Annotated in this window: 48 protein-coding genes, 2 tRNA genes and 1 rRNA gene (1 of these 51 running past the window's edge); 29 read left to right on the top strand and 22 right to left on the bottom strand. The window is 43.2% G+C overall.

What is annotated here, in order from left to right; genetic code table 11:
• The 3 genes from rrf to ACP7AE_RS09565 form a co-directional block, all read left to right on the top strand.
• Positions 1 to 106 (top strand): 5S ribosomal RNA (rrf, locus tag ACP7AE_RS09555); the annotation flags it as partial.
• A gap of 142 nt (positions 107 to 248) precedes the next feature.
• A complete protein-coding gene (locus ACP7AE_RS09560) occupies positions 249 to 722 on the top strand; it encodes a GNAT family N-acetyltransferase (RefSeq protein WP_201540502.1) in 474 nt (157 codons plus the stop codon).
• On the top strand, positions 712 to 1,638 hold the full coding sequence (locus ACP7AE_RS09565; RefSeq protein ID WP_426242757.1) for a hypothetical protein: 927 nt from the start codon (positions 712 to 714) through the stop codon (positions 1,636 to 1,638). The genes ACP7AE_RS09560 and ACP7AE_RS09565 overlap by 11 nt, the downstream gene beginning before the upstream one ends.
• A 182-nt stretch (positions 1,639 to 1,820) precedes the next feature.
• Here ACP7AE_RS09565 and ACP7AE_RS09570 read toward each other — a convergent pair whose 3' ends face one another.
• Complete coding sequence (locus ACP7AE_RS09570) at positions 1,821 to 2,081, bottom strand: DUF1289 domain-containing protein (RefSeq protein ID WP_087816287.1); 261 nt, start codon at positions 2,079 to 2,081, stop codon at positions 1,821 to 1,823.
• A 188-nt stretch (positions 2,082 to 2,269) separates the two neighbouring features.
• On the opposite strand from ACP7AE_RS09570, the gene ACP7AE_RS09575 reads away from it, so the two are divergent.
• The 3 genes from ACP7AE_RS09575 (at position 2,270) to ACP7AE_RS09585 (ending at position 5,759) form a co-directional block, all read left to right on the top strand.
• Entirely contained in the window at positions 2,270 to 2,917 is a 648-nt protein-coding gene (locus tag ACP7AE_RS09575; protein WP_426242759.1) for a YqiA/YcfP family alpha/beta fold hydrolase, read from the top strand.
• Positions 2,918 to 3,027: 110 nt separating this feature from the next.
• Positions 3,028 to 4,914, top strand: a complete 1,887-nt coding sequence (parE, locus tag ACP7AE_RS09580; protein WP_201540505.1) for a DNA topoisomerase IV subunit B — start codon at positions 3,028 to 3,030, stop codon at positions 4,912 to 4,914.
• 149 nt (positions 4,915 to 5,063) lie between these two features.
• Complete coding sequence (locus tag ACP7AE_RS09585) at positions 5,064 to 5,759, top strand: lysophospholipid acyltransferase family protein (RefSeq protein WP_426242761.1); 696 nt, start codon at positions 5,064 to 5,066, stop codon at positions 5,757 to 5,759.
• Between the two features lie 119 nt (positions 5,760 to 5,878).
• On the opposite strand, the gene ACP7AE_RS09590 is transcribed toward ACP7AE_RS09585, so the two are convergent.
• Complete coding sequence (locus tag ACP7AE_RS09590; protein WP_426242763.1) at positions 5,879 to 6,547, bottom strand: SDR family NAD(P)-dependent oxidoreductase; 669 nt, start codon at positions 6,545 to 6,547, stop codon at positions 5,879 to 5,881.
• Positions 6,548 to 6,852: 305 nt separating this feature from the next.
• On the opposite strand from ACP7AE_RS09590, the gene ACP7AE_RS09595 reads away from it, so the two are divergent.
• Positions 6,853 to 8,283 (top strand): hypothetical protein, encoded by a 1,431-nt coding sequence (locus tag ACP7AE_RS09595; RefSeq protein ID WP_426242765.1) that lies wholly within the window; start codon positions 6,853 to 6,855, stop codon positions 8,281 to 8,283.
• A gap of 114 nt (positions 8,284 to 8,397) precedes the next feature.
• Here ACP7AE_RS09595 and ACP7AE_RS09600 read toward each other — a convergent pair whose 3' ends face one another.
• Positions 8,398 to 10,110 (bottom strand): mechanosensitive ion channel, encoded by a 1,713-nt coding sequence (locus ACP7AE_RS09600; protein ID WP_201540509.1) that lies wholly within the window; start codon positions 10,108 to 10,110, stop codon positions 8,398 to 8,400.
• A gap of 461 nt (positions 10,111 to 10,571) precedes the next feature.
• Here ACP7AE_RS09600 and ACP7AE_RS09605 point away from each other — a divergent pair, with 461 nt between their 5' ends.
• Positions 10,572 to 11,303 carry an FKBP-type peptidyl-prolyl cis-trans isomerase gene (locus ACP7AE_RS09605; protein WP_426242767.1) on the top strand — a complete coding sequence of 244 codons (732 nt, stop codon included), beginning with the start codon at positions 10,572 to 10,574 and terminating at the stop codon, positions 11,301 to 11,303.
• 99 nt (positions 11,304 to 11,402) lie between these two features.
• On the opposite strand, the gene argA is transcribed toward ACP7AE_RS09605, so the two are convergent.
• Complete coding sequence (argA, locus tag ACP7AE_RS09610; protein ID WP_426242769.1) at positions 11,403 to 12,725, bottom strand: amino-acid N-acetyltransferase; 1,323 nt, start codon at positions 12,723 to 12,725, stop codon at positions 11,403 to 11,405.
• A 531-nt stretch (positions 12,726 to 13,256) separates the two neighbouring features.
• On the opposite strand from argA, the gene ACP7AE_RS09615 reads away from it, so the two are divergent.
• Positions 13,257 to 13,844, top strand: coding sequence for a hypothetical protein (locus ACP7AE_RS09615; protein WP_055125406.1), 588 nt, complete (start codon positions 13,257 to 13,259; stop codon positions 13,842 to 13,844).
• 150 nt (positions 13,845 to 13,994) lie between these two features.
• Here ACP7AE_RS09615 and ACP7AE_RS09620 read toward each other — a convergent pair whose 3' ends face one another.
• Positions 13,995 to 15,011 carry a patatin-like phospholipase family protein gene (locus ACP7AE_RS09620; protein ID WP_426242771.1) on the bottom strand — a complete coding sequence of 339 codons (1,017 nt, stop codon included), beginning with the start codon at positions 15,009 to 15,011 and terminating at the stop codon, positions 13,995 to 13,997.
• Between the two features lie 272 nt (positions 15,012 to 15,283).
• On the opposite strand from ACP7AE_RS09620, the gene recG reads away from it, so the two are divergent.
• On the top strand, positions 15,284 to 17,650 hold the full coding sequence (gene recG, locus ACP7AE_RS09625; protein WP_426242773.1) for an ATP-dependent DNA helicase RecG: 2,367 nt from the start codon (positions 15,284 to 15,286) through the stop codon (positions 17,648 to 17,650).
• Between the two features lie 128 nt (positions 17,651 to 17,778).
• Here the strand turns inward: recG and ACP7AE_RS09630 are convergent, their stop codons facing one another.
• Complete coding sequence (locus tag ACP7AE_RS09630) at positions 17,779 to 17,907, bottom strand: hypothetical protein (RefSeq protein ID WP_426242774.1); 129 nt, start codon at positions 17,905 to 17,907, stop codon at positions 17,779 to 17,781.
• Between the two features lie 487 nt (positions 17,908 to 18,394).
• Between ACP7AE_RS09630 and ACP7AE_RS09635 the strand changes: the two genes are divergently transcribed.
• The 9 genes from ACP7AE_RS09635 to ACP7AE_RS09675 all read left to right on the top strand — a co-directional run bounded on the left by ACP7AE_RS09635 (position 18,395) and on the right by ACP7AE_RS09675 (position 29,250).
• Complete coding sequence (locus ACP7AE_RS09635) at positions 18,395 to 19,723, top strand: efflux RND transporter periplasmic adaptor subunit (protein ID WP_426242776.1); 1,329 nt, start codon at positions 18,395 to 18,397, stop codon at positions 19,721 to 19,723.
• Positions 19,720 to 22,821: an efflux RND transporter permease subunit gene (locus tag ACP7AE_RS09640; protein WP_426242778.1), complete on the top strand. Its 3,102-nt coding sequence runs from the start codon at positions 19,720 to 19,722 to the stop codon at positions 22,819 to 22,821. The genes ACP7AE_RS09635 and ACP7AE_RS09640 overlap by 4 nt, the downstream gene beginning before the upstream one ends.
• A gap of 201 nt (positions 22,822 to 23,022) precedes the next feature.
• Positions 23,023 to 23,637 carry a YceI family protein gene (locus ACP7AE_RS09645; protein ID WP_426242780.1) on the top strand — a complete coding sequence of 205 codons (615 nt, stop codon included), beginning with the start codon at positions 23,023 to 23,025 and terminating at the stop codon, positions 23,635 to 23,637.
• Positions 23,638 to 24,005: 368 nt separating this feature from the next.
• A complete protein-coding gene (locus ACP7AE_RS09650) occupies positions 24,006 to 25,043 on the top strand; it encodes a DUF1852 domain-containing protein (RefSeq protein ID WP_426242782.1) in 1,038 nt (345 codons plus the stop codon).
• 54 nt (positions 25,044 to 25,097) lie between these two features.
• On the top strand, positions 25,098 to 26,144 hold the full coding sequence (locus ACP7AE_RS09655; protein ID WP_426242784.1) for a methionine synthase: 1,047 nt from the start codon (positions 25,098 to 25,100) through the stop codon (positions 26,142 to 26,144).
• 136 nt (positions 26,145 to 26,280) lie between these two features.
• The gene (locus ACP7AE_RS09660; protein WP_045452339.1) at positions 26,281 to 26,781 is read left to right on the top strand and encodes a flavin reductase; all 501 of its coding nucleotides are present in this window, start codon (positions 26,281 to 26,283) and stop codon (positions 26,779 to 26,781) included.
• A 77-nt stretch (positions 26,782 to 26,858) separates the two neighbouring features.
• The gene (locus ACP7AE_RS09665) at positions 26,859 to 27,692 is read left to right on the top strand and encodes a sulfite exporter TauE/SafE family protein (protein ID WP_426242786.1); all 834 of its coding nucleotides are present in this window, start codon (positions 26,859 to 26,861) and stop codon (positions 27,690 to 27,692) included.
• Between the two features lie 155 nt (positions 27,693 to 27,847).
• Positions 27,848 to 28,147 carry a LysE family translocator gene (locus tag ACP7AE_RS09670; RefSeq protein ID WP_201540515.1) on the top strand — a complete coding sequence of 100 codons (300 nt, stop codon included), beginning with the start codon at positions 27,848 to 27,850 and terminating at the stop codon, positions 28,145 to 28,147.
• 158 nt (positions 28,148 to 28,305) lie between these two features.
• On the top strand, positions 28,306 to 29,250 hold the full coding sequence (locus tag ACP7AE_RS09675; RefSeq protein ID WP_109592026.1) for an EamA family transporter: 945 nt from the start codon (positions 28,306 to 28,308) through the stop codon (positions 29,248 to 29,250).
• Positions 29,251 to 29,415: 165 nt separating this feature from the next.
• On the opposite strand, the gene truC is transcribed toward ACP7AE_RS09675, so the two are convergent.
• The 8 genes from truC to hisF all read right to left on the bottom strand — a co-directional run bounded on the left by truC (position 29,416) and on the right by hisF (position 38,339).
• The gene (gene truC / locus ACP7AE_RS09680) at positions 29,416 to 30,186 is read right to left on the bottom strand and encodes a tRNA pseudouridine(65) synthase TruC (RefSeq protein ID WP_426242789.1); all 771 of its coding nucleotides are present in this window, start codon (positions 30,184 to 30,186) and stop codon (positions 29,416 to 29,418) included.
• A 185-nt stretch (positions 30,187 to 30,371) separates the two neighbouring features.
• Positions 30,372 to 32,216, bottom strand: coding sequence for a glutamine--fructose-6-phosphate transaminase (isomerizing) (gene glmS / locus ACP7AE_RS09685; protein WP_426242791.1), 1,845 nt, complete (start codon positions 32,214 to 32,216; stop codon positions 30,372 to 30,374).
• Positions 32,217 to 32,463: 247 nt separating this feature from the next.
• Positions 32,464 to 33,846, bottom strand: coding sequence for a bifunctional UDP-N-acetylglucosamine diphosphorylase/glucosamine-1-phosphate N-acetyltransferase GlmU (gene glmU, locus ACP7AE_RS09690; protein ID WP_426242793.1), 1,383 nt, complete (start codon positions 33,844 to 33,846; stop codon positions 32,464 to 32,466).
• A gap of 255 nt (positions 33,847 to 34,101) precedes the next feature.
• Positions 34,102 to 34,680: a phosphatidylglycerophosphatase A family protein gene (locus tag ACP7AE_RS09695; RefSeq protein WP_201540531.1), complete on the bottom strand. Its 579-nt coding sequence runs from the start codon at positions 34,678 to 34,680 to the stop codon at positions 34,102 to 34,104.
• Positions 34,681 to 34,683: 3 nt separating this feature from the next.
• Positions 34,684 to 35,724 carry a thiamine-phosphate kinase gene (gene thiL / locus ACP7AE_RS09700; protein ID WP_201540532.1) on the bottom strand — a complete coding sequence of 347 codons (1,041 nt, stop codon included), beginning with the start codon at positions 35,722 to 35,724 and terminating at the stop codon, positions 34,684 to 34,686.
• Positions 35,725 to 35,726: 2 nt separating this feature from the next.
• Positions 35,727 to 36,599 (bottom strand): transcription antitermination factor NusB, encoded by an 873-nt coding sequence (nusB, locus tag ACP7AE_RS09705; RefSeq protein ID WP_426242795.1) that lies wholly within the window; start codon positions 36,597 to 36,599, stop codon positions 35,727 to 35,729.
• Positions 36,600 to 36,829: 230 nt separating this feature from the next.
• On the bottom strand, positions 36,830 to 37,351 hold the full coding sequence (gene ribH / locus ACP7AE_RS09710) for a 6,7-dimethyl-8-ribityllumazine synthase (RefSeq protein WP_201540533.1): 522 nt from the start codon (positions 37,349 to 37,351) through the stop codon (positions 36,830 to 36,832).
• 205 nt (positions 37,352 to 37,556) lie between these two features.
• A complete protein-coding gene (gene hisF / locus ACP7AE_RS09715; protein WP_201540534.1) occupies positions 37,557 to 38,339 on the bottom strand; it encodes an imidazole glycerol phosphate synthase subunit HisF in 783 nt (260 codons plus the stop codon).
• Positions 38,340 to 38,527: 188 nt separating this feature from the next.
• Here hisF and ACP7AE_RS09720 point away from each other — a divergent pair, with 188 nt between their 5' ends.
• The 4 genes from ACP7AE_RS09720 to ACP7AE_RS09735 are packed head-to-tail and all read left to right on the top strand — an operon-like array spanning position 38,528 to position 42,640.
• On the top strand, positions 38,528 to 39,715 hold the full coding sequence (locus tag ACP7AE_RS09720; protein ID WP_426242798.1) for a homoserine kinase: 1,188 nt from the start codon (positions 38,528 to 38,530) through the stop codon (positions 39,713 to 39,715).
• A 49-nt stretch (positions 39,716 to 39,764) separates the two neighbouring features.
• Positions 39,765 to 40,076, top strand: coding sequence for a hypothetical protein (locus tag ACP7AE_RS09725; RefSeq protein WP_426242800.1), 312 nt, complete (start codon positions 39,765 to 39,767; stop codon positions 40,074 to 40,076).
• The gene (locus ACP7AE_RS09730; protein ID WP_426242802.1) at positions 40,077 to 40,973 is read left to right on the top strand and encodes a class II glutamine amidotransferase; all 897 of its coding nucleotides are present in this window, start codon (positions 40,077 to 40,079) and stop codon (positions 40,971 to 40,973) included. It begins immediately after the preceding gene.
• A gap of 8 nt (positions 40,974 to 40,981) precedes the next feature.
• Positions 40,982 to 42,640, top strand: a complete 1,659-nt coding sequence (locus tag ACP7AE_RS09735; protein ID WP_426242804.1) for an RNA-binding domain-containing protein — start codon at positions 40,982 to 40,984, stop codon at positions 42,638 to 42,640.
• Between the two features lie 165 nt (positions 42,641 to 42,805).
• Here ACP7AE_RS09735 and ACP7AE_RS09740 read toward each other — a convergent pair whose 3' ends face one another.
• A complete protein-coding gene (locus tag ACP7AE_RS09740; protein WP_426242806.1) occupies positions 42,806 to 43,396 on the bottom strand; it encodes a YchJ family protein in 591 nt (196 codons plus the stop codon).
• A gap of 45 nt (positions 43,397 to 43,441) precedes the next feature.
• Positions 43,442 to 44,158, bottom strand: a complete 717-nt coding sequence (locus ACP7AE_RS09745; RefSeq protein WP_193007540.1) for a metal-dependent hydrolase — start codon at positions 44,156 to 44,158, stop codon at positions 43,442 to 43,444.
• A 460-nt stretch (positions 44,159 to 44,618) separates the two neighbouring features.
• Between ACP7AE_RS09745 and acnA the strand changes: the two genes are divergently transcribed.
• Entirely contained in the window at positions 44,619 to 47,417 is a 2,799-nt protein-coding gene (gene acnA / locus ACP7AE_RS09750) for an aconitate hydratase AcnA (protein WP_426242808.1), read from the top strand.
• Positions 47,418 to 47,529: 112 nt separating this feature from the next.
• Here acnA and ACP7AE_RS09755 read toward each other — a convergent pair whose 3' ends face one another.
• On the bottom strand, positions 47,530 to 47,988 hold the full coding sequence (locus ACP7AE_RS09755; RefSeq protein ID WP_201540542.1) for a hypothetical protein: 459 nt from the start codon (positions 47,986 to 47,988) through the stop codon (positions 47,530 to 47,532).
• Positions 47,989 to 48,020: 32 nt separating this feature from the next.
• Positions 48,021 to 48,674 carry a LysE family translocator gene (locus ACP7AE_RS09760; protein ID WP_201540543.1) on the bottom strand — a complete coding sequence of 218 codons (654 nt, stop codon included), beginning with the start codon at positions 48,672 to 48,674 and terminating at the stop codon, positions 48,021 to 48,023.
• Between the two features lie 284 nt (positions 48,675 to 48,958).
• On the opposite strand from ACP7AE_RS09760, the gene ACP7AE_RS09765 reads away from it, so the two are divergent.
• On the top strand, positions 48,959 to 49,258 hold the full coding sequence (locus ACP7AE_RS09765) for a hypothetical protein (protein ID WP_201540544.1): 300 nt from the start codon (positions 48,959 to 48,961) through the stop codon (positions 49,256 to 49,258).
• Positions 49,259 to 49,428: 170 nt separating this feature from the next.
• Here ACP7AE_RS09765 and ACP7AE_RS09770 read toward each other — a convergent pair.
• The 4 genes from ACP7AE_RS09770 to gltX all read right to left on the bottom strand — a co-directional run bounded on the left by ACP7AE_RS09770 (position 49,429) and on the right by gltX (position 51,906).
• Positions 49,429 to 49,504, bottom strand: a tRNA-Glu gene (locus ACP7AE_RS09770).
• 149 nt (positions 49,505 to 49,653) lie between these two features.
• Positions 49,654 to 49,729, bottom strand: a tRNA-Ala gene (locus ACP7AE_RS09775).
• Positions 49,730 to 49,851: 122 nt separating this feature from the next.
• Entirely contained in the window at positions 49,852 to 50,217 is a 366-nt protein-coding gene (locus ACP7AE_RS09780; RefSeq protein WP_201540545.1) for a hypothetical protein, read from the bottom strand.
• Between the two features lie 159 nt (positions 50,218 to 50,376).
• The gene (gltX, locus tag ACP7AE_RS09785; protein WP_426242811.1) at positions 50,377 to 51,906 is read right to left on the bottom strand and encodes a glutamate--tRNA ligase; all 1,530 of its coding nucleotides are present in this window, start codon (positions 51,904 to 51,906) and stop codon (positions 50,377 to 50,379) included.
• Between the two features lie 514 nt (positions 51,907 to 52,420).
• On the opposite strand from gltX, the gene rsmH reads away from it, so the two are divergent.
• From rsmH to ACP7AE_RS09805, 4 genes are all read left to right on the top strand, one after another.
• Positions 52,421 to 53,425 carry a 16S rRNA (cytosine(1402)-N(4))-methyltransferase RsmH gene (gene rsmH / locus ACP7AE_RS09790; protein WP_413786773.1) on the top strand — a complete coding sequence of 335 codons (1,005 nt, stop codon included), beginning with the start codon at positions 52,421 to 52,423 and terminating at the stop codon, positions 53,423 to 53,425.
• A 245-nt stretch (positions 53,426 to 53,670) separates the two neighbouring features.
• Positions 53,671 to 54,168: a cell division protein FtsL gene (gene ftsL, locus ACP7AE_RS09795; protein WP_426242813.1), complete on the top strand. Its 498-nt coding sequence runs from the start codon at positions 53,671 to 53,673 to the stop codon at positions 54,166 to 54,168.
• A complete protein-coding gene (locus ACP7AE_RS09800) occupies positions 54,165 to 56,273 on the top strand; it encodes a peptidoglycan D,D-transpeptidase FtsI family protein (RefSeq protein ID WP_201615026.1) in 2,109 nt (702 codons plus the stop codon). Before ftsL ends, ACP7AE_RS09800 begins: the two co-directional genes overlap by 4 nt.
• A gap of 71 nt (positions 56,274 to 56,344) precedes the next feature.
• Positions 56,345 to 57,671: the 5' portion of a UDP-N-acetylmuramoyl-L-alanyl-D-glutamate--2,6-diaminopimelate ligase gene (locus ACP7AE_RS09805; protein WP_426242815.1), read on the top strand. It continues 383 nt past the right edge of the window; only the first 1,327 of its 1,710 coding nucleotides appear in the window; the start codon lies at positions 56,345 to 56,347; its stop codon lies beyond the right edge, outside the window.

Raw genomic sequence — 57,671 nt, forward strand, 5'->3', positions numbered from 1 at the left:
AATAGCATGATGGCACCACCTGATCCCTTCCCGAACTCAGAAGTGAAACATCATTGCGCCAATGGTAGTGTGGATTCGTCCATGTGAGAGTAGGTCATCGTCAGCTCTCTATTCTAAAGTAAAACCCCCTCCGCTTTCGCGGAGGGGGTTTTCTTTTAGCTGGTGTTTTTAAGAATATTTTAATTTATATTGTTGATACGTGATATTGATGCTAAATTAATCAGAATGGTAAATTATGAGGATTAATAATGCATCGTGATGCAAATATTGGTGATTTGGATTTCATTTACGATCTAATTATGAATGGAGCAAAACAGGGGTTCTTTAATCGAAAATTTCAACAACTTCCTGCTGCAGCACATGGGCTTCGATTAGAGATTTCACTGATTTTAGAAAGTAGAATTCGTCCCAATGGTTTAAAAGCGAGTAGGATTATATATGAGCATAAGGGTCAACCTATTGGTTTTGTGTTGATGTCTGCTGGTGAAAAAAATAAAGGGAATGAACTGTGGATGGTCGCAATTCATAAAGATTTTCAGAAGAAGGGATATGGAAAGAAAATGGTTCAAGGAGTTCTTGATAAATTTAAAGGACTGAATTTGATGCTATTTGCTAGATGTTCACCTGAATCAGAAAAAATGTATCAGTTATTACTTAAGAATGGGTTTGCGCATGTCGAAACTAGTGAAGAAGGCTACCGTGGAATGATTTATGAACTCTAATAACGTTGATCAGAGTGGTGTCTGCTCGATTGATGCTTCATCTCCAACCTCCGTTTGGCAGCAGTGTTATATTTTTAATTACAAAAGTTCATTTTTATCCACAATGAATATAATACTTTTATCTATAGTATTGCTTTTATTATTTTCGCTAGTATTAACTATCATTGGAATTAAAGCCCCTTTACTAAGTTTAAATGAAAATGAAATTCTTTATCTTTTTTCTAATTCCGCTCAAGTTTTAGCTAGTATTTATGGCTTAACTCTTACTGGCTTCATATTTTTTAGGAATGAACTAAGTAGAGAGGAGTTCGAAGATAACACTCTTACAGATGCTGTTGAAAGTCTAAAAAATAGATATTTCAAAATTCTAACTTTTCTAACATTTATTTCAATCGCTACTTTATTTTTATCAAATATTGCAATTTCGGCTCAAAGTAGCTCAAATTTAATATTTATTACAATAATAATAAATGTTGGGCAGTCATTCTTTGTCATCAATCTATGTGTAATCGCGTATTTTATATTTGACGTTATTTCCCCTCAGAGAATACAAAAAGAAAGTAAACTCATTCAGCGTCAAGTTGACCCTATTGATGATAAAGAACAGCAAGGTAGTTTAGAGACTTTTTTGAAAAACTATAATGAGCTTGAAAATATAATTCAAAAATACGGACAAGCATACCAATCTGAATTGGAAGGTAATTTAAATACATCACGAAGAAGAATATCTAATGTGCGTCTTGCTGAATTTATTCTACGAGCTGAAAAAATAGATAGAGGTTTGTTTGAGGAAATAAAGAGTCTTATTACCTTACGAAATACAATAATACATGGGGCAGAACCAATAGTGAGTGAAACCATGGTTGAATCATCAGAAAAAATACTTAAAGAGCTTGCGGAATCTTTGGATGTTTGAATATAACGGAGCAGTTAGAAGAAATTGTAATAGCCTATAGGGTCTTTCTCAACTTAAATTTTGAACAAGAGATCTAATCTTCTGAAAATCCATTAAAAAAAATTTCTTTGAACACTTTAAGGTTAAATGCTTCAGCCTAAAAGCATAAGATAGTTATTATCTTTACACTTAATCTATATCTCTCAAAACAACTCCCCAACCTCAACATCTTCTTCAAAATCAAATCCTAACTGCTCGCCCTTACGCTGTCTCATCTGCTCTATACGCAGTTTACGTCCAGAAACCAGCCTTAAAACTTCACGGCGTTGCTCTGTTGTCATATCATGCCATCGCTGGCGCTCCGTTCGACTGCGCAGGCAACCAAAGCAATAGCCTTTTTTATTGCTTTGGCAAAGACCAATACACGGATTGGCAATCTCAAACAGCTCAAACTGTTGGTTCATGGCGACTCCATTGCTATTATCGTCATTCCTTTGACTTGCATAAAACTATTATGACAATATTATTATGTCGCAAATACTGACTAATGGTGTGCCGTTTCATTGTTATTATTTTTGTTTAGCGGGTGCTATGCTTAGCGTCACTAGCCTATATAAGATAATCATAACAAAATTAATAAGTGAGATGATACGTGAACTTGATTTATATCCATGGATTGGACAGTGATGCGAACTCTACCAAGGGAATGCTATTAGAAAAATACTGCCAGCATCATCATCCTGATATCAATGTATTGCGTCCCGATTTGAATAAATCGCCACAAGACGTGTTCGATAAACTGATAAGTCTAGTTGAGGAATGGGACAGCGACTCAAAAGTTGTATTCGTTGGCAGCTCATTGGGTGGCTATTTTTCTACTTTGGTGAGCAATCATACAGGCTGTGCGGCTTTACTATTAAATCCCAGTACTCAGCCACATGTGACATTACAGCGCTTTGCTCATGACTTACTGTTAAATAACGATAGTAATGAAGGTCAAGGCGAAGATGAATTGCCAAAGAATCAAATTCTCTATACGACCACTGGCGGTTGGGATATTACTTCTGCGGATTTGCAATGGTTTGCAGATCATCAGTTATCAGAAATTCATTATCCTAAAAAAATTGCTGTATTTATCAAAGAAGGCGATGAGTTATTAAATCCTGAATTGTCTAAAGCCTTTTATCAAGAGCAAGGAAGTACGGTTATTTTACAAGCGGGTGGCGATCATCGGTTTAGTGACTTTGGTGAGCAGTTGCCGATGGTGATAAATATGCTAAAAGATTTAGTAAGGGTCTAAACAGGCGACATTATATGACGTGAGCGATGGACTATTAACCTTAACGTCGCTATTTTTGGTTATAATGGTTGAATAGAATTAATCAGACATGAATCGTTAAGGATGCATTTGTGAGTCAATATAATGCGCAATCGTTAGAAGTTTTAGAAGGGCTTGAGCCAGTACGTCGTCGTCCAGGTATGTATACTGACACCACCCGCCCAAACCATCTGGCGCAAGAGGTCATTGATAACTCAGTTGATGAAGCGTTGGCGGGTTATGCGAAAACCATAAAGGTGCAACTGCATAGTGATGGCTCGTTGTCTGTCGAAGATGATGGACGCGGTATGCCGACTGATATTCATCCTGAATTTAATCAATCGGGTATTGAGCTGATTTTAACTCGTTTGCATGCCGGTGGGAAGTTTTCGACTTCTAATTATGAAGTGTCAGGCGGTCTGCATGGTGTAGGTATCTCTGTCGTCAATGCGCTATCAACGCGTGTTGAAGTCACCGTATGGCGTGATAGTACACAGTTTGATATGGCGTTTGAAAATGGCGCACCAGTTACGCCGCTCACTGAAGCAATCAGCTCAAACAAACGCAAACGTGGTACCAGAGTGCATTTTTGGGCAGATGGTCGCTTTTTTGATACGCCTAAATTTAATGTCAAGCAGCTCAAGCACAATCTAAAAGCCAAAGCGGTATTGGCTGCTGGGCTGACGATTGAATTTGTCGATGATATTAATAATGAAAAGGTGGTTTGGCAGTTTACTGACGGAGTGGTCGAATATCTAAGCGAACAGTTGGATGGTTTAGAAACCTTACCTGAAGCACCGTTCTATTACAATTACGATGCAAAAGCGGGCGAACGTGCTGCTATTACCTTTGCCTTGTCTTGGTTGCCTGATGGTGGCACGCCAATTCAAGAAAGCTATGTAAACCTGATCCCTACTGCTCAAGGTGGTACGCATGTTAATGGTCTGCGAACGGGTATCTTAGAGGCATTGCGTGAGTTTTGCGATATTCATAATTTGCTGCCACGGAGTGTCAAGCTAACGGCAGAAGATGTCTGGGATGGAGTGAACTACATCCTATCACTCAAGTTTTCTGAGCCGCAATTTTCTGGACAGACCAAAGAGCGCTTATCTAGCCGCGAAGCTGCTGGGGCAGTACAGACATTGGCAAAAGATGCTTTTAGTCTGTGGTTAAACCAGCATGCCGATATGGGTACTCAAATCGCAGAGCTGGCGATTAATAAAGCTGGACGTCGTCTCAAGTCTGCCAAAAAAGTCGCCCGTAAGAAAATCACGCAAGGTCCTGCGTTGCCGGGTAAGTTGGCAGATTGTCGCGGTGATTTGCGTGATGGTGCTGAGCTGTTTTTGGTGGAAGGTGATTCTGCGGGTGGTAGCGCCAAGCAAGCACGTGACCGTCATTATCAGGCGATATTACCGCTGCGTGGTAAGATTTTAAATACGTGGGAGGTGTCATCAGATACGGTGTTATCGAGCCAAGAGATTCATGATATCGCCATTGCTATCGGTGTCGATCCGGCATCTGATGATTTGTCTGAGCTGCGTTATGATAAGGTATGTATCTTAGCGGATGCGGATTCTGATGGTCTGCATATCGCCACGCTCATCTGCGCCCTATTTGTTAAGCATTTTCCTGCCTTGGTGGATGCGGGTCATTTATTTGTCGCCATGCCACCGTTATATCGAGTAGACGTGGGTAAAGAGGTGCATTATGCGTTAGATGAGCCTGAGCTTCAGCACATTTTGTCCAATGTGCCGGGCAATAAAAAAGCGCAGATTACACGTTTTAAAGGCTTGGGTGAAATGAGTGCAGAGCAGTTACGTGAGACGACCATGAACCGTGATACTCGGCGTTTAGTTCAGCTAGATATGGATGACATGGTGTTGACTAATAGCGTGATGGATATGCTGTTGGCTAAAAAACGGGCTGCTGATCGTAAGGTTTGGCTTGAGAATAAAGGCAATTTGGCTGACATATCCTAATGGGCTTGATGGATATGTCCGTCAATAGCTATATATTTATATAAGTTTATAAACCGGTAAGCTAGCAAGCAATAAAAGCCTATAAAATTCAATTTAGTTGTATAAGCTTAATGTTATTATGTAGGTATCTTTTATTATGTGGTGCCGTCATGACATCAAAGTTGTTTAATCGCTCAAAAGCTGCTGCTTCTCAGTCTATAAACTCTAAAATATTGCCCAAGCTTAGTAGAAAGCAGCTGGGTAGTTTAGTCCCGAAACGCGGTAATAAAATTGCGCCAGTGATTGCCTCAGCTATGCTAAAAGCTGCGGGTTGGAGTACGGTTGGAGAGATTCCAAATATTTCACAAGCCGTGGTTTTAGCGCTGCCGCATACTTCGAATATTGATGGGGTTTATGCAATACCTAGTTTATTTGCCCTAGATTTGAAAATCAGTATTATGGGTAAGCATACGTTATTTAAAGTGCCCGTATTTGCTCAGTTATTAAACTGGATAGGGGTGATTCCCATTGATCGTAGTGATAAAGGCTCAGTATTACAGGCCAGTATTGATAAGTTCAAAACAGGTAAGCCACTATTTTTGGGTTTAGCACCAGAAGGTACTCGTCAATATACTGAAACTTGGAAATCAGGCTTCTATTATTTAGCAGTGGGCGCTGGTGTACCTATTTTGCCAGTAGCGATGGATTACAAAACCAAAGAAATACGCTTTATGTCGTTGGTTTATCCTAGTGGTGATATCGAAGCAGATTTACCAAAAATTTATGCTCAGTATAAAGGGGTTATACCAAGACATCCCGAGCGCTTATCTCAACCATTACAAGATATCAATAATTCAGCTGAATAAAGTTTTTAAATGAGTTATGAGTATCTATATTATATTAAGACCCCCTGACTGATTAATGTCAGGGGGTCTTTTGTTTGTGAGGATGAATTTTAAGAATGGCTAAAAAACTAAGCATTGAGTTAGCTGTTGAACGTACTCACCCCGCCATCGACAGGTAAATTCATACCAGTAATGATGGCAGCGTCATCACTGGCTAAAAACATCACAGCGGCGGTTACATCAAACGGTGTCGCTGTCTTCCCTAGTGGAGAATGGGTAATAAATGGATTTGGGCTGATGTCTGTTGCCACCAATCCAGCAGATACGGCATTAATACGTACATTATTTGGTATATTCTCTAATGCCAGCTTCTTTGTAACATCAGTCAAATCCCTTTGCCTAGCTTTATAGGTCTCTATATTCCAGTCTGCTGATATCTCCGTTAGCGTTGATACATTAACGATATTGCCTTGTGTTTTTATCAGTTCTGGAATAACTGACTGATGAATGCCGACCGCAGTATCTATATTGACCATCACATCAATATGTTTATATTTATCGCGTACATGCTCTATTAATCTTGCCGTTTGGGTCAGATCATTAATATCACTGGTTACGGTAAGGTGATTACCTGTATTGATCCATGTATGATCCTGTGGCAGATCCTCGTAGATGTATTCTAAAATATCGTTATTAATACCAACGATTATACAATTCGCCCCTTCTTGTGCAAATCTAAGCGCCGTTGCACGACCAATATCAGAATCTGCACCTGTTATAATGACAGTTTTTTCTTTAAAGCGCTTCATAATGTTCAATCCTTTTTATTATATGATGGTCATTAAATAATTTTAATAAATGTCTCTAAAAAATGTAATCAAAGGCAGCCCATAAGCGATAAGTTTGACTGCAAATCATGCTACTTTGCTATTATCATAACAACTCATTGCCCTGAAAGCGACTGCATTTAATAAGGCTTATTTTGTTAAGTTTTTCGTTGGTAGCCTGTCGTTATAGCAAAAACATTTGCGAATATTCAACATGCTCTAGTGTTATGCTCATCAATAGCAACTTACCATACAACGCGTCCATTCGATAATAAAAGGTTAACACTGTGTCTGACTCATCTATTACCCTATCTGATAATGACTGTCTTGTTAATGAGTTGACCTGCTATTTGCAGAAAGATGCTGTAGATATTGCTTTGACCAATATGCAGCATCTTGAGCATAAATATGACGCGTGTTACCGTGCTCAGCAATATCACTATCAATTGCCACTGGGTAACCTATCATTACTTGAGCTCATATTGTATTTGCCTGCTAAAAGTAGTCTGGTCGATATTAAAGCTGCGCGTATGGCGGTAGTAAAGGCCACGCTCATATGGCACAAGACATATCTTACTCAGCATAAAAATAACGACAACATGAGCCATAATGTTTTAGTTTTTGATATTCAGCGCACCGATAAAGCTCAAGAAATCAATAAAATTAAGATAAATAACCAGCAACGACAACCCCTAAAAAGGCTCACTCATGGTTTTGGAGTCCGCTATTTTATGGAAGATTTGGTGGTGGATATGAGCGACAGTATGCAGCAGCTACAAGTTTTTAGCTGGCATGACTGGCAGGCGATATTAGCAAGCCTACAAGCACCATGCGAGTTATGGCGGTTTTTGCATTATCGTTTAGGGCAATTACAGTATTCAGCCAGTAATCATGTCGCTAGCTTTGAATCAGAAGCAGGTCTAGTCACTCAGTTTTTACATAGCCCAACTTTATTTACGGACGCTATCGCATTAGATAATGCACTCATCAAATATGAAGTGCAAGATGAGCCCAATCCTGCATTAGTCGCTATGACACTTGCCTACAAAAACAAAAGCACGACTGCGCACATGTATCATCAGCATATGGCGCAAGCGGCAGTTCTGTGGTCGCAGCTAAGCATCCAAATGATAGAGATGCTCGATGAAGAAGTACTAGGCAATGCTGATAAAGAGACACTAGGAATAAAACGCTGTTATTGGCAACAGCAGCTATTGGACGAGTCTTTATTTTCGCGCCATGAGCTGGTTCGAACAATATATAGACATCCTAAACAAGCACATGGTCTGCAAAAAGAAGGTTATGTCGTCCATCAGCACTCTTATGAGAGCTTGGGACGGCATTATGTATTAATATTTTATGGGCAAGATGTTGAGAGCCAGCACAGTAAACAGGCTATTCAGCCAAACTTAGCAAGGATTGCACAGGATGTTGCGAGCCGCCTGCCAATAGCCGAGCTGCATCATGTGATTGTATTGGGCATTGATTTTATTGAAGAGTCTAATGATACCTTTATTGATATCGATTTATGGATTCAACCCGTTGATCCGATGACCCAGCGTGAGCGGCAGCTGACCAAGCAACTACAGCGCTTAAACCAACAGCATAAAAAGCAAACGGCAAATAATTTATCAGCAAGTAACTTATCAGCAAGTAAAAATGAGTCAATGCGAATGCAATTAAATTTGAATATACCTGCACGGAAGACAAAGTCCTGAGTATGATTTTGCAGCGATGTTTTGTAGCGAGTCTTTCATAGAAACTAAGTTGACGCCATAAAAAAAGACAGCCTAGGCTGTCTTTTTTATTCAAAATATATCGTTAACGATGACTTATTTTAAGTCGTTATCATCAATATCAGTAAAGCCTTTATTACTGGGCGCTAGATTTGAACCAGTGTCGATATCGTCATCACTTGTTTCAACATGAGTGATATCTACATGACCCGTACTAAGATTGTTGGTATCGCCAGTGCTAGTAGGGAAGTCACTAGTCATTGTACCTGAAGCAGCAGGAGTGTTCTCTCGAACTGAGTCAGCAACTTTTTCTTGTGTACTTGAGCTAGTATGAAGAGCAGATTTCGCTTTAGCTTCTTCACGTTCTTTGTCCATTTTATCCTGCATTTTACGTAGGAAACGTGCAGCGGCTTCTTGACCACCAAGACCAAATGAAAGGGCAAAGGCTACCGCTACGGCACCTAGTGTTAGACCAAAGGCTAGGTTAACGATAGAGTCAGCAATACCCATCGCTTTTAGACCCATGGCAAGTACTAAACCCATGATTAGTACACGGACGATGTTTGCTAGGAATTGTGAGCCTTGCTCAGAACGCTCAACGACACCTGCAATGATATTGGCAAGCCAGAAGCCAATAAATAGGATAATTGCGCCCAAGATAATATTGGCACCAAACGCAATAAACATGGCGATAATGGCTGAGATAGGCTCAAAACCTAGTAAGTCAGCGGCGGCAATTGAGGCAAATAACATCGCAAAGAAGATAATCGCATAACCAACAAGATCAGAGACTCTCTTATCGCCCATCGTTTCTTGTAAGCCAACTTTCGCAGGCAATTGATTAATCTCAGTGTTTTCGATCAAACCTTTGATGATATTGGCAACCATACGTACCACATAGAAAGTCACGACTAAAATCGCAACCGCCATAAAGATATTTGGCAGTGCTTCCATGATTTTGTTCAGCATATTTGTCGCAGGACGAGCAATCACTTCAATTTTTAATGCGTTTAATGCAGCAATAATAGTTGGAATGATCACTACTAAAAATGCCAATGAACCAGCGATATTAGGCAAGCTGTTTTTTTCGCTTAAACCTGCTTTTGTAGCCAATTCTTGAACATTAAAAGTAGACACAAGATTGGTCACAATGCCGCGTACCACTTTGGCAATGATATAACCGACGACAAAGACAACACCTGCAATGAGGATGTTAGGGATAAAGCTAAAGATTTTATCAACCATATTCGTCAATGGAGCAAATAAACCATCGAGTTCTAATTTACCCAATACCATCGTCAAAACAACCAACAAGATGAACCAATAAACCATATCGGCAATCGTGCTACTCATCGGTTTTACACCTGCCTGAGCACTCAAACGCTCATCCATTGACGTTTTCGCCAATGCCGCGTTGATAGCTGTGCGTGCAACGGTAGCCAAGACCCAACCAATAATACCCACCGCGATAGCGCCGATAAGATTAGGGATAAAGGCTAAGACTTGATTGACCATATTTGCAAACGGTGTCGAGATTGAGTTCAAATTCAATTGATTCAGCGCCCCAGAAATCGCGATGATAAAGATGAACCAAAATACAATCTTTGAGATAATACCTTCTAAATCGTAGGTCTTACCCGTTGAAGAGTTCATGCGTTGGTTCAGATTGACTCTAGATAATACATTACGAACCAGTGCTGCGATACCCAGTGCCACCAGCCAACCAATAATAAATATTAAAATAGCACCAATAATAGAGCCGATCGGCCCACCAAGATAACCGTTAAAAGATGTGTACATTGGATTCATCTTATCCTCCTTTAATCATCATACGAAAGCCACTCAACAATATCATCAGTACAGCTATTGTTGAGCGAAACCAATACATAGATGGTTATAATTAATAGTATTTTTAAAGTAAGTTATGCGGTGATATTATAATTTTTGAGTAGGTAACCTTATCAAAAAACGTTGGTTTCCCTCGTGTTGATTACCTTACTGCCAATGTTAATCATCCATGATAAAGACGTACACTCGGTTACTTATCACCTTAACTCATTTAGCTTAGCTGATGTATTAGTGGATTTAAAGATAGAAAGCTTAACGTGTTACTGTATTTGTGTGATAACTTGTTATTATGATGAGAAATATTAACATAGACTGTACATTCGCCCGATAATTTGACGGCAAACATGGTTCCTAAAACTAAGATTTGTTATTATAGGAACATGTGACATCTCGCCACTATCCTTACAATTTGAGAGTACTTTATGAAAAAAATCACTACTTTAAGCGTTGGTGCACTTGCTAGTGCTATGTTGTTGGTAACAGGCTGTAGCACAAATAACGGTAACCAAGAGACAGCTGCTAAAAGCATTTCAATCACCGAGCAAAGCTCAGCAAATGAAAAAGTAGGTTATAGCTTAGGCTTCATGATGGCTGAAGGTAACAAAGAAGCGGTCGGTGACCTGAATCTTGATACCTTTGAAAAAGGCTTCCGTGATGGTTATGAAGGCAACGAATCAGCATTGACTCAAGAACAAATGCAGGAAGTGTTGACGACTTATCAAAAAGAGCAAGAAGAAAAGTTCGTTAAAGACATGGAAACAAAAGCTGGAGAAAACAAAACTAAAGGCGCTGCATTCTTAGCAGAAAACGCTAAAAAAGAAGGCGTCAAAGAAACGGCTTCTGGCTTACAGTACAAAGTCATCACCGCAGGTACGGGTAAATCACCAAAAGCGACTGACGTGGTTGAAGTGAACTACGAAGGTAAGTTAATCGATGGCACAGTATTTGATAGCTCTTATGAGCGCGGTGAGCCAATTGAGTTCCCGTTGAACCAAGTCATCGCTGGCTGGACAGAAGGTCTACAGCTGATGAAAGAGGGCGGTAAATACGAATTTTATATCCCATCAGATATTGCTTATGGTGAAGCGGGTAACGCAGGTATCGAGCCTAACAGCACGCTTATCTTTACGGTTGAGCTATTAAAAGTAAAATAATACTTAGTACACACCCTAGTGAACCAGTGTTAAAAAATAAAATCATAAAAAAGCCCTCATAATATTATGAGGGCTTTTTTATGACTAGAGATTGAGCATCTAAAGAGTTTTTTGAAAGACTTTAGAATTACGACCATTATGGTATTTTTCTTGACGCGATGCAGGTAACGCGCTGGCCTCGACTTCGGCAAAGCCTTGCTCGACGAACCAATGTGCCGTCCGTGTTGTCAACACAAACAACTTGTGCAGACCATGACTGCGCGCTTGTTGCTCTAAAAATGCCAGTAAGTCTGCACCGCGACTACCGCTACGATAATCGGGATGTACGGCGACACAGGCAACTTCTGCTGATTCTGTATCCAATGGATATAGCGCTGCGCAGCCCAAAATCATACCATCGCGCTCGATGACACTGTAATTATCAATCTCTTGCTCTAAGCGTTCGCGTGAGCGGCTGACTAATATGCCTTGCTCTTCTAGCGGTGATAATAGCTCAATCAGTCCGACCACATCGTCAATATTGGCACGACGAATCTCTTCGTAAGGGTCGTGGCTGATAAGAGTGCCAGAGCCATCACGAGTGAATAACTCTTCTAATAAGGCACCATCTTTGGCGTACGAGATAATATGGGTGCGATGGACGCCTTGGCGGCAAGCCAAACTGGCGCAATTTAAGAAATAATTGATCTCGCAATTTAAATCACGATCACGTAAGAAGCGATCGACTTCATTAGGAATCATCTCTCTTAGTAAGCGATCATCGTCATTGATGCCTGCTTCTTCACCCAAGAAGATAAGCTTATCAGCACCCAGTGCCACGGCTGCACTGAGCGCCACGTCTTCAGCTAGCAAATTAAAGACTTCACCAGTTGCTGAATAACCCATTGAGCCTAAAATCACAATATGGTCATGTAGCAGGTTATTTTTGATGGCTTCAACATCGATAGAGCGCACTTCGCCAGTCATTTGATAGTCGATACCATCACGAATACCGTAAGGACGTGCGGTCACAAAATTGCCTGAAATGGCATCGATGCGTGAACCATACATAGGTGAATTGGCCAGTCCCATCGACAGCTGCGCTTCGAGTTGTAGGCGAATAGCGCCTACCGCTTGTAAAATAGCAGGCATCGCCACGCGCGGTGTAATTCGAATGTCTTGATGCAGTGGGGAGGTAATTGCAGCATCTTTTAAGTTCTTTTCGATTTGCGGTCGCGCTCCATGTACCAATACCAGCTTGATACCTAAGCTATGTAATAAAGCAAAATCATGAATAAGGGTGCTGAAATTTGGATGATTGACCGCCTCACCACCAAACATAATCACGAACGTTTTGCCGCGATGGGTATTGATGTAGGGGGCAGAGTTACGGAACCAATGGACGTATTCAGGGTTGATTTGGGGCATGGCGCTAGTAGTCATAATAAGGGCAATAGTAGTGAGAATAAGAAAAGGGGCGTAGCAAAAAATGCCTATCGCTAAAGAATTACCATAGCAAAAAACGCCGTTATGAGCTATCTTTTATTTCAGTAGTATCAATCAATTTTTATTACTGATCGACGATATACACAACCTCAACACGGGGTTAGTGTACGTACAAACACTTTTTGCTATGCTAAACGCTATTGCTTTACAGGCGATGAACGAAGATAATCAATAAAAATAAGAACTTTATACGCTAAGATTACCAGCTATGACAAGATAGACACCAGCAGCATAGACGTATGCAGCGCTTGCCATTAGCTGTCACTACAATCAGCAGCGATACTAGGTCTGCCAGTACTATAACAGTCGACCATTTATAGTGAGTTATGTTTCTTATAGCATGTTTCTTATAAGTGGGTATGTTCCGTCTAAATTGTGCTGCCTGTAAACGATTCAATATACACCAAAAGTCATTCAATTTTTACCAGCTGCGTTTTACCGACATATTAACCAGGGATAATGAAAACCATGAAAAAAAGTAACCAATTTGCTAGCCCATTTAGTGCTTGGAGCGGACATCGCTTATTCCACGTTGTGGCTGGTACGCTCATCGGTGCGATGGTAGTGACGCAAGCCTCGGCAATGCTACCGACGCCAGAACAAGCCGTTGATAGTTCGGCAGCTGTACAGACCAATGCTACTAAAAGCAGTAACTCGAGTGCACAGGCCGTCAATAGTAAAATTACCGCGTCATTAATTAGCGTTGATGCAAACGGTCAAGAGGTTTTGGCTCCGGTGAATGCTAGTACGCGCCTGCAATCAGGTAATGTCTTGGAGTACCAAGGTTATTTCACCAATACCAATGCAGATCGCGTCCGTAAAATGACCGTGACTATGAGTATCCCTGAGCAGGTAGAGTTACTGCGTACAGTATCACCTGAGTTTCCATACGGCAGTGCGGACGGCAATACTTTTGCCCGTATGCCATTACGTGGAAAAGTGGATAACCAACTGCAAGAAATTCCATTAAAGTATTATAAAGCGGTACGCTGGGATTTAGAGGGTGTTGGTCTTAATGACACCGTAGTGGTTAAATACCGTGCACGTGTGAAATAAGCCAGTCATTTAATATTAAGTATTTTATCAGTGTGATTTATTTAATACTGACTTAATATTCGTTTAATCACAAAAAGTATCACGGCTCGTTGCTGTGGTGCTTTTTTATGGGTTGTTAACAAGAAATTTTGGTACGCCGTTGCAAGGCGCTTAAAGCGTCGCGTATTTTCGGCTAGATTTTTCTTTGATTAATTGCTTGATGGCAGCCATCTGTGCGGTAGTGGCTTGCGAGCCTGCAGCTATGAGAGCACGGCGCTGGCTGGTATCTATTGAGCTGATATGACTGACCGCAGGCGTAATCAGCACATCAGCACGATCTCGTTCACGCTGCATCGATGAGGCACGATTGGCGCTTGGCGGGGCTACAACATTACTCTCCAAAAATCCCCAAAAACTACTTAATCCGTTGAGGTTTAATTTTTTATCAAGTGTAGAGACACCGCTAATATTGTTAATACCAGTATCTGTCACATCAACGGCAATAACAATATCAGCACCCAAGTCATGAGCGCTATCGACAGGTACTAGGCTGACCACGCCACCGTCGATATATTTTTTACCGACCTTTTCGGGAATACGCGGCGCAATAAAAATATTCGGTACGCTACAGGACGCTTGAACGGCAAGCCCCGCATCACCAGTGGTAAAAATGGCTTTTTTCAAAGTATGCTTCTCCGCCGCGACTGCTGCAAAGCGGATAGGGAAATCCTCTATTACTCGTCCATCGACTTTATCGTTGATAAAGTTCTTGAGTTTGATACCCTCGATGACACCTTGATTGGATAAGACAAAATCTGTCAATTCGCTATCTGTAGTGGTCAGTGCCAGTTGCTCAAGATGTACTGGTGTGTAACCGCTGGCATATAAGCCACCAACCAAGCTGCCGACGCTAGTGCCAACGATGAGCGTGGGTTTGATACCATTTGCTTCTAGTGCTTTAATCACTCCAACATGGGCGAAGCCTTTGGCACCACCGCCGCCCAATACTAACGCAATGTTAGGTTGCACTATTTCAGCTGCTTCAGGTAACGGCTGCGCTGGCGTTAGAGCGCTACAAGCGCTGATAGATAATCCGAGTACGGCAATTAAGCTGGTGCATAGCACTCTCATACTATGTCGCACTCTTAGACTATGAAGAGGTTGTCGGTACTGGGCAGGAGCGAACATAAAAACACCTTATAAAATGACGATAATACGGAAAATAAAACATCAGTTATTGATATGATACAAATGAGCCGTTTGACTTTCAGGCTTTTTGACGCAGTATTACTAAATAGCTGAGCATAAGCAATTGTATTGTCAGCTATAATGAAATGAGTCGGTGTTTTGATGTGTCCTGTTAATGACAGCTGTTTTATAAAAACTGTCATCATCTACGGTATATTGAAAATACTTGAATGAGTATATGAAAACTAAAAATAATATCGTTAGGATCTTTGATGTCAGTATCGGTGAACGCTTTTTTATCCAGCCCAACAGACCATATAAGGTCTGAGCTGCCACTCTCAGCGCTAGATATGCCAGTGACGGCACTGGCGGGTGTGGGATTAAAAGTCGCAGAACAGTTGGCACAATTGAATATTAAACGAATATTTGATTTATTGCTGCATCTGCCACGTGATTATGAAGATCGTAGCCGACGGCTTTCTATAGCAGAGGTGGGGCACGGGCAGTCTGCGTTAATTACTGGGTGTGTGGTGCACGTCGATACCAAGCGCAGCGGTATGACGGTCGTGGTAGATGATGATACGGGCACCATATCGCTACGGTTTTTTAAGGTTTATCGTGGTCTTGCACAAACCATGAGCTTAGGGGCGCAGCTGCAATTATTTGGCGAAGTGAAAGTGAGTCGTTATGGTAAGCAAATCCACCATCCTGAATATCAAGTTATCAGTAGTAATGAGACGGTAGTAAATACCGGTTTGCAGCCTATTTATCCAAGTGTTAAAGGTTTGCACCAGAATAAGCTGCGTACCTTAATTAAGCTGGCATTACAGACGGTTCGTAGTGAAGGCTTGCCGATGACGCTGTTTACTCCTATAGACTTTGCAGTCGTGGCTGACTTGCCATTAGCGCCTTTTGAACCGACGAAGACAGTAGTAACAGAGGCAGAGTATCCAGAAGATATATTCTCGACACTGGCGCGTAGTGTGCCAGATAATACGACTGGTCATAGCGTTAGTAGTGTCAATAAAGCCAATGTCTATGATGCCAATAATAATACAAACAGTGATATCCATACAGTCGCTAATAGCACAGTTAATAACAACGTTTATAATCTGACGATATTTGAGGCCTTAGTATTACTGCATACGCCGCCGACTTATACCGACGCAGGACGACAATACCAGCTACTCACCCAGTTAAGTGCCCGTACTCATGCAGCATGCCAGCGTTTAATTATTGAAGAATTAACCGCCCATCAACTCAGCTTGTTATATCGTCGTCAGCAACTGCATCAGAATAAAGCGCCCAAATGTACTATCAACAGCCCGCTTGCCGATAAGCTATTTGCCGCATTGCCGTTTGATTTAACGGGTGCCCAGCAACGAGTCATGAAAGATATTACGGCTGATATGGCAACGTCCATCCCGATGTTGCGGTTGGTGCAGGGCGATGTTGGCGCGGGCAAGACTCTGGTCGCAGCGGGTGCGGCGGGTTATGCGCTTGATAGTGGCTGGCAAGTGGCGGTTATGGCACCCACAGAAATTTTAGCAGAGCAGCATTTGGTCAATTTCAAACAATGGTTTGAACCGTTAGGTATCGGTGTTGGCTGGCTTGCTGGGAAACAAACGGCGAAGCAGCGCCGCGAAGCATTGGAAGCAGTCGCAGAAAACACGGTGCAAGTGGTCGTCGGTACTCATGCACTGTTTCAAGAGCAGGTGCAGTTTGCCAAATTGGGCTTAGTTATTATCGATGAACAACATCGCTTTGGTGTTGAGCAGCGTATGGCACTGACCAATAAAGGTGTGGCGAATAGCACACCGCATCAGCTTATTATGACTGCCACCCCGATTCCGCGCACGCTCGCGATGAGCGTTTATGGTGATATGGATACCTCGATTATCGATGAATTGCCACCGGGGCGTACGCCAATTACTACGGTGACCATTGACCGTAATCGACGCGATGAAGTCATTGAGCGGATTGCGATTAATTGTGAAGCGGGTAGGCAAGCATACTGGGTTTGCTCGTTGGTCGAAGCGTCTAGTGTGCTGGATGCGCAAGCCGCTGAAGCCACTTATGAGGATTTAAATGAGCGCTTGAATATTCGCATTGGTCTTGTCCATGGCAAGATGAAATCCGTTGACAAACAAGCCATTATGCAGGCATTCAAAGCAGGTCAGCTCGACTTACTGATTGCCACAACAGTCATTGAAGTCGGCGTCGATGTCCCTAATGCGTCGTTAATGGTCATTGAAAATGCCGAACGATTAGGTCTATCGCAATTACATCAGCTGCGCGGGCGAGTCGGGCGTGGCTCAACCAAAAGCTATTGCGTACTGTTATACCAAAAGCCATTATCAGAAACAGGTACAGAGCGCTTAAATGTCCTGCGTGATAGCACTGATGGTTTTGTCATTGCCCAAAAAGATTTGGAACTGCGTGGTCCCGGTGAGTTATTGGGCAAACGTCAAACGGGTAACGTCGGTTATTATTTGGCTGATCTGATACGTGACGAGCAGCTGTTTGCCATTGCTCAGCGTTTAGCAAAACATTTAATTGCAGATCCTACGCGCAAGGCAGATGTCAGCCAACTGATTCACCGCTGGATGCCTGAAGCGAGTCGTTATACCAATGCCTAAGGGGTGTTCTCAATTCAATCGATTATCCTCTAAATGGGCTGAAAATGGCTAAATTAATAGCAAAAAAGAGGACAGCCAACGCTATCCTCTTCTGTTTTTTGACGTAAAGCCATCATCTGGAAAAAAAGCTATTTGGCTCTTTTCGACTTTTTCAATGACTTCTTAAGATCTTTGAGGTCTTTCTTTTTCTGCTTAATTTTTGCTTTGGTATCTTTAATTTCTTGTTTAAGCTTCTTTACGTCTGATTTATTAGCCATGATGGATTCCTTTATTAGTAGAGTTATCTTAATAATGACAAATTACCCCATAAATACAAGTCTAAACTGTAGGGCGTATGTATCATTAATTTTTACGAGTGATGGTTCCAACTATAATGGGCGCATCTTAATTCATTCAATATGACAATATATTTTTTCATTGGCGGAATAAGTTTTAAGAAAGGGGTTTTGTGTGAAGAAGACTTATGCAATGAACTGGAAATACGCTGTTTTTTGTCTTTACTTATCGTTCACTTTATAATCTTTGCTACTAATAATCTTTATTAAGTTCAATGTCTTACTACGTCTTGATTATTATATCTTGATTACTATCAACAATTGACTATGTAGATACTTAACATAATTGACCCAATGACGAGATAGTCTACAATGATAAAAGACTATTTTGATAAGCTCTGCCTGTATCATTTTGTTTCCCTTATACTTTTTACGGCGTTAGTACCGTGCTTATTTATAGAGACCGACTATGAGTGATTTTGAACACCCTAATAATAAGCAAGCACCGACTAGCGAGCAAGAAACCAACATTGAGCCACCTCAACCATCTGAGCTACCACCGTATCGCCAGTCTGATAATTTGTCTAAAAAAACCGCTTCAAAACTACCATTATGGTTGTTACCCGTATTGGCAGCCGTGCTTATCATTGGTGTGCTACTTGGAAAGTATTGGGACGGTAGTGATAAAGCCGCGACCGATGAATCACCAGCTTCTAGTCGTACTTCAAGTGATGGTGCCACTGCAAGCGCTACGAGCACTGAGCAGGCGGTATTATCAGTAGAAACGGTCAGCCCAAGCCAAGATGATATTGGTAACACACTCAGTGCTGATGGCACCATTGATGCCAAAGATACGGCGAATGTCAGTGCTAAAGTCAATGGCGTGGCTATCGAGAGTATAGTGGTTGAAGAAGGTGATCGCGTCAAAGCGGGTCAAGTATTGGCGATATTTGACACCGATGCTATGGAGCAGCAAGTCTTGCAAGCAGAGGCAGATGTTGCCGAAGCAGAAGCGACGCTTGCCAATGCCAGCGCTGATGCTGCCCGTGTATTGCCACTGCTTGATATTGATGCGATTAGCAAACAAGAAGCCGATCGCTATCGCACTGCAAAGCTTCAAGCACAGGCTGCGCTACAAGCCTCCAAAGCGCGTCTGAGCACTCAGCGCTTGAGTGTAGATAATGCAACAGTGGTCGCACCAGTCAGCGGTGTCATCAGCGAGAAAATGGCGGAGGTCGGTATGGTTGCTGGTGGCGAGCCATTATTTACTATCATTAAAGGTGGTATTTTGGAATGGCGTGCAGATATTGATCCCAAGCTTGTCGGTGAAGTCAGTGTCGGGACGCCAGTACGGGTGAGCTTACCAGATGGTGATACGGTAATGGGGAAAGTGAGCCGCATAGCACCAACGGCGGACAACAACCGGCAGATTACCATCTATGCGAGCTTGGCAGCCAATGCAAAAGTACGGGCAGGTATGTATCAAACGGGTGAGTTCCTGTTAGGCAGTGCCAGTACGCAAACGGTGCCCAATAGCGCTATCGTCAGCAACGATGGCTATGATTATGTGATGCTAGTAACCAGTGTGACCACTCAAGATGGTCAGACTATGGGTCGTATCAAGCAACAACGAGTGACATTGGGCGAGCGACTTGGCGAAAATGTGGCAGTGCTAGAGCCATTGCCTAGTGACAGTCAAATTGTCAAACAAGGCGGCAGCTTTTTAAATGATGGAGATTTGGTGCGTATCGTTGATGGTGTTAGCCAAACGAGTACAGCAGCGCAGGCACAACCATGAGTTTAAATGTTTCTGCTTACTCGATAAAAAATCCTTTAGTTGCCATTTTGCTATTTATACTACTGACGTTAGGCGGTATTTATGGCTTTATGAAAATGAAGGTGCAGCAGTTTCCTGATATTGACTTACCTGCAGTCGTGGTCACGGTGACTTTACCGGGTGCCGCGCCATCACAGCTCGAAAACGACATCGCAAAAAAGATAGAAAACAAGCTTACGAGTATTGAAGGTATCAAGCATATTCGCACCACGTTACAAACGGGTGCTGCCACCATGGTCACAGAGTTTGTGTTAGAAAAGGATATTCAAGAAGCGGTCGATGATGTGCGCTCGGCAGTAGGCGAGGTACGCGGCGATTTGCCTGCCGCTGCTAATGACCCTATTATTACTAAAGTTTCAACCGCAGGATTCCCCGTTGTCACTTATTCTGTGGCTTCTGAAAACATGAATGTGGAAGACTTGTCTTGGTTCGTCGATGATACAGTCACCAAGCGTCTTTCTGACATACCGGGTGTCAGTACGGTTAGCCGTATTGGTGGTTTGCAGCGTGAGATTACCGTCGCAGCTGACCCGATTACCTTGAGTGGTCTTAAGCTCTCTATCACACAACTATCCAATCAAATCACGGGTATTCAGCAGGACAGCTCTGGTGGTGAAGCAGAAGTGGGCAAAACCACCCAGACGATTCGTGTCCTTGGTGCGGTGGAGCGGGCAAGTGAGCTCAATGATTTACAAGTGGCAATCCCAGCAGGCGGCACACAAGCGCTTGGACGTATGGCACAAATCACAGATGGCGCGGCTGACCCAAGCTCTATTGCTAAGCTTGACGGGCAAACGGTGGTGGCATTTAACATCACCCGCTCGCGTGGTGCCAGTGAAGTCGAGGTCATGGAGCTGGTTGATGCAGAGCTTGCCAAGCTGTCAGCCGATGTAGGTAATATCACTATTGAAAAGGTCTATGATCGGGCAACGCCCATTGCTGAAGATTATCAAGCTTCTTTACGGATGCTGATCGAAGGTGGTCTGTTAGCAGTTGTCGTCGTATTCTTATTTTTGCGCAATATTCGGGCGACTATAGTTGCTGCTGTCGCCTTGCCATTATCAGTGATTCCCACCTTTTTAGGTATGTACTTATTTGGCTTTAGCCTCAATATTATATCTTTGTTGGCATTGTCGTTAGTGATCGGTGTATTGGTTGATGATGCGATCGTCGAGGTCGAAAATATCATACGGCATTTACGCATGGGCAAGACACCGTATGAAGCAGCGATGGAAGCGGCTGACGAGATTGGCTTGGCGGTAGTCGCGACCACCTTTACTTTGATTGCTGTGTTTTTACCCACCGCCTTTATGGGCGGTATCGTTGGACAGTTTTTCCGTCAGTTTGGCTGGACAGCTGCATTATCGATTTTTGCGTCTTTGATGGTCGCACGTCTTATCACACCGATGATGGCAGCGTATATATTGCGACCAGAGAAAAAACACGTTGAGAAACAAAGTGCGCTGATGGGTTGGTATCTCAAAATAGTGGCATGGACACTGCATCATCGCTGGCTGACGATGGGTGCAACTTTAGTGTTATTCGTGGCGTCACTGATGCTTGTCAAATTACTACCAACATCGTTTATTCCTGATAATGACATTGACCAAACTCGTGTGGCGATTGAGTTGACACCTGACGTTGCGCTGGAAGACACAGAGCGCGTTGCTGCGCTGGCAAGTGAGCGTATTTTAGCAATGCCTGAAGTCACCAATATTTTTACCTCAGTCGGTGAGGCTCAGGCTAGCATGGACTCAAACTCTAGTGGTGGCAAAGCCGAAAATATAGCAGGTCTAGACATCGTGCTAGCACCACGTGCAGAGCGCGGCTCTAAGCAAGAGATTGAACGTCAAATAAGTAGTTTGTTGGCAGAAGTGCCAGGTGCGCGCTTTACCGTCGGTTTGTCGAGTGGTGGAGAGAGTGGTTACAACTTCTCTATGACCAGTACCAATCCGCAATTGCTTGAACAAACCGCTCAGCAAATCATGTCAGAGATTCGAGGGCTGCCCAGTGCTGGCTCCGTGACCAGTGACCGCAGTTTACCGCGTCAAGAGTTAACGGTGACGCCAGACAGACTGGCGATGGCGGATAAAGGGGTGACCACGCAAGACATCGCTACGACGTTACGAGTGGCGACGGTGGGTGACTATGAGCAGCGTTTATCCAAGCTCAATTTGGATACGCGGCAGATTCCTATCGTCATTCGTCTACCAGATGTTGCCAAACAAAATGTCAGTCAATTAGAAGGTCTATATTTACCGAGCTCGTTACCAGCAGGACAGGGTGTACGTGTGGGTGAAGTCGCGTCATTAGACTTTGGCACTGGGCCGGCGCAGATTAGCAGGCTCGATCGGGAACGCGCCATCAGTATCACGGTGCAACCTGCGAGTGGCGAGCTTGGAGACTTGGTACAAGCGGTTAAATCAGTACCCGCCATGCAACAACTACCGCCTTCTATTACCATTATTGACCAAGGTCAAGCAGAAAACATGGCTGAGCTATTCAGCGGTTTTGTGATTGCGATGTCGGTCGGTGTGGTCTGTATTTTAGGCGTGCTTATTTTATTGTTTGGGCGTATATTGCAGCCTTTTACCATTTTGATGGCATTGCCTTTATCGATAGGCGGCGCTTTTGTGGGCTTGGTTATTACCAATAGCAGTCTTTCTATGCCATCGATGATCGGCTTTATTATGCTAATGGGTATTGCTACCAAAAATTCTATCTTATTGGTCGATTATGCACTGATTGCACAGCGTCGAGGTTTGGCGCGTTTTGAGGCTATTATCGATGCTTGCCGCAAGCGGGCGCGTCCTATTATTATGACCACCATTGCGATGGGCGCGGGGATGTTGCCCTTAGTCTTCGGTTGGGGTGATGCCGATCCAACCTTCCGTCGTCCGATGGCCGCTGCGGTATTGGGTGGTCTGGTGACTTCGACGTTATTAAGCCTTGTGGTGATTCCAGTGGTTTATACTTTGATGGATGATTTGTCAGGATGGTTTGCTAAATGGCTCGTACCTAGTGGCAAAGAGCAAACAACGACAAATGGTAAAGTATGATTTAACGGATTTATTTGATCATACCTATGACATAGCGTTAGCAGTGAGAATGCTATGTCTAAAATAGACAAGCCCATACTTATTGATTAAGTATGGGCTTGTTGTCATTATATAAGAGAGTAATTATAAGAGCACAATTACAAGAGCACAGTCACAAAGGATGTGATTGCTCTATCATTTATCCAGCAAAGGAGTGTTACTATGAATCAAATATCCCTCTCGACAGTCATACTGTCCTCTCGAAAGCCGCTACTAGCCTTAAGCATAAGCATGTTGGGTATCGCCAGCAGTCAGGCGAGGACTTACGATATCGACCCCACCCATACCAATGTACGCTTTGCTATTGACCATTTTAATACCTCTACCAACACAGGTGGCTTTTATAATATCACTGGGCAGCTAGATTATGATCCAGCGGCTAAGACCGGTAATATCTCGTTAGTAATTCCTCTGAATAGCCTAAATACAGGCAATACAGCATTTGATATCACACTAAAAAGCGCAGATTTTTTTGATATTGAGCAGTTTCCACTGGCGCAATTTGAGTCTACCAAATGGTATTTTACGACTGATGGTAGTGGCTCAAATGTCAGCAAGGTTGATGGTATGTTGACACTACATGGCAAGACTAATCCCATTACGCTGACGGCTACCAAGTTCAATTGCTACCTAAATCCAATATTAAAAAAACCAGTTTGCGGTGGGGATTTCACAACGACCATTGATCGAACGAAATGGGGCATCAGCAAATATACGCTATTGGGTATCACCGAAAAAGTTCAGCTGAACATTCAGATAGAAGCTGCAAAGCGCTAACACAATCAATAGAAAGCAATTTTCTATTTATACGTTTAACAAAAAGGCTGAGACTTAGAAAAGAAGTTTCGGCTTTTTTAATGAGAGAACCCTTAGATTCGTTAGTTTATCGAAATTTTCTTTATGCTTTCCTTAGCGTAGCTCATTTTTCTACATGCTTATTTTTTGCTCAATTATCCTATCGAGTAAGTCATAAAGTCTCTGCTATCCAATCTCATGTCATACCATAACCCATTAACATGAATTATATTCATCTTATATTTAAATAGTATCGTTTTTATTCATGTAATAGTTTAGGTATGATTCACCTCATACAAAAATTTGGTTTTATCTCAAATAATGAGAGTAGATTAGGGTAGCGGATTATCATGAGTAAAGAATTTAGTTGTGCAATTAAGCGCATTCGTTTTGATGAAAACTATCATCCTGCAAATAGCACGCGTCTGACGACGAACTTTGCGAATTTGGCGCGTGGCGAGCATCGTCAAGAGAACTTAAGCAAAACATTAAGAATGATCAATAATCGTTTTAATGCCTTGGCACATTGGGATAATCCCACCGCAGATCGTTATTCTGTTGAGGTTGATATTATTTCTGTCGACATGGATGTTGCAGGAAATGGCGATACTTTTCCTATCATCGAGATGCTGCAAACAACGATTGTGGATCATAAAGAAAACACCCGTATTGACGGTATGATTGGTAATAGTTTTTCATCTTATGTGCGCGATTATGACTTTAGCGTCGTCTTATTAGACCATTTCGATAAACATCCATCATCTGCGCCACCAGTAGATTTCGGTGACTTACATGGCAAACTGTTTCAGTATTTATTGAATTCAGAAGCTTACCAAGCTAATTTCACCAAGAAGCCTGTGATTTGCTTGAGTGTTTCCACCAGTAAAACCTATCAACGTACGACCAATCAGCACCCTGTATTGGGCGTTGAATACAAACAAGATGGCTGTTCTTTGAACAAAGGATCACTAACCGATGAGTACTTTTCCAAAATGGGCCTAACTGTTCGCTACTTTATGCCTACGGGTAGCGCCGCGCCATTAGCGTTTTATTTTGCGGGTGACTTGCTGAGCGATTATACCGATCTTGAGCTGATCAGTGCGATTAGTACCATGGAGACTTTTCAAAAAATCTACCGACCTGAGATTTATAATGCCAATTCGGCAGCGGGTCAAGTGTATCAACCGAGTTTGAAGTACCAAGATTACTCCCTAACGCAAATCGTCTATGATCGCGCAGAGCGTAGTCAGATGGCAGTGACACAAGGTAAGTTCACCGAAGAGCAGTTCATCAAGCCATACCAAACCATTCTCAATGAGTGGGCAGCAAGCTATGATGTGACAAGCAGCATTGCTCAAAAAGAAGCCGTTAAAAAAGCCGCGGCATAGCCAATATAAATGTAGCCGAAAAGTAGAATACAAATTAATAAGAAGATGAATCGTATGACAATATTATTACCGACACCAAAATTACTACCGACGTCTACCGCAGGCAGTTTACCGAAACCTTCTTGGCTTGCAGAACCTGAAAAAATCTGGTCACCATGGGCATTAGAAGGTGAGCAACTGCTTGAAGCCAAACAAGACGCGCTACGTTTGACATTGCAAGAACAAGTGCATGCAGGCATTTATATTGTCAGTGATGGCGAGCAAACTCGTCAGCATTTTGTGACCACCTTTATTGAACATCTGGATGGCGTCGATTTTGAGAAGCGCGAGACCGTGCGCATTCGTAATCGTTATGATGCCAGTGTGCCGTCAGTCGTGGGCGCGGTAAGCCGTCAAAAGCCAGTATTCGTTGAAGATGCTAAGTTTTTACGTGCGCAAACCGATCAGCCGATCAAATGGGCACTGCCTGGTCCGATGACCATGATTGATACCTTGTATGATGGTCATTATAAAAGCCGTGAAAAATTGGCGTGGGAATTTGCTAAAATCTTAAATCAAGAAGCCAGAGAATTAGAAGCGGCTGGGGTGGATATTATCCAATTCGATGAGCCTGCATTTAATGTGTTCTTTGATGACGTCAACGACTGGGGTATCGCTACGTTAGAGCGTGCTATTGAAGGTTTAAAGTGTGAAACGGCGGTGCATATCTGCTACGGCTATGGCATCAAAGCCAATACCGATTGGAAAAAGACACTGGGTTCAGAGTGGCGTCAATATGAGCAAGCATTCCCTAAGTTGCAACAGTCGAATATTGATATTGTCTCTTTAGAGTGTCAAAACTCACATGTACCGATGGATTTGATAGAACTCATTCGCGGTAAAAAAGTGATGATTGGTGCCATTGATGTGGCAACCAATACCATTGAAACCCCTGAAGAAGTGGCCAATACACTACGTAAAGCCTTGCAATTCGTTGATGCGGATAAACTGTATCCTTCTACTAACTGCGGCATGGCACCGCTATCGCGCCAAGTGGCACGAGGTAAGCTGCAAGCGTTAAGTGCAGGCGCAGCAATCGTGCGTCAAGAACTGACCGCTTAGGGTTCATTGACTAAACTGATGCAAGATTTAGCTTTTATAGGTTGGGTTTTTAACCCCGTCTATACTAGCTTGTTTAAACTCATGAGTGACCTCAGTTATCAATGAACTTAAAGATTTAAAATTTAGGAGTTAAGTCATGATTGAAGCCACCGATTTTAGAGATGGTATGTCTTTGTTAACAACAGCGGTCAATGTCATTACCACAGAAGGTAGCGCTGGTACTCATGGATTTACCGCATCTGCGGTGTGTAGCGTCACCGATACACCGCCAACATTGCTGGTTTGCATGAATCAGACATCTCGCTCACATGCCCATTTTATTGAAAATAAAACGTTAAGTGTCAATGTTTTAGGCGCACAGCACGAATCAATATCTAACGCTTTTGCCTCCAAATTGAGTTCACAAGAGCGATTTGAATATGGCTCTTGGTCACAACTCAAAACAGGCGCTCCCGTTTTAGAAGATGCATTGGTCAGTTTTGATTGTGAGATTGAGGACATTCAGCAAGTGGGCACGCACAGTGTTTTCATGTGCCGAGTGGTCGCCATTAGACAAAGTGAGCAAGAGGAGAGTTTGGTGTATTTTAATCGTGCTTATTCTCGGGTTGGTCAAGTGGATCAAGCAGAAATCGCCTAAGTTGGCTTTTTAACTGATTGATTGTCACTGAACTAAAATAACCATCGTACTAACTCTACATAAGAAGTAAATATCTCGTGGAATTAATCGTTTTTTTAATCATAGGCGCGCTAGCAGGATTTGCTGCGGGGCTATTTGGTGTGGGCGGTGGCACAATTATCGTGCCATTATTATTCATCGTCTTTACGCAAATGGGTTACAGCCCTGACAATATCATGCATTTGGCATTGGGGACGTCACTGGCGACCATCATTGTCACCTCTATCAGCTCGCTCATGGCACACAATAAAAAAGGCGCAGTCATGTGGCCTGTCTTTAAAAATCTGGCACCAGGCTTAGCGATTGGTTGCTTTTTAGGGGCAGGGATTGCAGGGCAGATATCTGGGCTGTATCTTCAGCTCATTGTTGGCGTATTTTTGCTTTGGGTCGCCTACAAGATGTTTTTCGGTGGCAAAAAACAGGTTACTAATCCTGCTACCAATTCTAGTAGTACCGACGATGCTAATACACAACTGCCTTCGAAACCTAAGCAATTAGCAGCAGGTGGGGTTATCGGTATCGCTTCTGCCATTTTCGGTATTGGCGGCGGTAGCTTAACCGTGCCTTATCTCACGCGTTATGGTCTAGTCATGCAAAAAGCCGTTGGCACCTCAGCAGCTTGTGGTCTACCGATTGCTATTGCTGGAGCATTAGGTTTTATGTTTTTTGGGATGCAGCAACGAATTGATGTGCCTAATACCATTGGCTTTGTACACATTTATGCCTTTTTAGGGATCAGCATCATGAGCTTTTTCACCGCCAAGCTAGGCGCGAAAGTTGCTCATATACTATCACCGCAATTATTGAAAAAATGCTTTGCGTTGTTATTAACGGTTGTAGGGTGTTACTTTCTGTATAAGGGATTGGTTTAAGTCTTTATATTGGCGCGTTTAAACTGCAACATTTAGATCGTTCAAAAGTTTATTTTGAGTGGTTCTCTTATATCAGTCTGCTTTAAGTGGTCTATTAATGGGTCTAAATGGTGAAGTAACTGGTTCTGTTGGGGTATACTCTTTTGTTTTTCAAAATGGCCTTTGGAAAAAGAAAATCATTTGTCCTAGAGTCTGACAACACGTTAGATGTGAGTAGCACAAGTGCTGGTAGGTTGTTCAAAGAAGGTTTGCTAACCTCCCTTTCTAACCCAAAACCTATCTTATTTTTTATGGCTGTATTTCCGCAATTTATCGATACTGAGCAAACCTATCTTTCTCAATTTCTGATTTTAGCTTCAGCTTTTTGCCTCTTGGTCTTACTAATCCATTTTTGCTACGCAGAAGCATTTGCTTTAGCCAGTCGGTATCTATGGAAAGCTCAAGATAACCTATAGTTAATTACAAAAATAGGCGGTGCAGCATTAATGCTCATTGCCGTTCTATTGTTTGTAAGTGTAGTACTCACTCTCTAAAAGCATCCTATGGTTAATACGAGATTGTCATAAAATTTTTTTAAATATAATAATCAGCCATAACTTCCTAGGCCAACTACATGACTCCTATATACACTGCATTGGCTGTACTGGTTACTTTTATTTGGGGTGTGAACTTTACTTTTATTGCATGGGGGCTTGAAAGCTTTCCACCGCTAATGCTCACCGCCCTGCGTTTTTTCTTTACCGCTGTGCCACTGGTTTTCTTTCTGAAGCCGCCCAAATTTAACCGTACATTACTTATCTATGCTATCGGTACGTTTGTCATGCAGTATGCTTTTGTATTCACTGCCATGCACTTAGGGGCATCAGCAGGATTGACGGCACTATTGCTACAAATTCAAATTTTTATTACCGTATTGTTGGCGTATTTTATACTGGGTGAGGCAGTGAGTCGCATGCAAATCATCGGTATGCTGGTCGGTGTGCTAGGGCTTAGCGTCATCGCGTTGAACCTTGGTGGTGATATGCCTCTGGCTGGGTTTGTCTGTATCTTGATTGCGGCCATAGGCTGGAGTTTTGGTAACATTGCTTCAAAACAGGCGTCAACACAAGCGACGCAGCAAGGATCAGACGGGGCTATTATTCCGTCTAATACTGAAAGGAATAAGGCATCCGCGTTGTCTGCTCTCGCTCTCGTGGTTTGGGGTGGTCTGATCGCTTGCGTGATTTTAACTCTATCTTCTCTCATATTTGAGACCGAGGCATGGCAGCTGGCGACGTTTAACGAGGCATCGCTTAAGTCTTGGTTATCACTTGGGTTTATCGTGTATGTCTCAACGCTGATAGGCTTTGGACTGTGGGCGCATCTGCTTAGTCAAAATACGGCTTCTAAGGTTATGCCGTTTGCTCTATTGGTGCCAGTATTCGGTATGACAACCTCAGTGCTGCTTACAGGAGAGGTCGTGACATGGTGGAAGATGCTGGCAATGATATTGATATTGTCGGGGTTGGTGCTAGCGAATATAAAAATGAAACTGGGAAGAAAGCGCCAGCCAATATGATGTTAGCTGTTCTTATTCCTATAACAGCGCTTACGGTAAATAAAAATAAAAATCCAAAAGCTCATAGCCGAAAGTTCAAGTCCTCACTAGGATACCGAACCTTCGTATCTAGCATCAGTATGTCGACTTCTTTGATATGACTATCTAAGATAAAACCTACACTGTTTAATCTTTAGCGCTGTCTACCCAAGAAAACTCTTCTAAGATACGCATCCATTGGTCGTCTAATTTAGCTTTTAGCAATAACGGCTCACCAGTGACAGGATGGCTGAGCGCTAAAGTCTGAGCATGCAGCAGCATGCGCGTACAATCATAGCGAGTACGAAAAAATCGTGTATGCCGTATATCACCGTGGCTGGTATCACCCACGATATGATGGAATACATGTCGCATGTGCCGACGCAGCTGATGCTTACGCCCAGTCTCGGGTGTCAAGCGCACAAGACTATAGCGGCTCGTGTCATGCTTTTTTGATACGGCAAATGGTAGCTCGATTTGTGCCAAACTTTGCCAATGGGTCACCGCCTCTTGAGCGGGTTTGTCCAAATCAGTAAACTTATCGGCGATGGCATCGGGTTGAAAGCTCAACGCATAATCAACGGTGCCTTGTTCTGACATATAGCCGCGCACCACGGCTAAATACTGCTTGGTAACTTTGTGTTCAGTAAAAGCCTCGCCAAGGCTGCGCGCCACGGCTGAGCTCTTGGCAAACAATAATACGCCCGATGTGGGCTTGTCTAACCTATGCACCGGAAATACATGACAACCTACCGCATCACGGGTGAGCTGCATGGCAAAGCGCGTCTCGCCTTTATCCAGCCAACTGCGATGCACCAATAGACCAGCCTCTTTATTAATTGCCACCAGAAATTCATCTTCATAGATTATTTCTATTTGATTAGTGATTTGATTGGCGGTGCCGCTTTCGATATCCATGTTCTCATTGTCCATACTGTAGATACAGTAATTATATAAGTGATTGAATTATATAGATTACTGATATTTTTCTATTTCGTTATTCACAAAAAAATCCTTCGCTATCTTATTCGTACCAGATAGCGAAGGACTCGGTGTAAAAAGCAGCTGATTAATAATAATATTGTTAAAATCAAATACTTATATTACTCAACAGTCACTGATTTTGCGAGGTTACGTGGCTGATCGACGTCTGTGCCGCGCATTACGGCGACATGATATGACAATAGCTGTACGGGTACGCTATAGACGATAGGGGCAAGCGTTTCACAAACATCGGGCACATAGACCACATGTAATCTGTCTTCTGCGACCATTTGACTAGATTCACTGGCAAAAACGAACAGCTCACCATGACGCGCGTGTACTTCTTGCATGTTGGCTTTTAGCTTATCAAACATGCTGTCTTTTGGCGCTAGTACGACGATGGGCATGTCTTTATCGACCAATGCCAATGGACCGTGTTTCAGCTCGCCTGCTGCATAGCCTTCAGCGTGGATATAAGAGATTTCTTTCAGCTTTAACGCGCCTTCTAGCGCTATTGGAAACTGTAGACCTCGACCTAAGAACAAGCAGCTCTTTTTATACTCAAAATGCTCACTCATGGCTTTGATAGGCGCATCGAGGTTTAAGCTGGCATGTAGTTGACCACGTAGCTCTTGTAATTGACCAAGCAAGGTACTCAGGTTTTCGCCAGTCATGCGCTCCTGAACGACACCCACTTTTAAGACCAATAGCATTAAAGCGGCGAGCTGAGTGGTGAATGCTTTGGTAGAAGCAACACCAATCTCGGGACCAGCAAGCGTTGGTAAAAAGATATCCGTCTCACGTACCAAAGATGATGTTGGTACATTACATAAGGCTAAGCTAACTAGACCTACTGGCGTGTGCTTTTGAATATCACGTAGCGCCGATAACGTGTCTGCCGTTTCGCCAGATTGAGAAATACAAATGACAAGCGTGTTGTCGATGACAACAGGATTGCGATAGCGAAATTCGCTAGCGACTTCCACGGAACAAGGCACACGAATAAGGCTCTCAAACCAATATTTTGCGACCAAGCCTGAGTGATAACTGGTACCACAAGCGATGACTTGGACATGCTTAATGCCTTTTAATTGCGCTTCATGACGCTGTAAAAAATCATCGCGCAGCTTAGACGGCTCATCGCTATCTACAGCCATCTCAACAGTACGGGCGACCGCGTCTGGCTGCTCATAGATTTCTTTGAGCATATAATGCTTAAACTCACCTTTATCCGCATTGTGCTGTGCCGCATCAATTTCATGTATCTGACGTTTTACTTCGACACCATCGGCATAAACCTGAATGCTACTGCGCGTCAATTTGGCGATATCACCTTCTTCTAGGTACATAAAGCGATTGGTGACCGGTAGTAGGGCTAATTGATCAGAAGCAATAAAATTCTCACCGATACCCACACCAATCACTAGTGGAGAGCCTAAACGAACAGTAATCAGCTCTTCTGGGCAGTCGATATGTAGAATACCAAGGGCAAATGCGCCATGTAATAACGGAATAACCGCACGAACCGCTTCTAGTAAATCAGGCGTTGTTTTGTAGATATCATTGATTAGATGAGCAACGACTTCGGTATCGGTCTGCGACGTAAATACGTAACCTTTAGCAATCAATTCTTCTTTTAACTCGGCATAGTTTTCAACGATACCATTATGTACTACAGCAATCTTGCCCGATACATGCGGATGGGCATTACGCTGTGCCGGCTCGCCATGGGTTGCCCAACGTGTATGCGCAATACCAATATGACCATCGAAAAATTCAGGATTAACTGCCACAGCATCGACCAATGCTTGCACTTTACCCACTTGGCGCTCGCGATGGAGTTCGCCATCACGAATGACGGTCAGACCGGCAGAATCATAACCACGGTATTCTAGACGCTTAAGACCCTCAAGTAAGATATTAGCGATATTACGCTCAGCGACTGCTCCAACGATTCCACACATAACTATTCCTTAAATTCGATGTTTCATGTTTTGATTTTTAAAGGCTTCAATGTTTCAATGCTTAACCGCTCAAATACTTTGAGAGGCGATAATGTTCAGTCAATAAATAATAGAAGTTCATACTGGCAGAGCTTTTATACTAACAATTTTGACGTTATAAATATAAGGAAGCAGCATCACAAAAATTGTCATGCTGCTTAGTATTACTTCAATAGACATTAGTCAAAATGCTTGTGATTGACCATTGCTATTCTGACTTTTTGGTCGGACGCTGAAAGTCGTTTTTCTGAGTTTGTCGTGCCCGTCCAAAGGCTAATGCTTTACTGTCGACGTCTTTAGTAATCACTGAACCTGCGGCAACCGTAGCGGTATCACCAATAGTCACAGGTGCCACTAAACTTGAATTCGAGCCAATGAAGGCATTGTCTTCGATAATGGTTTGTGATTTATTGACACCATCATAATTACAAGTAATGACGCCTGCGCCGACATTAACATCTGTACCAATGGTCGTATCACCGATATAACTCAAGTGATTAACCTTGCTGCCATGACCGACCGTTGATTTTTTAATCTCGACGAAATTACCAATTTTACTATTATCAGACAGTACGGTTTCAGGACGCAAATGGGCGAAAGGACCGACATCAACACCTGCCCCAATCTCAGCGCGATCAATCACGCAATAAGGTTTTATGTGGCAGGCATTACCAATGTGGGCGTTTTTGATGACACAGCCCGCTTCAATATAAACATTGTCACCTAAGACACAATCACCCTCGAATACCACACCCACATCGACAAACACATCTTGACCCGCAGTTAAGGTGCCGCGAATATCAACGCGACTTGGATCAGCAAACTGCACGCCCGCTTCTTGCAAGTCGGCAACCAGTTTGCCTTGCCAAGTGCGCTCTAAGCTAGCGAGCTGTTGGCGGTTATTGACGCCTTCAATCTCAAAGGTATGCTCAGGCTCAATCGCGACAATATTAATGCCTTCAGCGACTGCCATTTTGACAATATCCGTCAGATAGTATTCTTGCTGCGCATTGTCATTAGACAGCTTTGGCAGGTATTTATGTAATAACGCATTATCGACGCAGTAAATACCGCTATTAATCTCTTGGATTTTCTGCTCATCGGCGCTCGCATCTTTTTGCTCGACGATGGCTTCGATGTTGCCGTCTTTGTCACGTTTGATACGACCGAGACCAAAAGGATTATCTACGGTCAATGTCAACATCGACATGCCCTCGGTGTTAGCCACTTGTAGCGTTGCTAATGTCTGGCAGCTGACTAATGGCACATCACCATAGAGAATCAGGCTTTGCCCTTCTTTGGGTAATTCCGACAGGGTCACTTTTACCGCATGTCCAGTACCTAATTGCTCAGTCTGAGCAACCCAAGTAATAGGCAGATGCGCATATTGAGCATTGATATCTGCTTGGACTTGCTCGCCACCAAAACCATGAACAATAATAGTGTCGTCAACCGTTAATTGATGACAAGTATCAAGGACATGACCCAATAACGACTTACCAGCCAATGTCTGTAGCACTTTTGGCTTAGCCGACTGCATACGCGTGCCTTTGCCTGCAGCGAGGATAATTACCGAAAGAGGAGATGTCATAATAGCCTACAAATGTAACAAAATATAGGGTTGGATTATAGCGTAAATAGCTATTTAACCAAAACGCTATGTCGTGACATCTTTGTAACTTACGTTGCTTGTCATGGGCTTACCATTTACTGGTGGCTTGCTGATAAATTGGCTATCGTCACAAACGCATTACTAAAAAAGTGGGAGAGTCAAAAAATGATGGACTATAAACGACAATCGGTTATGAAAGACCGTCGCTTATATAAAGCGAGGCTAATTTAACAGCTAAAGGATGGTGGTATAAATAATGATCCAGACGGCTGCTGCCATGACCCCTGCGATGATGTCATCAAGCATGATACCTAGGCCGCCCGCGACTTTTTTATCTGCCCAGCCAATCGGTGGTGGCTTAATAATGTCAAAAAAGCGGAACAATATAAAGGCGATAATAATGACAACAATAGAAGAGATTTGAGCGATATTTTGCCAAAAATTACCGTCAGCGATACCCATATAAGATAGCGGCAGTAGGGTAAGCCACATGCCTGCCCATTCATCCCAGACGATATGCGGGTTATCATGACCACCCATTAGCTCTGAGGTACGACCGCATATCCAACTACCAATCACACAAGAGAGAATGGTAATAATCAAAAATGGCACGAATCCTAAGCTTAGCAATGGTATCGCGATGATTAAGCCACCAACCGTGCCCCAAGTACCGGGTGCACGGCGAGGCAGACCACTACCCAAACCCAACCCAAGCCAATAAACTATGCGGTCAAGCATATTGGCATCGGCGGGTAGAGGCGGGCAGTCATTGGCTTTACGGATATCAGGCTTAGATAGGTTGTGATCAATCATGGGTTAACCTGCAAAATGTTGGTAACCCGTCAGATTGGGCCAAGTAGTAAAGGGGGCGGGATGGGCAGGTGTGATTGGCTGTCCTTGATAAAAAAGCTCTGGTCGTAAATTTTTGATAGCATCTGGCTCATTTACGGCTATGACTTCGCCGATATAGGTAACAGGCGTGTTGCTACTGTCATTGACAGGTGGTTCAATATGAGCAGGCAAAGTAAAAGCCAATTCATAATCATCACCGCCAGCCAGCTGGCACAACAAGCGCTCAGTTAACTCAGCGTTTACCAATGCTTTACTAGTAGGTAGCTGATCAAGATGAATGCGCATACTAACGCTGCTTTGTTGGCAGATATGTCCAATATCTTGATACAGACCATCAGAGATATCTATCATTGCCGTCGCACCAATTTTTGCCAATGCTGAACCCAGTGCAATACGTGGCGTTGGCATATGTAGACGATGCGCAAGCTCAATACCGATAGCATTGTCAGGATTTTGTAGCGCATAAGCGGCATCGCCAAGCGTGCCTGAGACATAAAGTTTGTCGCCAACTTGCGCGCCTGAACGGTAGACGGCTGGCGTCTCTTTGGTGAGTAACCCTTGCGCGCTGACACTAAGCACTAAATTGTCGCTGCGCGTGGTATCACCACCAATCAGCGTCACCCCAAATAGCTGGCAAGCATGAAATAAGCCTTTAGCAAATTCACTTAACCAGCGCTCATTTGCCAAGCGCTGAGGTAAGGCTAACGCCAGTAGAATACTATGCGGAGTTGCACCCATAGCCGCAATATCTGAGACGTTCACTGCCACGGCTTTATAACCGATGGTAAATGCCAGATTATTTACTTGCTCCCAGTCAGCGCTAAAATGTCGACCTTGAACCAGCGTATCAATACAGCTGACCAAGCGCGCGCCTGCAGGCAAGCTCATCACCGCGGCATCATCACCAATGCCTTTTTCGATAATGCCTTTGTCAACACTGCTAGACAATGACTGCGCAGCTTGCATTTGGGAGAATATACGCTCAATCAGCTCAAACTCATTCATGATTAGTCTTTGCTGTCTGCATCAGTGCGGTCTGTTTCAATCGCTTTTTTGCTCGCTTTAAAGTCACTAATATTGGCAGTAGCTTTACTAGCACTATTGCGTTTGACGGTAGCATTATTGGCGCTAATACGAGGCTTGTTTGAGGCAGTTGATTTTTCTTCAATGGCAGCTGTATCAGCACTACCTTCTATATCAGCGTTATCGTCAGCATTGCTATCCGCTTTTATTACAGGTTTAGCAGCCGCTTTTTGTGAGGTGCGTAAATTGGCTTTGCTATCTGCTTCTACTTCAATAGCACGTAGCTCTACCGCCATTTTATCAAGGACGGCATTAATCAATTTATGCGCATCAGTAGCGCCAAAGTGATTATTCAGCTTCATCGCTTCATCAAGTACCACTTTATAAGGAATCTCTAAGCGGTTTTGTAGCTCGTAAGCACCAATCAAAAGAATAGCGTGTTCAACGGTGTCCAATTTATCGATTTCACGGTCAAGATGCTGAGAGATAAGGACATCTAGCGCCTCGATCTGCTCTGGGATATCGCGCATCATTTCATGATAGTAGCCAATATGTACAGTATGCATGGCATTGGTCGCGCGTGTACGAGCAGCAATATCGTGCGGGGCATTGGCTTTCCAACCAAGCTTGCCATCGATATCAAAACGGCGGTCAGTAACCAGCCATTCATATAGACCTTGCATAGCAAAGCGGCGTGCCTTACGAATAGCAGTGTGACTGGTCTTATAAGAAGACTCACTCATATCAAAGGTTTGATCGCCCGCACTGCTGCTCGCGATGCGCGTGGCTTCAGCTTGTTGGTCATTAACTTGTGCGGTTTGTGCAGCGCTAATAGCGCGCTTGAGTTGGTCAGTCATAAGGGGTCTATACCTAGTTTTTGAGATAATAAGTTTAAAAATAAAATGTTAAATAGTGGTCGACTCGCAAATGTTGCTAGTCAGTCTTGGAGATGGATGTTCGATAATCATTTAAAATATTAATGCTAATGCTATTGTAAAGTGCTGAGGGCTATCGTTGTAACCATAGCCCCATTTCAAACAATAAATAATAATTTTATACTCACAAATGCGGCTAACAGTGAATGCAATTAAGCGTCTTCGCTGCCATCATCAATGTCTAACTGTGATAACACAGCAAGCATTTCTAGTACAACCATCGCTGCTTCTGAACCTTTATTACCCGCTTTAGTACCAGCACGCTCAATCGCTTGCTCGATGCTGTCAGTAGTCAATACGCCGTTTGCTACTGGAATATTATAGTCAATGGCAACACTGCTTAAACCTTTAGCAGATTCGCTTGCGACAAAGTCAAAATGCGGCGTGCTACCACGGATAATCGCACCCAAAGCAACGATAGCGTCAAAGCGATCAGACTCAGCAGCGCGCTGTGCAATCAATGGCAACTCAAATGCACCCGGGACACGAATCACAGTGATGTTACTGCCCAATACGCCATGACGAAGCAATGCATCAATCGCGCCATCAACCAACGACTCAACGACAAAACCGTTAAAACGACCTACGACGATACCGATACGCACGTCTTCGTTTTGATGTAAGTTACCATCGATATGGGTCACGTCATTGCGTTGCTGTTGTAAATTTGACATAAAAAATCCTTTGCCGAATAGGCTATTAATAGAAGTATAAGAATATAAGTATTAGGAATCTAAATATATTGCTAGGTTCAAGTAGTTTATTCAATAGGTTAATTATCCATTAAATAAACAGTTAAATGAACGAAAATCAAATGATAATAAGCAGTTAGCGCTATGATAACATTTTTTGCTGTTAGATTTGTATTTTACCAATGTCTTACAAACGCATTTGTATCCCTTGCGCTGCCATATATTCTTTGGCTTCTTGAACAGTATACTCACCAAAGTGAAAAATACTGGCAGCAAGAACGGCATCGACGCCGCCTTCTAATACCCCTTCGGCTAAATGTTGTAAATTACCGACGCCACCTGAAGCGATCACAGGTACATTCACACGACTGGTAATTTGCTTCATGAGTGCCAAATCATAGCCTTTTTTGGTACCATCACCATCCATCGAGGTCACCAATAACTCACCAGCACCAAGCTCAGCCATTTTGCTTGCCCAAGCGAGCGCATCAATACCCGTTGGCTTACGACCACCGTGAGTAAATATTTCCCAACGCGGCATGATGATGCCATCAACCTCAATATTAGCGACGCGCTTGGCATCGATAGCAACCACAATACATTGATTACCAAATTTTTGCGCCGCTTCACCAACGAACTCAGGAGTAAATACCGCTGCTGAGTTAATCGCCACTTTATCGGCGCCCGCATTGAGCAAATTACGAATATCGGCAATCTTACGCACACCGCCGCCGACGGTTAACGGCACAAATACCGTTTCTGCCATGCGCTCAACCGTATGATACGTCGTATCACGCTCGTCATTGGTTGCCGTAATGTCCAAAAAAGTAATCTCATCAGCGCCTTGTTCATTGTAGCGTTTTGCTACTTCGACAGGATCGCCTGCGTCTTTAATATCGACAAATTGTACGCCTTTGACCACACGGCCATTATCAACGTCCAAACAAGGAATGATACGCTTTGCTAACATAGGGACTTTCGCCTTATAATCAATTCATTCTATAAGCGCTAGTCTAGCAAAATCACCGCCATCTCAGGCAGGTTTTCGCAAGATTAATGTGCTTTTAAGCAAAGTTTATCTATAAGCGGTGCAATCGTTGCCATCACCGTCGATATTTATCCTATCTACCTTTTTTTAATTGCCATAAGTGAGATGTCATGTCCGTCTATACCCAGTTAACCGATGACCAGTTTGCCGCTTTTTGCCAACGTTTTGGCGTGTCATTTGCACGTGCCATTCCGATTACCCAAGGTATCAAAAACTCTAACTGGTTTATTCAGACGACTGACGATGTGGATGGCGCACACTCTTATGTATTTACGCTATTTGAAGAGCGTCCACCAGAAGACATCGAAAAAATGGCGGTTATCCTTAATCAATTGGATGGTAACTTACCGGTCGCTGCGCCGTTATCATTGCTTGATTTAGGCGCTGATAGCGCAGAAAAATGCTATGTCATACGCTATGACAATAAAGCGATTACCTTAGTGCCATGTCTAGCAGGCTCGCATCCACAGCAGACGACGCAAGCGATGTGTCATGAAATTGGGGCCGCTTTAGCGATGCTGCATGAGACATTGCAAGCACTACAACCTGCGGAAGAATATGGCGTGCCTTTATACCCATGGAGCGAGGTGCGCGATCGTGAAAGGCAGTTTATGCCAGCTGACGAAGCCAAATTGATGAGTGATATTTGGCAGTCTTATACGGATTTGCCGCTTGCCACTTTGCCAAAAGGCTTATGTCATTTAGACATGTTTGCCGATAACACGCTATGGAACTTATCGTTAAATAATAGCCAAAAAAGTGAAGCGCGTCTGACTGGGTTGTTAGACTTTACTGAAGTTAGCGTCGAGCACTATGTGATGGATATTGCCATTACGATTAATGACTTTTGTACCACGTGGGGTATGGCTGAACAAGGCGAGTCGGTGAATTTTGACCGCAGTAAAATGGCGGCTTTCTTACAAGGCTATGAGTCGAAACGCATGCTCGGTGAAGATGAAAAACGCGCCTTACCAGTGATGCTCGCAAAAGCGGCTGTGATTTTTTGGCTATTACGTCTCAATGTTATTCACTATAACCGTACCGAAGGACGTACGGGCGATAATATCATGGTCAAAAATCCTGACCTGATGAAACGCCTTGCCGCTTATCATTGGTCACATGTTGAAAAGGCGCAAAATACAGTTTTTATATTGTTAGCTAATCAATCCGCGGCGCAAAAAAACACTCAGCTAATCGGTGTTTTTAGCAGTATCACCCAAGCTGAGCAAGCACGTGATAAATTAAGTAATAGCAGTGAGTTCGTAATCAAAGAATATACGATCGACCAATTAGCATAGATTGTTATTGTTCGACCATTCCTGTATCAAAACCATAAAGGCGGATCCCATGACCGATCAAGTTGATAACTGGCACAAACTGGCACGCTACGATACCAATATGCAAGGCGAGCTGCATGCCAATCTGCTGCGTAATAACGGTATTACGGTGTCTCTGCAACCGCTGAGCGCAATGCCCGGTATGAATTCTGGGATTGTGCTGTGGATACAGGATACTGATTTGGCGCATGCGCAACGTATCTTGGCGAATATTGACACCGATGGGGCAACGCCTTATGAGATGTTTGATGAAGTGTCAGAAACTGATCCAAATTCTACTTTAAATTCTGCAAAAGACGACAACAACGGCGGTGAAGTATAAATGTGTCAACTCTTAGGAATGAACTGTAATACCCCAACCGATATTGGTTTTAGCTTTGCAGGGTTTCGCCGTCGCGGCGGCATGACAGACAGTCATGAAGATGGCTTTGGAATTGCGTTTTTCGAGCGTAGTGAATGCGATTCGGGTAATGCCTCGACCGGACTGCGCTTGTTTCATGACAATCATCCGAGCCATTTATCGCCCGTTGCTGATTTGGTCAATAACTATCCAATTAAAGCGATGAATGTTATCGCACATATTCGTAAAGCAACCCAAGGTCAGAATTGTTTGGCGAATACCCATCCTTTTGTCCGTGAAGTCTGGGGCGAGCAGTGGGTATTTGCGCATAATGGACAGATGAATAGCGAATTTATTAAACGCTGCCAGCGCCTGCAAGAAAATGGTAATGCCTCACATTGTCAGCCAGTCGGTTCAACCGATTCTGAGATTGCTTTTTGCTACCTTGTTAATCGTTTAAAAAGTAGCTTTAAAACTCGCCCTGATGACCAAACGCTGTTTAACTTTTTGACCACTCAATGTCGTTATTTATCCGCCAATGGGTTGTTTAATTGCTTGATATCAAATGGTAGCTGGCAATTGGCTTATGCGGGGAGTTTATTGTTTTATCTCACGCGTCAAGCGCCGTTTGGCGAAGCAAAATTGGCAGATGATGATTTGGCCATTAACTTTGGCGATGTGACGACAGATACGGATAAAGTTACTATCTTAGTCACTGTTCCGCTCACTGAAAATGAGAAATGGCAGCAGTTGGCCGTCAATGAGTGCTTAATATTCCAAGATGGTGATGTTATTTATAAAGACAGCCCAAGCCAGCGAAAATTTTTGACGATTGATGAAGGCATTGCGGTGGCACGAGCGGTTGGGGCGAGTGTTTAGGGGGTGATATGAACCATGATGAGCTTTTAGAGTTACTCGATACTCTTATTGAATGTTGGGAAAATGAAGTTGTCGAATTTAAGCGCGGTAAAAGAGAGTTCTCTTTATCTGATATCGGGAAGTATTTCTCAGCTATATCTAACGAAGCCAATTTGCGAGGGCAAAGTTTTGGCTGGCTAGTATTTGGTATTGATGATAAAACCCGACAAGTTATTGGCACAGACTACAAAGCTAAGAGTTCTGAACGTATACAATCAGTGAGTCAGCAGATTTCTCAAGATACGCAACCAACAATTACATTTAGAAATATTTTTGAATTGCAACATCCTAAAGGGGGTGTTGTTTTGTTTCAAATTCCAGCAGCACCTAAAGGTTCGCCAATATCTTACAACGGGCATTACTACGCTAGAGCTGGTGAAAGCTTAGTAGCACTAGGATTGGATAAGTTAAATGAGATTAATCAACAAGAAAAATGGATAGATTGGTCAGCACAAATAGTATCAGAAGCGACTATAAATGACCTAGATCCCGATGCATTAAATAAAGCAAAGCAAGGTTTTGCTAGAAAAATGGGTCAAAGGCTTGAAAATGAAACAGTGCTTGAGCTAGACGATTTAGATTTTCTAAACAAAGCTAGATTAACTGAAAATGGCAAAATTACTAGATCTACACTTTTACTTCTTGGAAAACCAGAGTCAGCTAGATTTCTTTCACCGCACCCTGCGGCTATGGTATGGAGCTTAGAAGTGGAAGAAAGAGCTTACGAACACTTCTATCCACCTTTTTTATTAACATCAACACAGCTATACCAGAAGATACGTAACTTCCAAATAAGAATTTTACCTGATGATGAGCTCATTCCTGTTGAAATCGATAAATATAATCAACGTGTCGTTTTAGAAGCTTTGCATAACTGTATAGCCCATCAGGACTATACTAAAAACTCTAGAATTATCGTGTCTGAAAAAATAGATCGTTTAATCTTTGAAAGTGAAGGAAGCTTTTTCGAAGGCAAACCTGTGGATTATGTAACAGAAGAGAGAAGACCAAAAAAGTATCGTAATTATAAGCTTGCGCAAGCTATGGTTCAGCTCAATATGATTGACACGATGGGTTATGGAATCCATGAAATGTACGAAAAACAAGCGAAGCGCTATCTGCCGTTACCTGATTACGATTTGACTATGCCACAGGCTGTTAAGTTAATTATATATGGTGATGTTGTAGACCCTGCATATAGCAAGTTATTAATTAAAAACACAGATTTATCAATAATGGAAATTATAGCTTTAGATAGAGTTCAAAAAGGTCAGAATATTTCTAAGGGTATGGCTAGAGAGTTACAACGTAAGAACCTTATCGAGGGACGAAGACCGAACTACTATGTATCATCATCAGTAGCAGAAGCCACTAACAAAAAAGCTAAATATATACGTAATAGAATTCAAGATGATACTTTTTATATGCAACTTATTTTAGACTATATAGACAAATATGAATGTGCTACAAGGCCTGATATCGACAGTTTGCTAATACCAACACTTAGTGAAGTTCTTGATGAAAAACAGAAAATCACTAAAATAGGTCATTTATTAACTAAACTTAGAAAAATAGAAAAAATAGAAAACGTTGGAGCAGGCAGGAATTCTAAGTGGGTTATGAAGTGAGAGAAGCATTTTAATTGAGAGAGCTTTGAGAGAGAAAAAGCCTATTTGAGAGAGAGAGAGAAATGCTATTTTTTTTAAAGCATTGATATATATAGCTTTCAAGAAACCAGTGATTATAAGTAAGCTAATGATTTGAGAGAGAAACATCAAAAAATGAGAGAGAAACTACCCCAAATAACTGCCACAACACCGCTTAAACTTCTCACCCGACCCGCAAATACACGGCTGCTTTTGCGTCACAGACATTGAAACAGTCGGATCCAAAAAATACCAGCGTACATCATTATTGATTTTGTCTGTCACCTTCACAAAGGCAGACAATTCATGATGCGCCTGCACTTTCTCTTCTAAAGTACTTGCATTATTAGTTGGTTTGAAATAAGCCTTAAACTCAACTTGCGCATGGCGTTTGCCTAGCTTTGGCGTGTAAGCTACGATTTCTAATCCTGCCCAATTCGTCTCTTTTGCCCACGATTCAATCGCCTCTATATCTAGCAAGTCTTGCTGCGCGGGTAGAGTAGTCTTGACGATATATTCCGGAATAACCAAGACAAAGGCACTATAACGCGACCGCATGAGACGTTCGGCTGTCTCCGCTTTTATACCCTCTGCTTTGCCAACCTCACCATTATAAATAGCATCATTATAAACAGCCTCATGATAAGGCTGACAGCAATCTTTATACAGTAGTGGTGAGCTGATAGCGCTTGATGATGGATGAATTTGGCAAGGGCAAACGTGTAGATTAGGTTGCATGTTTTATTCTCATTTTCGCTTGGGTTTTACTGCTTTACCGTATCTTTATCGCAGCATGCTTTTTATTAGTTCTGGCAATATGCCAACTTTTAGCTGTGCCCATGGTGCTGGGTCGCGCAGCTGCTGCCAAAACGCATCAAACGGCGGGGCAAAATAGACCAACATGGCGAGCAGTGTATATAGCAATAAATACCACCACTTATCTTTAGGCTGATAAAACTTCATCGCTGTACCTGATGAGCGCTTCATTTTCATATTCGATAAGTTAACACTATATAGCTCGTCCAATGTCAAATGCACTAGCGCTCCACCGAATAAAAATAAACCGTAAAACCAGCTTGCCGTTAATGGGAGGTGCAAAACGTAGTAGCTTAAATAAGTCAGCCCCAAACCCAAAATTGCCATATAAGGCACGGAGTGAATCACGCCGCGATGCACGGTCATGTTGGTAAAAATAGAGAAAACCACATAACGCATAAAGCCGTAGCCTGCCAGCCATAATGCAATCAGGGCGAGCAAACTCAGCTCACTGCGCCAATGCATGACCAAACCAAAGGCAAAAATAAACGAAGTAATATTAAACCCAAGTTTAATCGGTGTGGAGTTGTCAGAATCCAAATCGGGAAGTAGCCCACCGATGGTGCCGAGCGCCACGCAAACTAAAAACCCCGAGTCATCAATCAATCCCGCTTTATAAACTGTCAAACTGAGTGTACCACTGACCATAAATGCAACATTCAGGTGGGTGTTAAAATTTGCCATAAAAACTCATCAATAAGTAGCGCGCGAAACGATTGTTTCGAGGCGTTTGCCTAGCGGTAAAAAAGCGCACCATAATAGCATAGCGCAGCCAAACGTCTAATAGATAAGGCTCGTATGCCGCGACTGGTTTACCCATTACCTTTGATTCTAATATTTCTTTGGAAAATATATTGATACTTAATAATAGAACGTTAAACCCTTGTTACGTTTACGATTATGCCACGATTTGACAACGTCTAGACGTTAACAAAGCGCCGCCGTTTTGTTATGGTAAAAGAACGTTATTGTTAAGTCCTAAAGAGTCACTTAGCTATTTTGTTAACTCAAATTTATATTGTATTGTGTCAAATAATAATGATTTTGAATACAACTCGTACAATCATCTATCTAGCCACCAATCCTCAGCATAAACCTATAACCGTTTGGGCTTAGGATTTATAACAACGATAAGGAAGCTACCATGAGTGATATTTTTAATGTAAAAGACACCATTTCGGTCGCGGGCAAGGAACATGCCTATTACAGTTTGCCAAAGCTGACCGAAACTTTTGAGCACATCAGCAAATTGCCATTTTGTATGAAAATCGTCTTAGAAAACCTATTACGTAATGAAGATGATGGTCAATCTGTCGGCAAAAACCATATCGAAGCCGTTGCCAACTGGGATGCAGGTGCAGAAGCGTCGAAAGAGATCGCCTTTATGCCAGCCCGTGTAGTCTTGCAAGATTTCACTGGTGTGCCGTCAGTTGTCGACTTGGCAGCCATGCGTGATGCCGTGGTTGAGCTTGGCGGTAAAGCTGAGCAAATTAACCCCTTTATCCCCAGTGAATTGGTCGTTGACCATTCGGTACAGGTCGACGCTTATGGCCGCGAAGATGCACTAGACTTGAACGAAAGAATTGAATTTAAACGTAACAATGAACGTTATGAATTCCTGCATTGGGGTCGTAATGCGTTTAAAAACTTTGTGGTCGTACCACCAGCGACGGGTATTGTGCATCAGGTTAACCTTGAATACTTAGCTCGTGTTGTAATGGCTGCTGATGTCAATGTTGATGGTAAAAGTGAGCTGACGGCTTATCCTGATACGGTATTTGGTACTGACAGCCACACGACGATGATTAATGGTATTGGCGTGCTTGGTTGGGGCGTGGGCGGTATTGAAGCGGAAGCGGCAATGCTTGGCCAACCGTCATCGATGCTGATTCCACAAGTGGTCGGCTTTGAGCTAAAAGGTAAACTCACTGAAGGCGTTACGGCGACGGATTTGGTATTGCGTGTGGTTGAAATGCTAAGAGCGCATGGCGTGGTTGGTAAGTTTGTCGAATTCTATGGCGAAGGTTTACATAGTATGCCGCTTGCTGATAGGGCAACAATTGCCAATATGTCGCCAGAATATGGTGCAACCTGTGGTATTTTCCCGATTGACCAAATGGCGATTGATTATTTGCGTCTATCAGGTCGTGAAGAAAGCCAGATTGAGTTGGTCGAAAAGTATGCTAAGGCGCAAGGATTATGGCACGATGCCGATACCCCAGCGGCAACTTATTCAAGTAAGTTAGAGCTCGATTTATCATCGGTACAACCGGCACTTGCCGGTCCGAATTTGCCACAGCAGCGTATCAATCTATCTGATATGCACGAAAAATTTGGCGAAACTTTAGAAAAAATGACCAAAGACCGCAAATCAGAAGTCGAAGGCAAGGTACGCTTTGATGAAGAAGGCGGCGAGCAAGAGCAAGCGGATAGACTCTATGCTAAGCCTAATGTTTGCTCTGACGTCAATATCGATGATAAGAGCCATAAATTGCGTGATGGTTCAGTCGTCATCGCAGCGATTACCTCATGTACCAATACCTCAAACCCTGCAGTGATGATTGGCGCGGGATTAGTGGCGAAAAAAGCCGCTGCAAAAGGTCTAAAAGCCAAGCCTTGGGTCAAAACTTCATTAGCTCCCGGTTCGAAAGTCGTCACCGATTATCTTGAAAAATCTAAGTTAATGGACGAGCTTGAAAAAACAGGCTTCTATTTAGTGGGTTATGGTTGTACCACTTGTATTGGTAACTCAGGACCGCTCTTAGAGTCGATTGAAAAAGGTATCGAAGAAAAAGACTTAGTCGCTGCTGCCGTGTTGTCAGGTAACCGTAACTTTGAAGGTCGTATCCACTCGCACGTAAAAGCCAGTTATTTGGCGTCACCACCACTCGTAGTTGCTTATGCGCTGGCAGGTACGGTTGATATTGACTTAACGACGCAGCCGTTAGGACAAGATCAAGATGGCAAAGATGTCTTCTTAAAAGATATTTGGCCAACGTCAGATGAGATCAATGAGCTGATTGCCAATAATATCGATGCGGATATGTTCCGCAAAAACTACGGTGAAGTGTTTGACGGTAGTGCTGCATGGAACGCTATTAGCTCAGCCGATAGCCAGCTGTATCCGTGGAGCGAAGCGTCTACTTATATCAAAAACCCGCCGTTCTTTGATGGTATGACCATGGAGCCAGAAGGTATTCCTGATATCGAAGGCGCACGTATCTTGGGTCTGTTCGGCGATTCAATCACCACTGACCATATCTCACCAGCCGGTAATATCGATCCAGATTCGCCAGCAGGTAAGTACTTGCAAGCGCGCGGTGTGATGCAAGCCGACTTCAATAGCTATGGCTCACGCCGTGGTAATGATGCAGTCATGACACGTGGTACTTTCGCCAATATCCGTATCAAAAATACCATGATGGCTGGCAAAGAGGGTGGCTATACTTATTACTTCAAAGGCGATAGCGCCACGCTTCAAGACGGCGAAGAAATGGCCATCTATGATGCGGCAATGAAGTATAAAGAAGACAAGCGTCCGCTCGTGGTACTTGGCGGCGCAGAATATGGTTCTGGCTCTAGCCGTGACTGGGCAGCGAAGGGTACGATTTTGCTTGGCGTAAAAGCAGTATTGACTAGCTCGTTCGAACGTATTCACCGCTCAAACCTCGTCGGTATGGGTGTGTTGCCATTGACCTTTAAAGACGGTGAAAATGCTGATACCTATAAACTGGACGGCTCAGAAGTGCTTAGTATTACAGGTCTAGATAATGGCGAAAGTAAGACCGCCAAAGTCACGGCCACACGTGCCGATGGTTCGTCTGAGAGCTTTGATGTCAATGTGATGCTCCAGACGCCAAAAGAGCGCGAGTACGTGCGTCACGGCGGCGTATTGCACTATGTGCTACGTCAGTTAGCTGCTGAGAGCAAAAACGCAGCGTAATAGTCAATTGAGCTTAGAATGATAAAAAGCCCAATCCCAGTCAAAGTAGGGATTGGGCTTTTTTATTATCTGGGAAAAGGGAAACACGTATCTGCAAATCTATTTCAATGAACTATCTAAAGTTTTCATTCCAGCTCTCCTTAAATATTTTATTTAAGAATGCTTCTTTATTGATACTGCCGTCATTGTTTAAGCAGGTCTTATCGACAAAAAGATAATTCGTCCAACTGATATCAGGAGACAGTTCATTGATTTCATTTACGATATCAACTTCACTAATTTCAGAGAAATCTCTAATAACAAGTTTTTGTGCCAACTCTAAAATGCGACTTTTTGTTTTATACTCATGAGAATTTGGATACTCAGAAATTTTATCAAAAAATTTCTCATAATGGATACTTAAGTCTTCGTTTACATATTCATCACTCCAGAATATATAGTCACTCCAAAATGGGTCAGGAGACAGTTTGTCTAGTTCACGCTTTATTGCTACTTGCCTTGACTCTGAGCATGGAGTATTAATTAACTCTTCAAGTAATAAAGTGATTTTTTGCTTAGTATCATCGTTCATTATTATTTCCTCTGCTATTGATTCCAATGGTTTCAACCTTTCTCAGTCAACAGCCTAATTCCCAAGCTAATAAATACCACACCGCTTATCTTGTTTAAAATGGCTTCGATAGAGGGCTTTTTTCTCAGGTTTTCACTGAATTTTGACGCCAATAATGCTAAGCATAAGCACCATATAAAGCCAGTGACAGCAAAGGTCAGTCCTAAAATGACGAACGACACCATGCTATAAGCATAACTGGCATCGATAAACTGAGGGAAGAACGCCAAAAAGAATAATGCAACTTTTGGATTAAAGGTATTGGTGAGCACACCTTGCTTATATATTTGCCAGTGATCTAAAGGCTGAACGGGCTTTGGCTTCTCGTCATCCTGCAAACTCGCGGCTATCAAAGGCGGTTGTTTACTTATGAGCATTTTGACGCCTAGATAGCACAAATAGCTGGCACCAATATATTTTACGAGCATAAATGCCGTGGGGGAGTTAGCCAGCAACACGGACAATCCTAGCGAAGCCAGTAGCGTATGCACCAGAATGCCTGAAGTAATACCCAACACAGAATAAAACCCTGCCGTTTGCCCCTGCGAAATACTACGGGTAATGATGTACATGCTATCCGTGCCTGGGGTCAGGTTTAACAAGATAGCTGCCATGATAAACCCTAGATAGTTCTCAATCCCGAACATGGTTAAAACTTCCTTGTGTTAAGCCTAAAAATTTGTATGTTATAAAGTATTTATACATTCTATAAAATTCTTATAGGATTGATGGTAGCGAGGATCGTAAGAGTTGGCAATACAATAAATCATTCAATAAATACTGATATTAGAAACCATAAAGTAGGTTATGGCTTCAGTCTTTCTCAAAATCAATAAAACGTAAATATCTTATAAAATCGCAGATACCGCAATGTGAACTCTGATAAGATATCAGAGATTAATAAGACATTTGTTGATAATAAGGATTTGAGATGAAACGTTTGGCTTATACCATTGCTGTATCTGTTTTGGCCATGACTGTTGGGATAAATGCCGCGCATGCCGAGAGAGTTTGCAAAGTAACAGATCCGACGGGTACTCCACTAAACATTCGCGACGAGCCTAATGGCAAGATTATTAATAAGCTGCGTAATGATCGCGAGGTGTATGTCACAGATACTACTTATGATAGTAAAAATCGTCCGTGGGTATATTTAGAAGGCTATTACAAGGGCGAATACAGGCATTGGGGCTGGGCGATTAGAGAGTTTGTCTCTTGTTATGATCGTTGATATATTAATTTCAGCTTATCCAAACCATAATGAACTGGATATAACAAAATCAACAGACATAAAAAATCCCAGTCACCGTATGATGACTGGGATTTTTTATTGTTCGCTTATTAGTCTAACCTGATGCTTAAAGGTGTTAAGCAAAAGTGCTAACAAGTGACGCCGAATAGTGGCGTCCCCAGGGGGATTCGAACCCCCGTTACCGCCGTGAAAGGGCGGTGTCCTAGGCCTCTAGACGATGGGGACGCATAGAGTGTTATAACCAAAAAGGCTACAACGGTACTTCACAATATCAGATAGCTTAATAAATAAGCATTGCCTAGGTGCTGATATCATCCTACTAGCGAGTATTTATGGTTACGTTTCAGTAGTACTGAGCGTTGCAATAAATAGTATGGTGGAGCTAAACGGAGTCGAACCGTTGACCCCTTGCATGCCATGCAAGTGCTCTACCAACTGAGCTATAGCCCCTCGCTAAGAGTGTGCGTATTTTATGTAAGAGCGGCAGTCTTGTCAACTACTATTTTAAAAATAATGCATAAATATTCGAAAAAAAGCGTTTAAAGCTATTTTAGCTACTTAATAAGCCCAAATTAGCGTGGATTTTGCTTGATAGCAATCTCTTTAATGGCTTTATCGGTAAAGAATTCTTCTTCCCTGCCGTCTGGAAAAATAATGGCACAACATTCTGTGGGGATATATTGCCCCCCTTTTTGTTGTACTGTGCTGATTCCTTTAAAGCCAACGATGTCAGATTCTTTCAATCGATCGACATTATGATTGGTATAACTGCAGTAAGTGGTGTATATCCACTTTAAATCTTCAAAGTCCTGACCCTTTGTCAGGGTAAGTTTTGCATCACAAAGCTCTTTTACGATAGCATCATAGTATTTCTGTGCTTCTTTGAGCGTGTTAAAGACATAGTCTTTGCTTTCTATCGTGACGGTTTTGGCGGCCATGTTTGTTTCCAGTTAAAAGGTTTGATAAAGGATATTTAATAGTTGAAGGGTAGTAGTACCTATTAATGACAAAAAAAGGGTCAGAATTGACCTGACCCTTCTAAATTCATAAATTTCAGCTAATCGACTGTTTAGTAGATAAGTTATTCAGCTGCCAAACTATTCAGCTGCTAAAAAATCTGGCAACTCTGCCGCTTGTTTCTCAAGTTTCTTCAGTTTCTTTTTACCTAAGCCGCCAAGTACGTCAATCGCATGACGCAAGCGAGTCAAGGTCATATCAGCGCCGATAATTGCCATAGAATTCATGACTGGCGTTGATGAGGTGCTACCAGCGATAGCGATAAAGAACGGTGCCATAAAGTCACGCATTTTAATATCAAGATGGGCAGCAAGACCTTTTAGCGTGGCGTAAATATTTTCTTCCGTCCACGTTGGTAAGGTTTCTAGCTGCCATAATGACAGTTGTAGCATATCCATGATTTGTTCAGGGGTGAGTGATTTATGGGTAAAGCTCTCAGCATTGATATTAGGTAAGTTCTGGAAATAAAAGCCACCCCAATTAACTGCATCAGATAACAGCTCAATACGAGGCTGAATTGCCGCTGCGATAGCCGTAAGCTTGTCACTGTTATTTGCCCAATCGAGGATTTTGTTTTTTAACTGTTCAGGAGTAAGCGCACGCAACCATTCTGCGTTGAGCCAGTTCAGTTTTTCGATATCGAAAATAGGGCCGCCAAGTGACACACGCTGAATATCAAAGCTGGCAATCATTTCTTCTAGGGTAAACTGTTCAGCTTCGTCAGGCATAGAGTAGCCCATACGACCAAGGTAATTTAGCAAGGCTTCAGGTAGCACGCCGGCATCACGGTAATACGTGATAGAGGTTGGATTTTTACGCTTAGACAGTTTTGATTTGTCTGGGTTACGCAGTAGTGGCATATGGCAAAGTACGGGCATCTCCCAACCAAAATACTCATAGAGCAGCTGATGCTTGGGTGCAGAGTTCAGCCACTCTTCACCGCGTAGCACATGGCTGATGTCCATCAAATGGTCATCGACAACGTTGGCTAAATGATAAGTCGGCATGCCGTCGGTTTTTAGCAGCACTTGCATGTCGACTTGTGTCCAAGGAATCTCAACCGTACCGCGTAACATGTCATGTACTTGACAGACACCTTCGGTAGGCACACGCATACGAATGACATGAGGTTTGCCCTCACTGACCAATTGCGCAGTTTTCTCAGGGGCTAAATGGGCACAGCGACCGTCATAACGTGGCGTTTCACCATTGGCCATTTGCGCAGCTCGCATGGCATCGAGCTCTTCGCTGGTACAAAAGCAGCGGAATGCATGATCGTTTTCTATGAGCTGCTCAGCGTGCTTTTTGTAAATATCACTACGCTCACTCTGACGATAAGGCGCGTGCGGGCCACCAATATCTGGACCTTCCGCCCAGTCGAGACCGACCCAACGCAGCGCACCCAAAATCATTTTTTCAGATTGTTCGGTTGAGCGCGTTTGATCCGTGTCTTCGATACGTAAAATAAATTCGCCGCCGTGGGCTTTAGCAAAAGCTAAATTGAATAGGGCAATATAAGCGGTGCCGACATGCGGAAAGCCAGTAGGCGATGGCGCAATGCGGGTGCGGACAGGGCGCGTGCGGTTAGTTGAAGTCGATGATTGCATCATAAAATTCTCAGAATAGGCTAGTTAATGAATATGGCTGTGAAAAATGAAAAAAATAGCAGTGAAAAATGCTAATAATAAATATGAATAACACGTTTGAATAAAAAATACGGATGAAACAATAGCCGTCAATGTAGAAAAATAGCGTAAAATATAGCGCTAGTATAACAGAGAGATGGAATATTTTTAACGAAATGCCCGTCTAGCGCTTGACTACCCGTGTATCCTTGCGATAATAATGTTAGACAAGTCATAACTTGTTTATTTTCATCTGATTTTTCACTCTTACTGACCAAAATGGTCGTCATCTACTGAGTCGTTTGTGTCCATATTGAATAATAAGCCAAAAAATACGCCGAATACTAAGCAAGATTCTAAAATAGATTCTTCTCTAGCCACTGTTAATGCTGCATCAGCGGCTGAGCTGTCTGCTGTGGAAAACGATTTTGTGGTAGAGAATGACTCTACTAATCAGCCGACTCAAGAGTCTGTCACGGATAAAGCCAGCTCTGGTGAATTGAGCTTTGTTCATGACGCGGTGCTATTGCAAGAAACCGTCGCGGCAGTGCTGGGTGTCAAAGCGCTACCAAAGCAAACAGACGATGCAGAACAAAGCAGCGACAACCAAAATAGCTTGCAGATGAGTGGCATCTACGTTGATGCAACCTTCGGGCGTGGTGGTCATAGCCGACTACTATTAAGTCAGTTGGCCGATGACGCAACCTTGATTGTTTTTGATAAAGATCCAACCGCTATTAGCGTTGCTCGCGAATTGGCAAATACCGATAGTCGCGTAAAAGTGGTGCACGATAGTTTTGCGACGTTGACGGATAGTCTAATGGCAATGGGAATCACTCAAGTTGATGGCTTAATGGCAGATTTGGGTATCTCATCGCCGCAAATTGATGATGGCAGTCGCGGTTTTAGTTTTATGCGTGATGGTGCAGTTGATATGCGTATGGATACCAGTCGTGGGCAGTCGGTCGCTGAGTGGTTAGAAAAAGTCGATGATGAAACCTTGGCCAATGTGCTTTATGATTTTGGCGAAGAGCGTCATAGTCGCCGTATCGCCCGTGCTATTAAGCAGATGGACAGTTACGACTCTACTTTGGCATTGGCTGAAGTGATTAAAGTGGCGCATCCTAATTGGCAGCGCGGTAAGCACCCAGCGACTCAAAGTTTTCAGGCGATGCGCATTTTTATTAACAATGAGCTTGGCGATGTTGACGACTTTTTAGAACAAAGCATTCCGATTTTGAAAGCAGGCGGGCAGCTGGCAGTGATTAGTTTTCACTCGTTAGAGGATCGCCGTATCAAGCAGTTTTTGCAGCGTCATAGCAAAGGGCAATATCCAGAGGATGAGAATTTGCCGATGCCGCCCAAGCGTCCACGCTACTTTAGCAAGCCTAAACGCGTGGGTCCAAGCAAAGCTGAAACCAGTCAAAATCCACGCGCGCGTAGTGCGTGGTTGCGCATGGCGACTCGTACTGATACCGACTATTTACCCAGTGTCGAGCAATGACAGAGGTAGCGTGATGTTATAGAGAGGGTGTTTGGCTACGTTGCTGGTGATTGGTTGCCGTCAATTAAGTAGGATAGAAAGTCTGAATACTTACGCGGCTGTTAAAAATCTGTAAACATTATCTGCTAGGCTCGGCTGTTCCTTTTTCGTTTGGTTTTACTTTATTGATGGTTCTGTACAAAGCGTCTTACCGCTCTAAAACAGTTGCCAATTTTCATACTTGAAGTCCACTTTTTGAGAGCGTCATGGCAATATCTGACAAACCCGCAAACCTTCGTGCTGCAATGCCGCATAACACCGATATCGGCGAGCTATTTGTGCGCCGATTTAATGTGGTTAGTATCTATGTAGTGGTGCTATTGCTGTTAGCAGTGGCGATTGTGTGGAGCGGTATCAAAACAGCCGAAGGCGTTCAGCAATATCATCAGGATTATAAAACCTTGCAAGACATGAAAAAACAAGAGCGTAATCTGCAAGTCGAACATCAGCGTTTGCTCATTGAACAGCAGACTTTTAGTGCGACGCCGCAAATTGCTAGCCGTGCGGTGGCTGAACTGGGTATGTTTTCACCGACGCTAAAAGATAAGCTCATTATCCAGCCGGGTGTTGCCACAGCACAGGTGCCAGTCGTCGATACTGACTCAGATGAGGATAAGTCTGACGTTATCGAACCACGGGCTTCTACGGATATATCGCCTGATGCTCCTATCACCGATGCCACGGTAGCGGAGGCAGGACAATGAGTGATAAAAAACCTAATGCCAATAGCGGTAAAACGACCGCGAAAAATGCGAGTAAAAAGCCAACTAGCGGTAAGGTTACTAAGCCCTTACGTCCTGCCAGTGCAGCCAAATCGGGACAAACAGGCAGTACGGCTGAAAAAAAATCCTCTGGCAACCGTAAGGCTAAATTGTTTGATCGATTGAAAAAGAGTGAAGAGCAAGGCGCTTATACCAGTGTCAAAAACCTGAAAAATAAAAGAGGGTTTTTGGGTAAAGCGTCTGGCGCTTCCTCTCGCGGCGGTTTTGAGCAAGACAAAAACCGTTTCCGTACTATTTGGGTCATTGCATTGGTTGTCTTGGGTTTGCTGATAGCCCGTGCTTATTATTTACAAGTTGCCAATGCCCAGTTTTATCAAGACAAAGGTGATGAGCTTATCACTAGCGTGCGCACGCAAAAATCCTATCGCGGTATGATTACCGATCGCAATAATTTGCCACTTGCAGTCAGTGCACCACTGGCGACGGTCTCCTTTAGTCCGCATGATTACGCGCGCGAATATTATGAGCTTAAGCGTATTATTATCACCAATCCTGAGAGTCCACAGCTGGTTGCGCGTATGCAAAAGCGTTTGGATAATATGGATCTGACCACGCTTGCAGCTGCTGCGAATATTTCGGTCACTGAGCTGAAAAAAGTTACCGCTATCGACGATAGTATTGATGTAACCGATGAGGCAGCAGTTAAAGCCGCGCTGCCATCGGGTGCAGGCTCGCACTATTTACCGCTACTGAATAAAGTAACGCCTGAGATTGCCCAAAGTGTCAGCACCCTTGATTTTCCTGGCGTCTATGAAAAAAACTTTTTCCAACGTTATTACCCGCAGCCACAACCAAACTCGCAACTATTGGGATTTATGGGGCAAAATGTCAGTGATCCTGAAGGTGGTTACGAAGGTCGTGCTGGTATCGAACGCCAATATGAAACTGAGCTGGCAGGTGATGATGGCAAAGTGTTGGTGCTAAAAGATGCCAAACAAAACAGTTTAAAAGAAATTAAACAGATTGAACCAGAAATACCAGGTAAAGATGTGGCGTTGACCATTGATTCGCGCTTGCAGTATTTGCTTTATAAAGAACTAGAGAAAGCAGGGCGTTTGCAAAAAGCGCGCTGGTCAACAGGCATGATTGTTGATGTGCAAACGGGTGAAGTGCTTGCCTTATCAACATGGCCATCTTTTAATTCTAATAACCTGAATGAGATGACCGGTGAGAATCAGCGTAACCGTGCGCTGCTCGATGTCTTTGAACCCGGTTCAGTCATGAAGCCATTCACCGTTGCAGCGGCTTTAGACTCAGGAAAATATACCGCCACTACCTTGATCGATACCAATCCTGGCTCTATTCGTGTCCGTGGTTATACCATTCGTGACCATAATAATTTAGGGCGGATCACGATGGCAACGCTATTACAGAAATCTAGTAACGTTGCCTCGACTAAGATTGCTTTGTCGTTACCCGCTGATGGCATTACCAATATGCAAAAGCAATTTGGTTTTGGTTCAAAGACACCGCTACAGTTCCCAGGGGAAGGTAGTGGGCTGGTTGTCACGCCAAAAGAAAAAGAAACATCAAGACGTGCAACGGTCAGTTATGGTTATGGTCTACAGGTAACATTGGCTCAGGTCGCGCAGGCTTATTCGGCGCTTGCGGCAGGTGGCGTCATGCACCCATTGACCCTCATTAAAGATGACAAGCCGCAGCCAAGCAAGCGTATCATGGCACACGAGCAAGCGATGTCTATCGTACAAATGATGGAAAGTGTTACCGAACCGGGTGGTACTGCTAAAGGTGCTGCGATTGACGGTTATCGTGTCGCTGGTAAAACAGGGACGTCGCGCCGTATCAATCCAAAAGGTGGCTACTATACTGACCAATACCGCAACGTTTTTGCGGGTATGGCACCAGCGTCCAACCCTAGGCTGGTCGGCGTGATGCTCATCGAAGACCCGCGTGGTCAGATTTATGCTGGTTTAACAGTCGCGCCAGTCTTTCATAATGTCATGAAAGAGGCGCTGCGTTTATACAATGTACCCTTAGATAAGCCGTTAAAAACGGAAGATCTATAGGCTTAAAAGTAAGTTTATTAGATGTTCAGTTTTTAACTATTTGATGTGTTTTAACCGTATAGGATTTGCCCATGACCCTGTCACCCTCGTCGCCAAGCATCAGCCCAGTCACCTTGCAGCAGCTGACTGAATCTAGTAGTAGCAATAGCAGGCATGGTGTAGGTATAGAGCAGGCATTGCAAAAACTATCGACTCAGACGACATTGATTGGGGTGGATTCAAAACCAATCAATTCGTTTCTTGATATTCCATTCCTGCAGTTTCGTTTAGACAGTCGTCAGCTAGAGCCGAATGATGTGTTTGTGTTATTAAAAAGCCACATACCAAACTGTCAAAAAAGTCGCGACTACCTCTATCAAGCCGCCGAAAATGCGGCTTTTATCCTATCAGAAATAGATCCCACGGCTTTGCTTAGCACGACTAGTGTATCAAATCACGCCGATATCACTTTATCGAATGATAGTGCTTCTAAGGCGCAGCAGCAATTAGTAGCACTGCCTTGCCCTGTTTTACATGTGCCCAATATTCGTGATTTTTTAGGGACACTCATTCAAGCACGTTTTCAATATCAGCAGCCCGCGACCTTGCCAACGGTGGTCGCGGTGACGGGCACCAATGGCAAAACGACTATCAGTCAATTGGTGGCGCAGTTGACGCAGCTGACAGGTATGAGCAGCGCAGTTATGGGCACGGCAGGTAATGGTAGGCTTGGTGCTTTGGTGCAAGCGAGCCATACCACGGGCGATGCTTTAGCGGTTCAGCAATTTTTATATCAAATGGGTTCAGAGAATGCTGAGTTATTGGCATTGGAAGCCAGCTCACATGGGTTGGATCAGCAGCGTTTACAAGGTATGCCAGTGTCGGTGGCGATTTATACCAATTTGAGCCGTGATCACTTAGATTATCATGCTGATATGGCAGAGTATGCAGCAGCAAAAGCTAGACTGTTTGATAAAGCGCATTTTCCAGATTTAACCCATGCCATTATCAATATTGATGATAAACATGCCCAGATTATGCTCGACACCGCACATGCCAGTGATTTAACGGTCTGGACGTACAGTTTAGAACCATCAAAATCTGCGACCTTTGTTGCGGCTGAAATCAAACCAAGCTTACAAGGTGTCGAGATTACGCTACGTACTGATTTAGGCGATGGCGAAGTTAATCATTTAGGTATCGTCAGCCCATTACTCGGGCGCTTTAATGTTGCCAATTTGCTTGCCGCAATGGCAGCTGCCGTCGCTTTAGGCATTAGCCTTGAGCGTATTGCCGCATTGGTGCCGCAGCTACAAGGTGCGGTTGGGCGTATGCAGCGTGTGCCGTCTAATGATGGCTGCTTTATCGTTGATTATGCGCATACGCCAGATGCCTTAAGCCAAGTGCTTGCCAGCCTAA

Source organism: Psychrobacter sp. TWP2-1-2 (assembly GCF_049896785.1).
In the GTDB taxonomy this organism is placed as follows: domain Bacteria; phylum Pseudomonadota; class Gammaproteobacteria; order Pseudomonadales; family Moraxellaceae; genus Psychrobacter.

Bases quoted from the DNA above. Each gene is read 5' to 3' on its own strand.
- ACP7AE_RS09765 (WP_201540544.1), top strand. From the start codon at position 48,959: ATGAAACGTTTGGCTTATACCATTGCTGTATCTGTTTTGGCCATGACT.
- ACP7AE_RS09670 (WP_201540515.1), top strand. From the start codon at position 27,848: ATGGCCTTTGGAAAAAGAAAATCATTTGTCCTAGAGTCTGACAACACG.
- glmS (WP_426242791.1), bottom strand. From the start codon at position 32,216: ATGTGTGGAATCGTTGGAGCAGTCGCTGAGCGTAATATCGCTAATATC.
- ACP7AE_RS09650 (WP_426242782.1), top strand. From the start codon at position 24,006: ATGAGTAAAGAATTTAGTTGTGCAATTAAGCGCATTCGTTTTGATGAA.
- ACP7AE_RS09780 (WP_201540545.1), bottom strand. From the start codon at position 50,217: ATGGCCGCCAAAACCGTCACGATAGAAAGCAAAGACTATGTCTTTAAC.
- ACP7AE_RS09620 (WP_426242771.1), bottom strand. From the start codon at position 15,011: ATGTTCGCTCCTGCCCAGTACCGACAACCTCTTCATAGTCTAAGAGTG.
- ACP7AE_RS09660 (WP_045452339.1), top strand. From the start codon at position 26,281: ATGATTGAAGCCACCGATTTTAGAGATGGTATGTCTTTGTTAACAACA.
- ACP7AE_RS09630 (WP_426242774.1), bottom strand. From the start codon at position 17,907: ATGGCTAATAAATCAGACGTAAAGAAGCTTAAACAAGAAATTAAAGAT.
- argA (WP_426242769.1), bottom strand. From the start codon at position 12,725: ATGACTACTAGCGCCATGCCCCAAATCAACCCTGAATACGTCCATTGG.
- ACP7AE_RS09695 (WP_201540531.1), bottom strand. From the start codon at position 34,680: ATGATTGATCACAACCTATCTAAGCCTGATATCCGTAAAGCCAATGAC.
- ACP7AE_RS09615 (WP_055125406.1), top strand. From the start codon at position 13,257: ATGAAAAAAAGTAACCAATTTGCTAGCCCATTTAGTGCTTGGAGCGGA.
- ACP7AE_RS09655 (WP_426242784.1), top strand. From the start codon at position 25,098: ATGACAATATTATTACCGACACCAAAATTACTACCGACGTCTACCGCA.
- ACP7AE_RS09645 (WP_426242780.1), top strand. From the start codon at position 23,023: ATGAATCAAATATCCCTCTCGACAGTCATACTGTCCTCTCGAAAGCCG.
- ACP7AE_RS09730 (WP_426242802.1), top strand. From the start codon at position 40,077: ATGTGTCAACTCTTAGGAATGAACTGTAATACCCCAACCGATATTGGT.
- ACP7AE_RS09735 (WP_426242804.1), top strand. From the start codon at position 40,982: ATGAACCATGATGAGCTTTTAGAGTTACTCGATACTCTTATTGAATGT.
- ftsL (WP_426242813.1), top strand. From the start codon at position 53,671: ATGGCAATATCTGACAAACCCGCAAACCTTCGTGCTGCAATGCCGCAT.
- ACP7AE_RS09675 (WP_109592026.1), top strand. From the start codon at position 28,306: ATGACTCCTATATACACTGCATTGGCTGTACTGGTTACTTTTATTTGG.
- ACP7AE_RS09600 (WP_201540509.1), bottom strand. From the start codon at position 10,110: ATGAATCCAATGTACACATCTTTTAACGGTTATCTTGGTGGGCCGATC.
- ACP7AE_RS09755 (WP_201540542.1), bottom strand. From the start codon at position 47,988: ATGAACGATGATACTAAGCAAAAAATCACTTTATTACTTGAAGAGTTA.
- ACP7AE_RS09640 (WP_426242778.1), top strand. From the start codon at position 19,720: ATGAGTTTAAATGTTTCTGCTTACTCGATAAAAAATCCTTTAGTTGCC.
- truC (WP_426242789.1), bottom strand. From the start codon at position 30,186: ATGGATATCGAAAGCGGCACCGCCAATCAAATCACTAATCAAATAGAA.
- ACP7AE_RS09635 (WP_426242776.1), top strand. From the start codon at position 18,395: ATGAGTGATTTTGAACACCCTAATAATAAGCAAGCACCGACTAGCGAG.
- thiL (WP_201540532.1), bottom strand. From the start codon at position 35,724: ATGAATGAGTTTGAGCTGATTGAGCGTATATTCTCCCAAATGCAAGCT.
- glmU (WP_426242793.1), bottom strand. From the start codon at position 33,846: ATGACATCTCCTCTTTCGGTAATTATCCTCGCTGCAGGCAAAGGCACG.
- ACP7AE_RS09745 (WP_193007540.1), bottom strand. From the start codon at position 44,158: ATGGCAAATTTTAACACCCACCTGAATGTTGCATTTATGGTCAGTGGT.
- ACP7AE_RS09725 (WP_426242800.1), top strand. From the start codon at position 39,765: ATGACCGATCAAGTTGATAACTGGCACAAACTGGCACGCTACGATACC.
- ACP7AE_RS09565 (WP_426242757.1), top strand. From the start codon at position 712: ATGAACTCTAATAACGTTGATCAGAGTGGTGTCTGCTCGATTGATGCT.
- recG (WP_426242773.1), top strand. From the start codon at position 15,284: ATGTCAGTATCGGTGAACGCTTTTTTATCCAGCCCAACAGACCATATA.
- acnA (WP_426242808.1), top strand. From the start codon at position 44,619: ATGAGTGATATTTTTAATGTAAAAGACACCATTTCGGTCGCGGGCAAG.
- ACP7AE_RS09605 (WP_426242767.1), top strand. From the start codon at position 10,572: ATGAAAAAAATCACTACTTTAAGCGTTGGTGCACTTGCTAGTGCTATG.
- gltX (WP_426242811.1), bottom strand. From the start codon at position 51,906: ATGATGCAATCATCGACTTCAACTAACCGCACGCGCCCTGTCCGCACC.
- ribH (WP_201540533.1), bottom strand. From the start codon at position 37,351: ATGTCAAATTTACAACAGCAACGCAATGACGTGACCCATATCGATGGT.
- ACP7AE_RS09585 (WP_426242761.1), top strand. From the start codon at position 5,064: ATGACATCAAAGTTGTTTAATCGCTCAAAAGCTGCTGCTTCTCAGTCT.
- ACP7AE_RS09590 (WP_426242763.1), bottom strand. From the start codon at position 6,547: ATGAAGCGCTTTAAAGAAAAAACTGTCATTATAACAGGTGCAGATTCT.
- ACP7AE_RS09760 (WP_201540543.1), bottom strand. From the start codon at position 48,674: ATGTTCGGGATTGAGAACTATCTAGGGTTTATCATGGCAGCTATCTTG.
- hisF (WP_201540534.1), bottom strand. From the start codon at position 38,339: ATGTTAGCAAAGCGTATCATTCCTTGTTTGGACGTTGATAATGGCCGT.
- ACP7AE_RS09740 (WP_426242806.1), bottom strand. From the start codon at position 43,396: ATGCAACCTAATCTACACGTTTGCCCTTGCCAAATTCATCCATCATCA.
- ACP7AE_RS09720 (WP_426242798.1), top strand. From the start codon at position 38,528: ATGTCCGTCTATACCCAGTTAACCGATGACCAGTTTGCCGCTTTTTGC.
- ACP7AE_RS09570 (WP_087816287.1), bottom strand. From the start codon at position 2,081: ATGAACCAACAGTTTGAGCTGTTTGAGATTGCCAATCCGTGTATTGGT.
- ACP7AE_RS09560 (WP_201540502.1), top strand. From the start codon at position 249: ATGCATCGTGATGCAAATATTGGTGATTTGGATTTCATTTACGATCTA.
- ACP7AE_RS09800 (WP_201615026.1), top strand. From the start codon at position 54,165: ATGAGTGATAAAAAACCTAATGCCAATAGCGGTAAAACGACCGCGAAA.
- nusB (WP_426242795.1), bottom strand. From the start codon at position 36,599: ATGACTGACCAACTCAAGCGCGCTATTAGCGCTGCACAAACCGCACAA.